This window comes from Coleofasciculus sp. C1-SOL-03 (assembly GCF_040220555.1).
Taxonomy (GTDB): domain Bacteria; phylum Cyanobacteriota; class Cyanobacteriia; order Cyanobacteriales; family Coleofasciculaceae; genus Coleofasciculus.
On sequence record NZ_JAVJUO010000160.1, the window covers coordinates 1 to 46,419 of the forward strand.

At 45.4% G+C, this 46,419-nt stretch carries 41 protein-coding genes and 4 pseudogenes; 17 read left to right on the forward strand and 28 right to left on the reverse strand.

What is annotated here, in order from left to right; genetic code table 11:
• Positions 1-264 precede the first annotated feature (264 nt).
• The 7 genes and pseudogenes from RIE73_RS25795 to RIE73_RS25825 all read right to left on the reverse strand — a co-directional run.
• A pseudogene (locus RIE73_RS25795) lies at positions 265-1,537 on the reverse strand (DUF3131 domain-containing protein); the annotation flags it as partial.
• Positions 1,538-2,156: 619 nt separating this feature from the next.
• Positions 2,157-2,759, reverse strand: coding sequence for a hypothetical protein (locus RIE73_RS25800; RefSeq protein WP_446403894.1), 603 nt, complete (start codon positions 2,757-2,759; stop codon positions 2,157-2,159).
• A 16-nt stretch (positions 2,760-2,775) separates the two neighbouring features.
• Positions 2,776-3,615 carry a hypothetical protein gene (locus RIE73_RS25805; RefSeq protein ID WP_446403895.1) on the reverse strand — a complete coding sequence of 280 codons (840 nt, stop codon included), beginning with the start codon at positions 3,613-3,615 and terminating at the stop codon, positions 2,776-2,778.
• Positions 3,616-3,749: 134 nt separating this feature from the next.
• Positions 3,750-4,136, reverse strand: coding sequence for a hypothetical protein (locus tag RIE73_RS25810; protein ID WP_446403896.1), 387 nt, complete (start codon positions 4,134-4,136; stop codon positions 3,750-3,752).
• A gap of 35 nt (positions 4,137-4,171) precedes the next feature.
• Entirely contained in the window at positions 4,172-5,611 is a 1,440-nt protein-coding gene (locus RIE73_RS25815) for an eCIS core domain-containing protein (RefSeq protein WP_446403897.1), read from the reverse strand.
• A 183-nt stretch (positions 5,612-5,794) separates the two neighbouring features.
• Positions 5,795-7,240: a DUF3131 domain-containing protein gene (locus RIE73_RS25820; protein ID WP_446403898.1), complete on the reverse strand. Its 1,446-nt coding sequence runs from the start codon at positions 7,238-7,240 to the stop codon at positions 5,795-5,797.
• Between the two features lie 103 nt (positions 7,241-7,343).
• A complete protein-coding gene (locus RIE73_RS25825; RefSeq protein WP_446403899.1) occupies positions 7,344-8,741 on the reverse strand; it encodes a hypothetical protein in 1,398 nt (465 codons plus the stop codon).
• 460 nt (positions 8,742-9,201) lie between these two features.
• Between RIE73_RS25825 and RIE73_RS25830 the strand changes: the two genes are divergently transcribed.
• Together RIE73_RS25830 and RIE73_RS25835 are read left to right on the forward strand one after the other, a co-directional pair.
• Positions 9,202-10,797, forward strand: coding sequence for a SpoIIE family protein phosphatase (locus RIE73_RS25830; protein WP_446403900.1), 1,596 nt, complete (start codon positions 9,202-9,204; stop codon positions 10,795-10,797).
• A 169-nt stretch (positions 10,798-10,966) separates the two neighbouring features.
• The gene (locus RIE73_RS25835) at positions 10,967-14,092 is read left to right on the forward strand and encodes a response regulator (RefSeq protein WP_446403901.1); all 3,126 of its coding nucleotides are present in this window, start codon (positions 10,967-10,969) and stop codon (positions 14,090-14,092) included.
• A 329-nt stretch (positions 14,093-14,421) separates the two neighbouring features.
• Here the strand turns inward: RIE73_RS25835 and RIE73_RS25840 are convergent, their stop codons facing one another.
• The 4 genes from RIE73_RS25840 to RIE73_RS25855 all read right to left on the reverse strand — a co-directional run bounded on the left by RIE73_RS25840 (position 14,422) and on the right by RIE73_RS25855 (position 15,876).
• On the reverse strand, positions 14,422-14,658 hold the full coding sequence (locus RIE73_RS25840; protein WP_446403902.1) for a GmrSD restriction endonuclease domain-containing protein: 237 nt from the start codon (positions 14,656-14,658) through the stop codon (positions 14,422-14,424).
• Positions 14,630-15,085 carry a type II toxin-antitoxin system VapC family toxin gene (locus RIE73_RS25845; RefSeq protein ID WP_446403903.1) on the reverse strand — a complete coding sequence of 152 codons (456 nt, stop codon included), beginning with the start codon at positions 15,083-15,085 and terminating at the stop codon, positions 14,630-14,632. Before RIE73_RS25845 ends, RIE73_RS25840 begins: the two co-directional genes overlap by 29 nt.
• A gap of 9 nt (positions 15,086-15,094) precedes the next feature.
• Positions 15,095-15,460: a hypothetical protein gene (locus RIE73_RS25850; RefSeq protein WP_446403904.1), complete on the reverse strand. Its 366-nt coding sequence runs from the start codon at positions 15,458-15,460 to the stop codon at positions 15,095-15,097.
• Between the two features lie 209 nt (positions 15,461-15,669).
• Positions 15,670-15,876 (reverse strand): helix-turn-helix domain-containing protein, encoded by a 207-nt coding sequence (locus RIE73_RS25855; protein ID WP_446403905.1) that lies wholly within the window; start codon positions 15,874-15,876, stop codon positions 15,670-15,672.
• 243 nt (positions 15,877-16,119) lie between these two features.
• Here RIE73_RS25855 and RIE73_RS25860 point away from each other — a divergent pair, with 243 nt between their 5' ends.
• Positions 16,120-16,296 (forward strand): hypothetical protein, encoded by a 177-nt coding sequence (locus RIE73_RS25860; protein ID WP_446403906.1) that lies wholly within the window; start codon positions 16,120-16,122, stop codon positions 16,294-16,296.
• Between the two features lie 164 nt (positions 16,297-16,460).
• On the opposite strand, the gene RIE73_RS25865 is transcribed toward RIE73_RS25860, so the two are convergent.
• Complete coding sequence (locus RIE73_RS25865) at positions 16,461-16,688, reverse strand: hypothetical protein (RefSeq protein WP_446403907.1); 228 nt, start codon at positions 16,686-16,688, stop codon at positions 16,461-16,463.
• 83 nt (positions 16,689-16,771) lie between these two features.
• On the opposite strand from RIE73_RS25865, the gene RIE73_RS25870 reads away from it, so the two are divergent.
• Positions 16,772-17,608 (forward strand): Tab2 family RNA-binding protein, encoded by an 837-nt coding sequence (locus RIE73_RS25870; RefSeq protein ID WP_446403908.1) that lies wholly within the window; start codon positions 16,772-16,774, stop codon positions 17,606-17,608.
• 166 nt (positions 17,609-17,774) lie between these two features.
• Here RIE73_RS25870 and RIE73_RS25875 read toward each other — a convergent pair whose 3' ends face one another.
• A complete protein-coding gene (locus tag RIE73_RS25875) occupies positions 17,775-19,496 on the reverse strand; it encodes an adenylate/guanylate cyclase domain-containing protein (RefSeq protein WP_446403909.1) in 1,722 nt (573 codons plus the stop codon).
• Between the two features lie 455 nt (positions 19,497-19,951).
• On the opposite strand from RIE73_RS25875, the gene RIE73_RS25880 reads away from it, so the two are divergent.
• On the forward strand, positions 19,952-20,650 hold the full coding sequence (locus RIE73_RS25880) for a manganese catalase family protein (RefSeq protein ID WP_446403910.1): 699 nt from the start codon (positions 19,952-19,954) through the stop codon (positions 20,648-20,650).
• Positions 20,651-20,661: 11 nt separating this feature from the next.
• Here RIE73_RS25880 and RIE73_RS25885 read toward each other — a convergent pair whose 3' ends face one another.
• Both RIE73_RS25885 and RIE73_RS25890 read right to left on the reverse strand, forming a co-directional pair.
• On the reverse strand, positions 20,662-21,420 hold the full coding sequence (locus tag RIE73_RS25885; protein ID WP_446403911.1) for a response regulator: 759 nt from the start codon (positions 21,418-21,420) through the stop codon (positions 20,662-20,664).
• A 433-nt stretch (positions 21,421-21,853) separates the two neighbouring features.
• On the reverse strand, positions 21,854-22,702 hold the full coding sequence (locus RIE73_RS25890) for an alpha/beta fold hydrolase (protein WP_446403912.1): 849 nt from the start codon (positions 22,700-22,702) through the stop codon (positions 21,854-21,856).
• 206 nt (positions 22,703-22,908) lie between these two features.
• On the opposite strand from RIE73_RS25890, the gene RIE73_RS25895 reads away from it, so the two are divergent.
• Positions 22,909-23,325: a hypothetical protein gene (locus RIE73_RS25895; RefSeq protein WP_446403913.1), complete on the forward strand. Its 417-nt coding sequence runs from the start codon at positions 22,909-22,911 to the stop codon at positions 23,323-23,325.
• A 106-nt stretch (positions 23,326-23,431) separates the two neighbouring features.
• Here RIE73_RS25895 and RIE73_RS25900 read toward each other — a convergent pair whose 3' ends face one another.
• A complete protein-coding gene (locus RIE73_RS25900) occupies positions 23,432-24,004 on the reverse strand; it encodes a redoxin family protein (RefSeq protein WP_446403914.1) in 573 nt (190 codons plus the stop codon).
• A 193-nt stretch (positions 24,005-24,197) separates the two neighbouring features.
• Here RIE73_RS25900 and RIE73_RS25905 point away from each other — a divergent pair, with 193 nt between their 5' ends.
• The gene (locus RIE73_RS25905) at positions 24,198-24,614 is read left to right on the forward strand and encodes a Fur family transcriptional regulator (protein WP_446403915.1); all 417 of its coding nucleotides are present in this window, start codon (positions 24,198-24,200) and stop codon (positions 24,612-24,614) included.
• Positions 24,615-24,758: 144 nt separating this feature from the next.
• Here RIE73_RS25905 and RIE73_RS25910 read toward each other — a convergent pair whose 3' ends face one another.
• The 8 genes and pseudogenes from RIE73_RS25910 to glnA all read right to left on the reverse strand — a co-directional run bounded on the left by RIE73_RS25910 (position 24,759) and on the right by glnA (position 32,731).
• Positions 24,759-26,576, reverse strand: coding sequence for a DUF4209 domain-containing protein (locus RIE73_RS25910; RefSeq protein WP_446403916.1), 1,818 nt, complete (start codon positions 26,574-26,576; stop codon positions 24,759-24,761).
• A gap of 14 nt (positions 26,577-26,590) precedes the next feature.
• Positions 26,591-26,890, reverse strand: a complete 300-nt coding sequence (locus RIE73_RS25915; protein WP_446403917.1) for a hypothetical protein — start codon at positions 26,888-26,890, stop codon at positions 26,591-26,593.
• Entirely contained in the window at positions 26,887-27,165 is a 279-nt protein-coding gene (locus tag RIE73_RS25920; protein WP_446403918.1) for a type II toxin-antitoxin system RelE family toxin, read from the reverse strand. Before RIE73_RS25920 ends, RIE73_RS25915 begins: the two co-directional genes overlap by 4 nt.
• Before the next feature lie 227 nt (positions 27,166-27,392).
• Positions 27,393-27,731, reverse strand: a pseudogene (locus tag RIE73_RS25925) (ribosome small subunit-dependent GTPase A); the annotation flags it as partial.
• 127 nt (positions 27,732-27,858) lie between these two features.
• The gene (gene aroF / locus RIE73_RS25930) at positions 27,859-28,701 is read right to left on the reverse strand and encodes a 3-deoxy-7-phosphoheptulonate synthase (RefSeq protein WP_446403934.1); all 843 of its coding nucleotides are present in this window, start codon (positions 28,699-28,701) and stop codon (positions 27,859-27,861) included.
• 555 nt (positions 28,702-29,256) lie between these two features.
• Entirely contained in the window at positions 29,257-29,760 is a 504-nt protein-coding gene (locus RIE73_RS25935) for a YbjN domain-containing protein (protein ID WP_446403919.1), read from the reverse strand.
• Between the two features lie 295 nt (positions 29,761-30,055).
• Complete coding sequence (locus RIE73_RS25940; protein WP_446403920.1) at positions 30,056-31,129, reverse strand: class I SAM-dependent methyltransferase; 1,074 nt, start codon at positions 31,127-31,129, stop codon at positions 30,056-30,058.
• 180 nt (positions 31,130-31,309) lie between these two features.
• Entirely contained in the window at positions 31,310-32,731 is a 1,422-nt protein-coding gene (glnA, locus tag RIE73_RS25945) for a type I glutamate--ammonia ligase (protein ID WP_446403921.1), read from the reverse strand.
• 503 nt (positions 32,732-33,234) lie between these two features.
• On the opposite strand from glnA, the gene apcB reads away from it, so the two are divergent.
• Positions 33,235-33,744, forward strand: a complete 510-nt coding sequence (apcB, locus tag RIE73_RS25950; RefSeq protein WP_446403922.1) for an allophycocyanin subunit beta — start codon at positions 33,235-33,237, stop codon at positions 33,742-33,744.
• 131 nt (positions 33,745-33,875) lie between these two features.
• On the opposite strand, the gene RIE73_RS25955 is transcribed toward apcB, so the two are convergent.
• Entirely contained in the window at positions 33,876-34,208 is a 333-nt protein-coding gene (locus RIE73_RS25955) for an EamA family transporter (protein WP_446403923.1), read from the reverse strand.
• A 444-nt stretch (positions 34,209-34,652) separates the two neighbouring features.
• On the opposite strand from RIE73_RS25955, the pseudogene RIE73_RS25960 reads away from it, so the two are divergent.
• A pseudogene (locus RIE73_RS25960) lies at positions 34,653-34,955 on the forward strand (hypothetical protein); the annotation flags it as partial.
• Between the two features lie 110 nt (positions 34,956-35,065).
• Here RIE73_RS25960 and RIE73_RS25965 read toward each other — a convergent pair.
• On the reverse strand, positions 35,066-35,458 hold the full coding sequence (locus RIE73_RS25965; RefSeq protein WP_446403924.1) for a J domain-containing protein: 393 nt from the start codon (positions 35,456-35,458) through the stop codon (positions 35,066-35,068).
• Positions 35,459-35,925: 467 nt separating this feature from the next.
• On the opposite strand from RIE73_RS25965, the gene RIE73_RS25970 reads away from it, so the two are divergent.
• From RIE73_RS25970 to RIE73_RS25985, 4 genes are all read left to right on the forward strand, one after another.
• Complete coding sequence (locus RIE73_RS25970) at positions 35,926-37,092, forward strand: pyridoxal phosphate-dependent aminotransferase (protein WP_446403925.1); 1,167 nt, start codon at positions 35,926-35,928, stop codon at positions 37,090-37,092.
• Between the two features lie 212 nt (positions 37,093-37,304).
• Positions 37,305-37,793: a universal stress protein gene (locus RIE73_RS25975; RefSeq protein ID WP_446403926.1), complete on the forward strand. Its 489-nt coding sequence runs from the start codon at positions 37,305-37,307 to the stop codon at positions 37,791-37,793.
• Between the two features lie 217 nt (positions 37,794-38,010).
• Positions 38,011-38,841, forward strand: a complete 831-nt coding sequence (locus RIE73_RS25980) for a hypothetical protein (protein WP_446403927.1) — start codon at positions 38,011-38,013, stop codon at positions 38,839-38,841.
• A 17-nt stretch (positions 38,842-38,858) separates the two neighbouring features.
• Positions 38,859-40,889, forward strand: coding sequence for a CHASE2 domain-containing protein (locus RIE73_RS25985; protein ID WP_446403928.1), 2,031 nt, complete (start codon positions 38,859-38,861; stop codon positions 40,887-40,889).
• A 563-nt stretch (positions 40,890-41,452) separates the two neighbouring features.
• On the opposite strand, the gene RIE73_RS25990 is transcribed toward RIE73_RS25985, so the two are convergent.
• Positions 41,453-41,692: a hypothetical protein gene (locus RIE73_RS25990; RefSeq protein ID WP_446403929.1), complete on the reverse strand. Its 240-nt coding sequence runs from the start codon at positions 41,690-41,692 to the stop codon at positions 41,453-41,455.
• Between the two features lie 591 nt (positions 41,693-42,283).
• Positions 42,284-43,417, reverse strand: coding sequence for a cob(I)yrinic acid a,c-diamide adenosyltransferase (locus RIE73_RS25995; RefSeq protein ID WP_446403930.1), 1,134 nt, complete (start codon positions 43,415-43,417; stop codon positions 42,284-42,286).
• Between the two features lie 214 nt (positions 43,418-43,631).
• On the opposite strand from RIE73_RS25995, the gene fraC reads away from it, so the two are divergent.
• The 4 genes and pseudogenes from fraC to RIE73_RS26015 all read left to right on the forward strand — a co-directional run.
• Positions 43,632-44,216, forward strand: coding sequence for a filament integrity protein FraC (gene fraC, locus RIE73_RS26000; RefSeq protein WP_446403931.1), 585 nt, complete (start codon positions 43,632-43,634; stop codon positions 44,214-44,216).
• Between the two features lie 88 nt (positions 44,217-44,304).
• Positions 44,305-45,336, forward strand: coding sequence for a DUF5357 family protein (locus tag RIE73_RS26005; protein WP_446403932.1), 1,032 nt, complete (start codon positions 44,305-44,307; stop codon positions 45,334-45,336).
• Positions 45,337-45,392: 56 nt separating this feature from the next.
• Complete coding sequence (locus tag RIE73_RS26010) at positions 45,393-46,172, forward strand: ABC transporter permease (protein WP_446403933.1); 780 nt, start codon at positions 45,393-45,395, stop codon at positions 46,170-46,172.
• A 56-nt stretch (positions 46,173-46,228) separates the two neighbouring features.
• A pseudogene (locus tag RIE73_RS26015) lies at positions 46,229-46,419 on the forward strand (hypothetical protein); the annotation flags it as partial.

Sequence of the window (46,419 nt, forward strand, 5' to 3'; positions counted from 1 at the left end):
AACAGTGGCGCTTCCAACACTTGCTCCCAGATAGGCTTCGACATCAAAAAGCCTTTGTCCGGCTCTGTTGCGTATAGAGGGAATGCTGCCATTATCTGCCTACTTCCTGCTTCGTGTTTTTATGTAATCCAAGTCGCTTAAGGGCTTCTCTCAAAGGAATATCGCCAATATGAGTAAATTTAAGCCAATATGACCATATAGTATCATACTGGCTGTCTGTTATCAACCCTCAGCCGTGGGATTGGTGCTACCCTTGACACTGGGATTCCCGCCGTAGTCGATGGGGTGTAAGGATTGGGTATCATAGCCTCGATGGGGTAATTGTCCGGCAAATAGGGGCAACTGCTGCAACGCGGCTAACAAATGACGAGTGCGATCGCTAAATTCCGCTGCTGAGATAATATCTAGAGTATGGGCGGCATGGAGGGCGGCGAGATAATCCCCTAATCCCCATAGCGTAGCCCCGTTTAAATCCGCGCGATGAGTGAGACTCGTTGCGATCGGTAATCGTTGCCCAGGGAACGCCATTGGCGTAAACCGTATTGTAGAGAAAATAGGGCGGTTGATCAATATTATCCTCCGTCACCGCCGTGAGTTGTCCAGTTTGTTCATAGCGACGTTTCTGCACCTCTAAAACCCTAGCCGCATAATCCGCAATATCTCCCTGGAAGCCAAATTCAATCCCATCTAAAATATAGGACTCACTTACCACATAGTTATTGGCATTGGTGGTTTGGTAATCGCGAGTATCCACAGGAATTTGCACCCCATTAATCTCCACCAACTTAAACGGTTCAAAGGAGACAGCCTTCGCCGCATTAAAGCCCCAAAGTTCGTAGCCTCTCGCCGCATATTCTTCATAACCCAGACGCCCTTCTTGCACCAATAGAGTTTGATTATCCGGTAAAACCGTAGCCCCATAGAGGTGTCCATCGTTAAGCGATCGCTCAATATCCCACGTCTGAAGAATTTTAGACAACCAATCTTCATACTGGGGATGACAAGTCCGAATTACATCAAATGCCGCTAATACGCGACCAATATCCAACGCCGACCACCCAATTCCTCGTTCGATGGGAGTATTGGCATAATCAACAAGTTGTCCAGTTTCGGTATTATAAACCTTGTTCGGTAGGCTATCTTCAAATAACCTCAACGTTTCCAAACCCGTTAAAAACTGATTCAGGCGATAGTCAAACTCTCCCTGGTCAATTAAATTTAACCAGCGGGCTGAATTCAGTGCCATTAAATAATTTCCCATATCCCAGATTGTACCGGAGGGGTAGTCATGGCTGGAGTTGGTGAATCCTGTTTCTGGCTGATAGTTATTGAGAAAATACTGCCAAGCTGTCTGGGCATAAAGTTGTTCCTCTGCTGTTAGCGGGGCAGTAATTTCCGCACAGGTAGCAGGTGCAGAAATGGGCAGTTGAGCGAATGCTGTTTGGGGGGAATGAATCAATAGTGAGGGAGAAATTGCTCCGATGAGGAATAAAGCAATTAGTTTTAAGGCAATTGGGCGAGAAACTTTGGGTAGCATAAGGATGAATAATTACATGAGAACACGTTCAGGTCAACCCCGATTAACTCTTTTTTTATTAGACGCAAAAAAATGAAGTAAGAAAACCGTAAACCTACGGAGATTCGTTTGGTCTGGATCGGGGAATTGGTTAGATTTACGGAGAAATGGGTAAGGGCAAAGGGATCGTTTCGATAGTAATAGGTTTTCATCAGTGCGCCCAACCCGGTACTTATCTGCTTAGGGTTATTGGTTTCCAACTGACGCTGAACTATCCGCAGGGGCTGACATTGACATCACCTGTAGAGACGCGATGCGAGAAGCGTCTCTACTCGGTCAGCTTCTTGTTCGTAAGCATCTCCTGGCGCTCCTATGGTTGACCCTGAATTTCGACAGGACTTCGGACGTTCGGCCATGCTCAATTGCCGCGAAGCGACGCCCTGAGTGTACCGAAGGATCGAAGGGTCAATTTCGTTTGAATGCCAATTTCCTCTAAATCTTTACTTCACCTCCAAATCCTTTACTCATTTTTCCAGTTTTTCCTCTACTTGCTCTGTTTTCTGGTTATTTCACTCCTTTCTTTTCCCCTGCAAAATACCCCTTTTCTGAGCTTGCTTGGTTTTTCAGGGATAACTAGCTTTTACGAAGTTTCATAGCGTATCCAGTGGCGATCAATAGCTTTATCCAACTCTCCGAAAGGAAAGTCCTTATTATAATACTCCTTTAAAGTAACTAAGAAAGCCAGAACTGCTTTTCCTTCCTCGACAGTCAAGCTGTCGAAGCGCTCGTGAAACTGGGCTAGTTGCTCTCCAGAATCGAAGTATTCTAGTTGCTGCTCCCTGAGCAACTCCAGCATCTCATCTAGGAGACCAGGTGAACGTTGAGCAAGGTAATCGTAGCTTTCTACAATATCCGGGCGAGATGGTTTGGTAAGTGTACCTATAAGCACATCCACAAAGAAATCAGCGGATTGGTATGAGTTTATAGAAGCAGATAAGAAAGCAGGTAGAAAATACCGAAATGCCTCCGAAGTTAGCACGACAAGGTCACCTCCTATCTCATAGCGCATCTCCTCAGCAGTAAGTTCTCTGGGGGTTGTCCCAGCCAAAAATTGACCCAGTTTTTTATGTTCGTACTGCACTCGAGGCAACGGTGCTAATATCTGAGTATCTAGGGGTCGAGGGCGTGAAGCAAAGGCATCGAAAAAATATGCTTTGAGGTCTTTTTTAGGAGGTATTTGCATATCATTGCTAGATTGTCTAGTGTGCTTGTTGAATTTGCTGTAGGGCTAACTCAAGCGCCGCTATCACCGCTAAAATCCCTGCTGCTATAGAGCCAGCCACGCCTACGGCAAGAATGGCTTTCCCAAGTGCAATGATTGCGACAATAAGTGCAGCTATTGCAGCAATAGTTAGTCCGGCTTCGACAAGCCTTCGAGTGCGTTCAACTACTTCCTCCATTGCTTGTACTAATTGTTGTGGACATTTAGAATCATCGAAGTACCTATAGCAACGCATCATCATGTTCCTCTTTTGGTCTAGTTGATCACGATGTTTTTTATCTCCACCCTTAAAACACGTAGTAGCTATCGCAGTCCGTGCGGCGATTTCTGCGGTAACGGCGGTGATCTTGGTCGCAAGGGTTACACAGTCGTCGGTGTCAAGACATTTACCAAGTTTAGCTGTGACTTTTTTAGTTGACTCTACTGCTACTAATAAGGCACTATATCGGGTCCAACTACAGTCTCCTGGAGCCACCATACCATCACCAGGATAAAATTGTACTACTTGACCTACCATCTGCCCCATTTGCACACGCGGATCAATTTGCTTTTGCACCACAGGTTTAATGAACTGCGCTCTCTGCCAGATCTGATGGGGGTGATGGGGGTGATTGGTGTCCAACTGACGCTGAACTGATGCTGAACTATCAGGAGGCGCTGACATTGACATTACCTGTAGAGACGCGCCATGGCGCGTCTCTACTCCTGACTCTAAATCTTTCCCGGCTTCTGTTGCCTGTCCCTCCTCTTCTTTAGCACAATCAGCACATTGCCGTTGAATCGGGTTTTCTGAGACTGGGGCAAAAGCTGTTCCCAATTCCCTCTGTTGTCTACCCTTTACTTCACCTCCAAATCCTTTACTTATTTTTCCAGTTTTTCCTCCACTTGCTCTGTTTTCTGGTTATTTTACTCCTTTCTTTTCCCCTACAAAATACCCTTTAAAGAATAAGATTAACCCGAAGAATTCCTCAATTTTTTCCTCAATCTCTCGGCAAGAAGATCTGACCCAGATTTGATGTGATCACCTTTGTGATTAAGGTCGGTTTGAGTCGATGTATTGTTATCTTCTTCAAGAATCTCCCATTGTTCAAGACTCACAGAAAATTCCCACTCTGCCTGAGCAAGTGCATCCTCAAGTTGGTCATGGTATGTATCTGTTAGCTCGTTTCCTTCTTTGTCAAGATACAAAAGATAGTATCCAACGTCGTCAGGATACTTGACAATTTGCAGACTATCGGGAACAGTAATTTTCTCCTCTCCTCTAAAATGCTGTGTTTTTTCCGTAGGTTGATTTTGTGTTGACAAGATGCTCTTTTGAAGTATGCGATAATTACTCATGGCATTGATAATTTAAGTTTTCGTGTAGAAGGCTATCAAGGATCGGGGACTATATCCACGACTGTATTTTCAACTACTCGTCCGCCGGGTCGATCATACGCTTCAAAGTGTCCGTGTAGCTTTAGTCCTCTAGTTTCATGGCTACCGAAGCGAACCTGTCTCATTCCATCTGTAGACAAGTAGCGACCTGGAGAAACTTCAGTATAACCAGAACCGAGGAAGTCCTCGACAGCGCTTAAAAATTCTGATTCAGTAAGTGTGCCTCCTGGAAATTCTGGTGGGCGTCCGCGTCCACCACTAATAGCAAAAACCTGACTAACTAACCCGGCTAAATCCTCAGCCAGATTGCCCGTTGCTTCAACAACAACACTTCCTCCATGTACTACTGTAGCGCCCCCAACCACGGTGGCAGGAGCGCCTGCAATACAACCTATTCCTGTTAAACACAAACTTCCTCCCCCTGCAACTGCACCGCCCCCAGCAATCATCTCTAACACTCCTGTGACGATGCCTGCGAGGTCTCCGGCTGTCCTACCCATTTCAAAAGGCCCGCTCTTAGGAAGGGATTCTTCTACTGCTTCTAAGTCTTCGCTGACGCTAGAAGTACCTAAAGAAACTGCCTCTAACACCCAGCGCCCCAGTTCCCCGTTGTTACGTAACCACTGATAGAAAGCTCCTGCAATGAATAAGGCTGCATTACGATTGATGCCATTCATGCCAGAAAGTAGCTCTTGAACCCTACTACGCTCCTGGGGAGTTAGGAGACTTTCTCCGTACTCGCCTAACTCCTGATTCATCTGCATCGCTTCACCACCCGTATGCACCCGCACTCCACGAAAATCTGCCCCAAAGCGCGGCTCCATAAACCGGATCACCTCCGGCGCTAAAGGAGAACTACCATCCTTAGAAGCATTCAAACGACTCTCTAAATCAAAAGACGCTTGATTTTTCGCCATTTGATCTGCCCGTTGTATCATCTGGCGCATTTGCACACGCGGATCAATTTGCTTTTGCACCACAGGTTTAATGAACTGCGCTCTCTGCCAGATCTGATGGGGGTGATGGGGGTGATTGGTGTCCAACTGACGCTGAACTGATGCTGAACTATCAGCACATTGGCGTTGAATCGGGTTCTCTGATACTGGGGTAAAAGCTGCTCTTATTTGGGAAGCAGGGGTTTGTGTTATGGGTGAGGCAGCATCAAACCCTGGTGCCCAGGGTGATTCAGATTTACGCTTTCCTGTTGAAGATTCGGCTTGCTCCTGTTCCTTGGCTTGGAGTCCTCGCATCACATTGGCGGTGAGTCTATCCGCTGAATCTCTGGAATATTCCCCGATTTCTTGGGATGGAGCAGATGTATGGTGTAGCTTGGGTTGAATCGAAAAATGTCCCAATTTACCTGGACTTTTACCCTTTTTCTGTACTGTGGTTGGAGTCCAGGACGAATTTTTCTTTTGTACGGGTTTATACTCCATGATGCCGCCTCAGTTGCCTGATAATGTGATGACCGGAGCCGATTTCCTCAAGAATTCTGGGTGATTCTCCGAGCAGCCAATGCCTAGCCCGTTCCGAGAAAACGCCGGAAAGCGGCTTGACCCAAGAGGTCTTGAGATGTTGGCTAAATCATAAACTATTTTAGTAGATACTCTTCAATCTACTTATTCCCTCACCCCTGCCCATTCGATCAGCGGTTCGCCAACTTTTTTGTAAAGAAACAGTTCCAGGATCACACCATTATTATTTGCCGTCAGGGATTTATTCGGTTCATCTAACGACTCATAAAATCCGTTGTACCATCCCTTATCCGCTTTGAGATTATCTTGGACAAACTCAAATAACTTATTGGTGTACTCCGTATTGTAAAGAACGTGCCAACCCAGCGCCGCTTTGGTGCTGATAAAGCGCAAATTATCATGATTTTCGCGAGTATCAGTAATCGTTGCCCAGGCTTCCCCATTCGCAAACAAAGTGCCATAGACAAAATAAGGCGGACGATCCAAATTATCTTCAGTTACCGCCGTTAATTGATTCGTGGCATTGTACCGGGATTCTTGTGCCGCTAAAAGTCGATCCGCATAAGCTTTCGGCAAAGCCTTAAACCCGGTTTCAATCCCATCTAAAATATAGGGTTCGCTGAGGACATAGTTATTCGCTTCCGACGTTTCATAATCTCGCTTGTCATAAGGAACCCCTTGACCATAAAGATCCACAAATGCCACATTTTCGGCAAAATCCAACGCCTTTTTAACATTCAAATTCCACAACTTCAAACCGTAAGCTGCATAATTTTCATAACCCAAGCGCCCTTCCTGATTATATTGCTCTTTGCCATTAACAACGCTAGTGCCATACATCTGCTTATTTTCTGTCAACCGATCAACCTGCCAATGATCCCAAACGGCTTCCGTTGCTGATTTAAACTCTGGATATTTCGCGCCGACAATCTTCAGCCATAACGCCAATCGCCCCAAATCAATGGCTGACCAACCGATTTCCTCTTTCTTGTCCAGTTGACCATAATTAACAGGCATTAATGTTTTAGAATTATAGACTTTATTCGGCAATTCGTCGTTATAAAGCGGCATCGTTGCCAGTGTTTTCAACAGGCGACTCATCTTAGTCTTAAATTCGGACTCTGGGATAATCTCCAGTTCTTTAGCACTCACTAATGCCGCAATTGCCGCCCCTTGATCCCACATTGTTACTGAGGCAAATCCATCAGCAGAATTCACCAATCCGGTTTGATCATTCCAGTTTTGTTCAAAATACTTCCAGGCTTGTTCAGCCATTGCCATTTCCGCTGGGGTTAATGTACCTGCACTAGGGGAAATAACCGAACGTTCCGCCGCTTTGAGTTCAGCAGAGGTGACAGGAGTACCGGGCAATTTTACCGATTCATCATCAAGTTTTGCCAACTTAGGGTTTTCCTTAGTCTTAGGGGTAACGACTTGAGAAACCGAGGCTTCTGGCGATGGCATAGACGAGATATTCGGCTGATTTGACAGAGATTCCAAACTCGCGATCGCGGCGATAGCTGTGGCAATTCCTCCAGCACAAACAACAAGAGATATTTTTCTTGGCGGTGGCTCAAAGTTAATACTCATGATTCTCCTAAATAAATCGATTTATTGACATCTAACTCAGTCATAATTAGACTGGTGAAAATAAACCAAACTGAATCAAATTTAGTCAATAATACTCAAACTTTTACCAATGACAAATGACCAATGACAAATGACCAATGACAAATGCCTCTACATTGGGCGAAATCTGAGCTGTACAACGGGCTTCATACCCATTAGCATTATCAAATTCTCCATCTAATCGCTGGCGTCCTACTGTTGCTGCTAACCGACAACTCAGAAAATCAAAGACATCCCCCTCCCAACCAATCTCGGCATTATAAACCAGAAAATCCGGCGGTGAAAAATAACCATTTTGCGTCTCTAAATCCTCTTGATAACTCCAGGTAAACAGATTAGCCGCCAGATAAAACTGACCGATTTTCTGTTCTAGCCGACTAAAGGATTGCCACTCTTGATTCCCATCGTTATAAAGCCCCACTCTCAGCAAGGTAAAAAAGCTAGTATTTGGGGCAATCTGCCAATATACGTTGGGACCAAATCGCCAAGCCGTGATTTGATTATCCAGCGTTTCAGCATTAAACTTATAGGGCGCTTGTTCGACGATAAAGGCGGGAAAAATTCCCGATTCTAACTCTCCCGTCGGACTCACCTTAACCGCAATAGGCGCTTCCACCCTAGCGCTCAAATTCAGCGCCGTTGGCAAACGGTCAAACCAATCAACCCCTCCAGCAACCTCCACTGTTACTTGGTCAATTTTCCCTTCCCAACCCACTTGAATTGGGATATTGGTCACGGAATCAACATCAGGATGCTCGAAGGAATTAAATCCTGTTTTAAATCGGACGATATTCCCATTCCGTAAACGAAATTGAGCGGTTTCTTCAACAAAGAGATTCCGTTGGTCAAAGTTATCATGGTCATAGCGAAAATCAGTCGTTAAACCTTCTAAAACAATCGACTCAGCCGAAGACGAAACTGAACTCGGTTGGGATGGCAACTCTGGAGATTCCGGCGGTAATCGTAACCCTGGATTAAAGTTGTCTGGTGCAGCCATCAACAGAGGAAATTGATCAGAGTAATAATGCAGTTCAGTCAAAGACGCTTCAGTCAAAGGACTATCCGTTTTAACGGGTTTTACTGTCGATGACGCTACAGAACCATTTAAGGTTATCTCTGGCAAAGATGGGGACAGTGTTGGTTCTAAAGATGAGAAAATAACAGATCTAGAGATTGGCGAACTCTCATGAGTTGGTTGTAACTGCAAGTTCTCTTTTTTTCCAGACTTAGACATAACCTGCATTTTCGTTATCCTCCTATCCAATTCAGCCAGATTATCCGAAAATGGCATAGAATCTACCTGATTAAAAGCAGTTTGACTAATTGCCTGTAATCGACAAACACTCAATATCCAGAACCCGACAGTCCAGATAAAAATCCTTCGGTAATGCCAGCGCATCCTACCTACATTTCGCAGGAAGAGCAAAAACTCTAAACCATAATTGAATCCGTTTACGCTCATGACTAACTCCTGAACGATAAACATCTTAGTCAGTCATGACTGTCTCTTACATCCGGGAAAACTATGAATATTTGATGAAGGGAAGGCAATCTAATCCGTAAATTTACTGAGTGAACCTGCTTTTGTTCTAAGTTTTCACGAGAAGTGTAGAAACCTGAGTTGGGGCGGGTTTAGTCATATCTAGGTGCAACCAAAAAGATAGTCGTGAAACCCGCCCCTACAAACTCACGTTGTACCACATACCGTGAAAAGCACTCCCTAAAACACATTTTAATATTTTTGTCAATACGTGAATTCTAGGATAAAGTTTTGGTGACTTCAAAGAAATACCGTAATTCTTCGCTGGTGTCTGGGGCAGTGTCGAGTCCACAATTAACGGAATGACACTGACGTACAGTGGGAAACCACTGGCACATCAGCATTACTGATAATTAAACTGATTAATATTTAACCTAATCGCATGAGTCACTCAATTCACTCAAATTCTGCCTTGATTCTTATCGTTGATGATGACCGATTTACGCGGATCATGCTGCGTCACATCATCGAAAAAGAGGGTTACAGAGTCGAAGAAGTAGAGAATGGAGAACAATGTCTTGCGACTTACGCCCAGCTACAACCGGATATGGTACTGCTTGATGCCATGATGCCAGGGATGAATGGTTTTACCTGTTGCCGCAAACTGCAAGCCTTGATGGGTAGCGATCGCACTCCTATTTTAATGATTACGGGATTGGATGACCAAACCTCGGTGGATCGGGCATTTGAAGCGGGTGCGGTGGATTATGTGACTAAACCGATTCACGCCCCCGTGTTGCGGCGACGGGTGCGTCGTCTGCTGGAAGCGAGTTGGGCGGAGAAGGCGTTACGCAAAAGCGAGAAACAATATCGTTCTGTGGTGGAAAACCTGAAAGAAGTGATTTTCCAAATGAATGCTGAACGACAATTAACCTTTCTTAACCCCGCGTGGACAGAAATTACAGGATTTTCTATCGCCGAAAGTCTTGGTAAGCGCTTTGTAGACTTTATTCATCCCGATGATCGTCACGATCATGAGGCACATTTCCACCATCTACTTCAATCCTATTCAGTTAACGCTTTACAGGTGGGTAAAGATAAAGCCGCCGAACAAGATCTCACCCCTCAAACGCCAGATTGCTGTTACCAAGTTCGCTATTTATCAAAAAATGGGACAGTAGCCTATATTGAAGTGTATGCCCGCCTACTCTTAAATGAAAATGGGACTCTCAGAGGAATTTCCGGCACACTCAATGATATTACTGAACGCAAGCAAGCCGAGGAAGAATTACAGCGTCAAAATCAGATATTGCAACAGGAATTAAATCAAGCCGCCGACTACGTGCGATCGCTCTTACCGCGTCCCATAACTGAATCGGTTGTCACCATTGAACAGCAGTTTGTTCCCTCGTTGCAGTTAGGGGGTGATGCCTTTGATTATTATTGGCTAGATTCTGAGCATTTAGTCATGTATCTGTTGGATGTCGCCGGACATGGGGTGAAGTCCGCCCTGTTATCGGTATCAGTGCTAAATATTCTGCGATCGCAATCTCTAGCCAACACCAATTTTTACCAACCCAGCGCGGTTCTCACGGCACTCAATACCATCTTTCAGATGGGTGACACCGGAGATGACTATTTCACCATTTGGTATGGCGTTTATAACCGGACTAATCGCACCTTAGTTTATGCTTGTGCCGGACATCCACCCGCTCTTTTGCTGGCTGATGCTTCAACTCCCATACAACGGTTAGAAGCGATGAGTATTCCCATTGGTATGCTTCCCGACGCTGACTTTGATGATAATTTATGTGAAATTAAACCCGATAGTACACTCTATTTATTTAGTGATGGCGTTTATGAGATTCATCAAGACAACGGCAAAATCTTGGGACTTAATGCCTTTACGGAACTCTTGGAAATTACCCGATTCTCTACCAATAACACTCTGACGCAAGTTTTTAATTATATCCAAGCCTTAAGCTATAATAGTGCCTTGGCTGATGACTTTTCCTTGTTAAAAATTAGATTATCTTAATGCTTTATAGAAGTTATAATTACCTGAACCTAAGTAGTCGGACAAAAGAAAACAGTACTGTATTAAGTGCAAGCAAATCGCCCTCAACCCTTTACTGTTCCCTGTTCCCTGTTCCCTGTTCCCTGTTCCCTGTTCCCGTCCACCCACTTAAACCCTGTAACTTGCATGAATGAACATTCAAGGCTTTACTATTGCCTATTGCCCATTGCCTGTTGCCTCTCCCCACCACAAGACTTATGCAGCAGACCCTCAAGCTATAGTCGAAGATGGTACCAGGCAGAAGACAGTCATCAAGGTCAAAGGGGATAATGATTGTATAGGTAGACATGATACAACTCTCAACCCGATACAGATGCCTCCCTTACCTAGCAATGAAGCCGATAGACTCAAAGCACTTGAACGATATCATATTCTCGATACGTTGCCAGAACAGGCATTTGACGATTTAACCAAGATGGCGGCGTACATCTGTGGTACTCCCATTGCTTTAATTAGCCTTCTCGATGCCACTCGGCAGTGGTTTAAGTCAAAGGTGGGTATAGATGCCACCCAAACACCGAAAGAACAGGCGTTCTGCGCTCATGCGATTCTTAACCCAGATCAGGTGTTAATGGTTCCGAATGCCCTAGACGATGAGCGGTTCGCCCAGAACCCGTTAGTCACATCTGAACCCAACATCCGTTTTTATGCTGGGACTCCTCTGGTCACTCCTGATGGTTTTCCCTTGGGTACCCTGTGCGTGATTGACCAAGTGCCGCGCCAGTTGACTACAGAACAGATAGAAGCCCTAGAAGCCTTGGGGCGTCAAGCGATCGCTCAATTCGAGCTACGGCTAAATGTCGCTCAATTAGAACGCCAGATGCACGCCTTACAGGAGGCGGAAAAAAATTACCGCAGTATTTTTGAGAATGCGGTTGAGGGAATCTATCAAACCACAGCCGATGGGCATTATATTAGCGCGAATCCTGCCCTCGCCCGAATATATGGCTATAACTCACCCGCCGAGTTAATCGCCTCGGTTACCGATATTGGACAACAGCTTTACGTTGATCCCTCCAGACGCGCTGAGTTTATCCAGCAAATGCAGCAACAGGGAGCAGTATCTCACTTTGAAGTTCAAGTCTATCGGCGCGATGGAAGCCTGATTTGGATTATGGAAAATGCCCGGGCGGTTCGCGATCGCAACGGCACATTACTCTATTATGAAGGCTCCGTTGAAGATATTACTCAGCAAAAGCAAGCTCAAACTGCCCTAGAACACCAAAATCGGATGTTGCAAGACGCCAGACAAGCCGCCGAAAAAGCCAATAAAGCCAAAAGCGAATTCCTGGCAATGATGAGCCACGAGATCCGCACCCCGATGAATGGTGTAATCGGGATGACGGGATTGCTTCTGGATACCGAACTTACCCCAGATCAGCGTCATTTTGCCGAAACGATCCGCAACAGTAGTGATACGCTGCTGACAATCATCAACGATATTCTCGACTTCTCCAAAATTGAGTCGGGCAAGTTGGATTTGGAAGAACAGCCCTTTGCACTCAGAGACTGTGTGGAAGACGCCCTGGATTTACTGGCGGCGAAAGCGGCGGCGAAAAAACTAGAGTTAGGCTATCGCTTCGACTCGTCAATTCCTGATCAGGTGAGGGGAGATGTGACACGAGTCCGCCAAATTTTAGTGAATTTATTAAGTAATGCGGTTAAATTTACCGCAGCCGGAGAAATAGTGGCTTCGGTGACAGGGCGGAAATTAGAAAATGAGGCAGATTCTCACCCAGACTCCAATCGTTACCACATTCAATTTGCAGTTAAAGATACAGGGATTGGTATCACACCCAAGCGGATGCATCGCCTATTCAAACCATTCAGTCAAGTGGATTCCTCCACCAGCCGCAAATACGGGGGAACCGGGTTAGGATTAGCGATTTGCAAACAGTTGAGTACGATGATGGGCGGTACGATGTGGGTGGAAAGTCACGGTACTGTAGCGGGTAATCCGCCTGCGGGTTGGCAACCATTGGCAGAACAGCCGTCTGAGTCAGGTTCAACCTTCTATTTCATGATCACGGTTGAGTCGGTAGCGGGTGCGGTGGCGAAGACAGTTTACTCTCCATCCTGTCTCTCTGGGAAGCGGCTGTTGATTATAGATGATAACGCCACGAACCGGGACTTTTTAAGCCGACAAGCAGAGGCTTGGTCTATGGTAACGGATACAGCATCCTCAGCGACAGATGCGATCGCCTTAATTGAGCAAGAGCCACCCTTTGATTTAGCCATTCTGGATATGCAGATGCCGCAAGTCGATGGTTTGAGTTTAGCCGCTACCCTGCGTCAGCGCCCTGATTGCCAACAGTTGCCCCTGATAATGCTCACCTCCATTGGCATCCCAGAAAAGGAGTTGAATGCTGCCCAGGTTGATTTTGCGGCATTCCTAAATAAACCGATTAAACAGTCTCAACTGTACAGTGTTTTGGTACGAACGTTAGGGGGAGTGCCAACTAAGATTAAATCCCGCCGTTCTCAGGGGGTCAAACTCGACTCGCAAATGGCATTGCGACTACCCCGGCGCATTTTAGTAGCGGAAGATAATCTGGTGAATCAACTGTTAGCGGTGCGGCTATTACAGCGGATGGGTTATCGAGCCGATGTGGTGGGTGACGGGCTTGAAGCTCTGGAAGCCTTGCATCGCCAACCCTATGATCTGGTATTTATGGATGTTCAGATGCCGCACATGGATGGTTTGGAAGCCACGCAACGCATCTGCCAAACCTGGGATGCTGCCACCCGTCCTCGAATTATTGCGATGACAGCTAATGCCATGGAAAGCGATCGCCAAGAGTGTTTGAATGCTGGTATGGATGATTATATCAGCAAGCCGATTCGTGTGGATGAATTGGTGCGAGTCTTAAACCAGTCTCAGCCAAAAGAGAAGACACCCACGAATCAAGCGGCGCTCGACTTAGAGGTTCTACAAGCCTTGCGAGAAACTCTCGGAGAGGGTGCATCAGCATGTTTGGCTCAATTAATTCAGGTTTTCTTAACCGAAACTCCAGCATTAATTCAAGGGATGGAGACAGCCATTGTTCAGGGAGATGCAACCGGGCTAGAAGCATCAGCCCATACCCTCAAGTCAAGCAGTGCGTCTCTAGGGGCAATACCGTTTTCGGAATATTGCGAAAATTTAGAAAGAATGGCGCAAGAAGAACAATTAACCACGGCTTCCGAGGTGGTGTCGCGGCTGAAGCGGGAATTTGAACGAGTCAAAGCGGCATTAATGGATATCAAGTGCGGTTGAATCGTCATTCGTCATTCGTCATATACTTATCCTTGCCAAAAATTAGCTTGGGGAGAAATACGTATTTTTGCGGAGAGGGGAATGACTCAGGGAACCTATAGCAACCGCCAAGACAGTTAGGACACTATAAATTCGTAGAGACGTTCCGGTGGAACGTCTCCAGGGAGTGTTTTTGTCCTAATCGATGTGTCTACTGCTATAATTCTCCATAAATTCACGAAAATCTATTTCTTTGTTTTTTTTAATCCCTTACCCTGCAACAGGTATTGGATATAACAGTGCAGCAAGTACGGCAGTTTCTTCAGTGCGATCGCGGAGTGTTAACGTAATCAAGTCGTCTGGACTGCTAAAAGGAGTGTAAGCGTTGTCAGACGTTGTTGCCCATCTATAACAATAAATGGAGATATTCCTTCGGCTGTTCCAGGTATTGATTGAGTTACGATTGGTCCAAGAAAATAAAAATCCTTTCCTTCAGCAGTGTAAAGACTCATCAAGTCTTCCCATAGAGTCTCCCATGACTTGTCCAGAACAAGAGTACTACTCGATGAGTCGCCATTCGCGAGCATCAACGAACTGAGATAAATGTTTTACATTAGTGGTCGCAATTATAACTTCATTTCCTTCGTCTGCCACTAAGGTAGCCTGAGCCGCCAGAATCACATCCCCATCAAGGGCTTTGGGATCTGCTGTTGGTTGTCCTCTCTGGCGTGCTTCCGCCCAAAATTCAGCAGCTTTGAGCATCACTTCTGTGGTAATAGGACAATAAGTCAGCGTAACTTTAAGTTGATTGAGTCGTCTAATCCCCGCCGCTTTACCTGCGCGAAGCAATTCTCGTCGCACCTCATAATCAGCAATTTCCGGTAACATCACTATGTAGCCTTTGGGTTCCAGAGAATTTAACCAGCGTTTGCACTCCTGATAAATAGGAGGTTTAGCTTTAGGAGTTGTCACCATTCCTAAAGGACCAGAATCGAGTAATATTACCCTGCTCATAGAATGGTTTTAGATAGTGATTGGATCTTCTTCTAGTGCCTTACGGAGGATTTCAGCCGTTTCTGTTTGTTCCTGTTCATCTCCCTCTTCTTCCCATTGTCTAAGCAATTCACTTAGGGCAATTTGCCGTATTGATTTCTTTACTGGCTCAGGATTCTTGATTTCATCTATCGCTTTGACCGAAGCCTGCGATCGCACTGGCTTGCTTGTCACACTTTCGCGAAATAAGCGCACGATTTGCAGTAGGTTTGGTAGATATTCCTCCGGTGTTTGCTGGATTTCCAGGATCAACTTAGCTAAGAGATGGTCATCCTCTGGGAAATCATTCTTGGTACTTGTTGTATTGGTTACACGACTTAACTCTTGTTCAGACATAGTTTCCTCCTTATATTTATGTCTAGACCAGCGCGGCGGAAGTAACTCTCCAGTTTAAAAAGGTGCAAAGTCTTACGGTATAAGCTTTCTGCCCTTCTGCCTTCTGCCTCCTGCCTTCTGCCTTCTTGCACTAGGGACTTATACCCTACCTTAACAATCACTGAGGTGGGTAAGCATCTCTATGATGTGCGATCGCACAAAGATGAAAATCAAGGCTGTGTTTCTTCTCGCATCGACTCGCTGACTGCATCCACTAACTCTTCTTCAGTGCATTGATACAAGTCACGCAAGCGGAATACTTGCCAAACTTCCATCTTGGGCGTTGTTCTCCCCTTTTCCCAGTTGCGGATTGAAGATTCGGCACTCTTTATTTCACGCGCTACATCTGAGATTCTCAACCCTGCGCGTTCTCTCAAGACTCTCAGATCCATAGCTGACCGAAGATTCCGCTCAACTCATCGTTAACTCTTAGCGCTAAGTATTGACAACAATGAAGGATTTGCACTTTAATCATGATAGACAGGCGTTAGTACATCCCCGCCAAGAGACTAACTAACGCCCTTTCCTTTGTTCCTTACGAACTATCTAATCATGCCATACAATTCCAATCAAATCACCAAAGACTAACTCCTTGGGCGATCGCTCAACTCCGACCCAATATGCAGCGAACTATCGTGGGTCGGTTCCGTAGTCGGTCTGATGCGGACGGTCACTTGCGGTGTCTACGTCAGCTTATACCCCATGCGTCCTTTGTCGTGGTGTTTGACCCGCAACCGGATGAGGAAACGGTATCTGTTTCTTTAGCAACGGCGCAAAAAGCAGTTATTGGAGGATGAGAGGAGGCGATCGCATCCAAATCAGGTAGGGGCGGGTTTAGGGACTAAATTCAGATATTCACCACTAAGGAAACAACAAAACCCGCCCTCCCCACCGATAAATGAACAACAAAACCCACCCTCTCATTAACCGAGCGGGGTAGATTTCGTATTAAAATTATTGGTTAGTTTGAATACTGGGAAAGGGCTTGCTTGGCATGAAATGTAGTGATTTTACCGTTAATTGATTTCATTTGATCAAGTCGGTTAGCTTCGAGAGTTTTCGGTGTAGCGTTTTGTTCCAAATCATCCGAGGGAACTGGCTTCAGTGTGACGCTTTCGCGAAATAAGCGCACGATTTGGAGTAAATTCGGCAAATATTCTGCTGGCGTTTGCTGGATTTCAAGAATCAATTTAGCTAGGATGTGGTTATCCTTTACAGGAGTGTTTTCCTGAGGGGAAGCACTTTCATTACTCGGTGTAATCGTATTTATCCATGAATGTTTGGCAAGCAGATTTTTATCGGCGTCCTCTGCAAAATGAAACGGGACAAGTCTTATGGGAACTATTAATTTGTGACCCTACAGGCAATGTTATCTATGAATCATTCTGTCCTCAGCCAGACGTAACCCGTGATTGGTTGCTGTCGCAGGTGCAAGTCGCGGCGGCGAAGACAGGATTACCGGATGCGATTCACGTCTTTCGCCCCCAGTCGTTCAATTTATTCCAGGAGGTGGGAGAACAATTGGGAGTGAAGGTAGAAGCCACACGACGCACTCCCGCCCTGAAGCAACGATTACAGGAAAGAACGTTAGAGTATCCACAACACCAGAATTACACCGGGGAAGCGTACAACCCCCTTAGCTTAGACAAACCGCCACCCGTACCCTTACCGGAAAATCTCTGGGGCGATCGCTGGCGATTTGCTAGTATTCCCGCAGGGGATATTGAGGAGGGGTTTGCCCAACGCCCGATTCCGATTTTACATCTGCCCAATCAACTCTTACCTCTCCAGTTAGGTTTAGCCTCAACCGTAGCTGTTCCCGGCGTTGTGATTGATGGGGGGCGTCAATCGATGCCCTTAGCGCGTTGGCTGCAAGCGGTGCAACCTGTAACGCTTAATTATATCCCAGGTGCGCCAGATGGGTTAATTTTAGAGGCGGGATTAGTGGAACGCTGGGTAATGGCAACCTTTGAGGATGAAGAAGTCGCGGCGGCGGCGAGGTTGTATGAACAGCGTAAGCAAACGAGTCAGGGATTGCATTTTTTGTTGGTGCAACCGGATGATTCGGGAATGACGTATACCGGATTTTGGTTGTTGATGGCTGATTAATTTGGTCATTTGTCATTTGTCATTTGTCATTGGTTATTTACTAGACATCTTTAACCTTGATGAAGGGCGGGTTTTGTTGAAAGGTTATCGGTAGATATCACAATTAAATGGCTAAACCCGCCCCTACAGTTGGTTTTCATGCTTCGACTCAACCGAATTATCCGATTTATTCTGTCTTACGTTCTTGGAGAAAGTATGTCGTCATTTCTCCCTTCCCTTTGACGGAAATTGAACCGCGTTCTTGAAAAACGTATTTATCCTTTAAATGTTCATAGGTGGCATCAGAAACTTGAATATAACCGGGAAGACCATGGGATTCCATACGACTAGCCGTATTAACTGTATCGCCCCACAAATCATAAATAAACTTTTTCAACCCAATAACTCCAGCTACCACCGGACCACTATGAATACCAATACGCATCATGAAAGCGTGTCCTTGTTGGGCATTAACCGCATCAATTTCCTGTTGCATATCTAGGGCAAATTCGGCGACGGCTTCAGCGTGATCCTGACGCGGTAAAGGTAATCCGCCAACAACCATATAGGAATCGCCAATGGTTTTAATTTTTTCTAATCCATGCTGTTCCACTAAACGGTCAAATCGTGAGAAAATTTCATTTAGCAGATTCACCAGTTCGGTGGGTGAGATTTCTCCGGATAGGCGAGTAAAGTCCACAATATCAGAGAAGAGAACTGTGGCTTCTTCAAAACTATCGGCAATCGTATCTGAGTCTTTTTGCAGCCGTTCAGCAATAGATGCTGGCAAGATATTCAGGAGGAGATTTTCTGCCTTTTCTCGTTCAGCTACCAGGTTTTTAGCAGAAGACTCTAAAGCATCTAACATCGAGTTAATTGTTTGTGCTAGGTGGGTTAATTCATCATTTCCCTTGGCGCTAACTCGCAGCGAGAGGTCATTACTCGTGCCAACTTGCTGTACATTTTTACTCAGATTGGCTAGGCGAGATAGTACCATTTTTTCCAATAGGAAAAGAGTACCGACACTAAAAACAATCCCTAACCCCAAAAGGGATAAAATAAGATAACGTAGACTAATGCGACCTTGTTGATAGATTTCTCGGGGGATGTCGATTTGAACCAGTAACGCAGGTTGACCTGAGATATCCCGGAGGAGAGTATAGCCTGCGATCGCCTCCCGACTTATAATCTGGATTAAGATGGGAGCCTGATTGGGTTGGGACTCCTGTTCAGATAGGCTAGACTGCACAGTCTCCAATTTAGCGGGTAATTGGGTATTATCGAGTCGGTAGACCTTAAGATTAAGTTGGGTGAGTTCCGCTAACGCCTCAACACGCTGGTCATTCAGGTAACGACCCATAATCAAAGACCCCCGCATTGGACCAGTTTCCTCGTTGGTAAGAATGGGATTTGAGGCAATCATTAACGGTCCCTGGGGTAAGAGAATTAACCCTGTAATACTACTACTGGTATCTGGATGCTGTAGTAGAACATTATCGGAATTCAGTTGTTGGATTAAGGGAGTGGGAATCGGGGTTTCTTGCTGTTGCTCTAACTTAAAATGTTTACCCAAAACGAGCTTGTCTTGGCGGTTAAAGAATAAAACTAAGTTGAGGTTAATATTTGTCAGGTTTGTATCGGATAGATTCTCTTGAATGTAGCTTCGATTAGTATCTTCAATAAACCCATACGTATCATCCCACTCGCCATAATCAGCCGCTAAAACCGCTAAACTGTCCAATTCATTGAATAACGCCTCCTGTACCCGTCGCACATTACGATACGCATGTTGTTCCTCGATTTGGGCGAAACTGCGAATTAATATCAGCGATAGACTGGCGTAGAGGACACCGATTAAACCCGCAAGGGTGAGACCAATCAGGAGTAGGGTTTTCTGGCGCAGGCTCATAAGTTCAGCAGGGGAGTGGCGGACGAGGGATAGTGAGCTGGTCAGTTATTTCTGCCATGCTGCATTAGGGAGTCGTTCTTTCTCCCTACAAAGTAAAGTACAACAATTCAAGGCGATAAAGGAAGAAATTCCGCTAAGGCGTAAGGACTCACTTGATTTCCGTCACGCTGAACCCATTATGGGTAGGTTACTACAGACATCTGATAAAAGCCTATTTTCTGACTGAAGTGTCCACCTAAGCCAGACGATTAATTCGAGTCAGATGGAGGATGTCTATTGCTTAAGGCATATTTTTTTAGGTATACGGTTGAGTCAATTCAAAACAATCTCTACAGTAGTTTCTATCTTTAGGTTAAGGTAGGATTAATTTTTCTTGATTACCGTGGTATTTAAGCTCAGTTGATTGATAACTGGGCAGGCAGGTTTTGCCTCTATAGCCATACTCAAAAAAAATTATGTTTTTCCACAAAAAGGAAACCATTCAACCCGTTAATATCGAGACAGCACATCCCAAATTTGCCCAACTCTTGTTAGAACAATTCGGTGGTGCTACAGGTGAACTCACCGCTGCTCTACAGTACTGGGTGCAGTCTTTTCACTGTGAAAATCCCTCCATTCGGAATATGCTGCAAGATATCGCAGTTGAGGAATTTAGCCATTTAGAGATGATTGGCAAACTAATTGAATCTCACACCAAAAATGTTGACCAGACTGATGCGTATAAAAGTACACTATTTGCAGTACGGGGAATGGGTCCTCATTTCTTAGATAGTCAAGGCTCTGCTTGGACGGCTACCTATATTAATGAAGGTGGCGATATTGTCCGCGACTTACGAGCAAATATAGGCGCAGAAGCAGGCGCTCGTCAAACCTACGAATCCCTCATTAAATTAGCACCTGATCCGGGGACAAAAGAGACGCTAGTACACCTACTCACCCGCGAAATTGCCCACACTAAGATGTTTATGAATGCATTAGATTCTATGGATAAGCTCACTGATCCCATGTTTGGCAATATCGAACCTGATAGCACTGTTGATCTGTACTACAACTTATCAACAGAGTCAGACGGCAACCCTCAACAAGGTGATAAGCCGTGGAATTCTGCCCCCGACTTTAAGTATGTAGCTAACCCCACAGCTAGTCATTCTTAGAGACAATTGAGTCAGGTTATGAGTAGCTTTGCGCCGAAATTTAGGAGTAAGTCAGATTCGCGATTAAACTCTCGCGCCTTGGCAATTGCTTGAGTGGAAATAATTGCTGATGAAAATCGAGTTTGATAGGTTTGAAAGGTTCGACGCCGTTCACTGGAGGTTTCGGCTAATTCTAATTCAGCATAAAGTAAAAAGTTTTGAATCGACCGAGATAATTGCTGTCCAGACGCTTGAATATCTTCGATCATCGATCTGACAGGTGCGGCTTCAATATAGTCCGCCAGCAGTGTCTGTGATGTGCCTACGATACTATTGAGGGGAGTTTGCAGTTCTCTGGGTAAAGCCGAGGTGATATTACTGCGTAGCTCATCCAACTTGGCTTCAGACTGCTGCTGAATTGCCATCTGCTTTGACAAACGAGTCGCGATCGCGCTCAGCAGTTCTTTAGCAGTAAACGGTTTGGTCAGATAGTCATCAGAACCGAGTTCCATACCCTGTCGCCAGTCATCTCGGCTGGCTTTGGCGGTGAGGAAGATGAAGGGAATTGTCTGTGTGGCTGGATTAGAGCGCAAGGCGGTTAACACCTCGTAGCCATCTAATTCTGGCATCATCACATCACAAACAATTAAATCGGGTAATTGTTGGGTCGCGAGTTGAATACCTGCTAATCCATTGTCTGACTCAGTGACCTGAAAATTGTTGGCTTCGAGCAACTCTAGAATATTGTCTCGAACGGATAATTCGTCTTCAATTACTAAAATTTTAGCCATAAGGTTCTGGCAGATGCTCAGCTAGTTCGTTCTTGTATCCTAGCTGTTTATTTTTTAGCCATTCCAGGGTAATTTTACGGATATCAACTTAACCCCAATTGATGCATTTCAGTAGATTTACGGAGGTTATAACAACAATCAGCGGTCACGCATTTAAATTGGGTATAGTGGACTGACACAGCTAAAATTGTGGAATAGATTTTACTGTTAAAATGGGCGCACGTCGGTGCGCCCCTACAATTCTAATTCACCATTTTATGTAGATCAGCCCGCCATCGTGTGTTAGCGAAGCGTAACGCACCTTTACCCCCATCTGTGGTGTGTCTGCGTAAGTCCTGTCTAATTTAATTTTTTCTCCCCCAGTTCCCAGACGTAGCATGCTACGTCTCTAAATTGCTTTCCCCAGCTTCCCCTGCTTCCCCAATTCCCCTGCTTACACCGCTTGACGGCGTAGAAATAGCAGCAAGTTGTTACTCACATTCTCTGACCAATGGTCTTGGGGATAATGTCCGGCTTCTTCTAATTCTACCAATTCGACATTCTGAAGCATTTTGGCAAATTCTTGGACTTGAACTAAGGGAAGCCACGGATCTTTTATCCCCCAAAGAATCAATGTGGGTTGATTCCAGTTGCGAAACCCAGCTTCGATTTCTGCCATAGATGATTTAAGTTGCAGGTTTTTAACCGTCATTAGTAAACTTCGCCCTGCATCAGAACTGCTGAGAAAGGGACGGCGATATACGTCTAAATCTTTATCAGACACCCGGTAGCCACTACCGCCTTCTAAGGTGCGATCGACCAACAAGGGGTCTTGGGTCAACATATCGCCGATAAAGGGTAAGCCCAATTGCTTGATCTTCCAAGGTAACTGAGTCGCTGATGAGACAGGGGTGTTGAGAATCGCTAACCGTTCAATCTGATCGGGGTAACGTAAAGCGTATTGGAGTCCCACTGAACCCAGAAACCCTTGGACAACCAGATAAAATCGCTCGATTTGCAGATGTTGGATAAATTCTGCTAAGGCTTTAATAAAGGCATCTGGCGTATAGGCAAACTCTCGACGGTCTGGTTTAGCGGAGAAACCCGCACCAATCCAGTCTGGCGCGATCGCACGGAATCCTTTTTCGGCTAAATCGGGCATCAGCGCTGACCATGAGTAACTCTGGGATGGCAAACCATGAAGTAGTAGTACAGGGGGTTGTGTGCTGGGATTAACCGGAGTGGCTTCCCGATAAAACCACTGGAGCGACCCGACCTGAATGGACTTTTCCTGAATGGACACTGTTATTTCCTACACCTTGACCGTGCTTTGAGCTTACCGCCCTGTAGACGTTTGAGCAAGTTTTCCTGGTAATTTCCCATCTCCGGGAATTGTCAACAAATCACAACATATCCTCTGTCTGCTAAACAGATAGCCAACAGATTCGCTAATTGTAATAAATAATTAAGCAACCTTGTAAATAAGCGTTAACCATAGGAGATTTAGTCATGAATGCTGCCGAACAAGCCAAGGGTTTAGAGGTAACCACAAAAATTGCCGCCATCGTCAACTTGTTTAAGTCCCAGTTCCCTGACGCCAAGGCGGACTTGAAGCCCTGGCAAAATGACCCAGATACCCGAAATCTCGTTGATCCCGACTCAATCGATATCGGTTTTCACTTTCCTGGGTGGAGTAGAAAGTTACAAAGCCGCAGTATTTTACTACAAATTCGGTTTTACCAAGATCCCTTAGACAAGTCTCATCGCTTGATTGGCTTAGACGCCGCAGGATTTAATCATCAAGGAGAAGCGTGGCGACTTTCGACGGTTGAAAACTGGCAATGTGTCGGTAATTATCAGCCTGCGCCGGAGGTGAATGACAAGCTTAAACAGTTCTGCCGACAAGTCTTTGAGTTATTTAGGTAGTGGAATCGGGTGTCGGCTGGCAACGTGAGAAGACATCCAACATCATCACACACAAACGGTAGGGGCACGACATGTCGTGCCCCCACAAATAGTGATCGTCGTTAAATTAACCAACAAATGCCAGACGCGGCTCAGAGACACCTGCGGGTTCTTGTCCCTTCAGGGAAGCAAGCATCGTATCTGCATCGGAGACTTCAAAGGGGTCATCCGGGCAGTTGTCACTATAACCCGGTTCTGCAAAGAATTTTTCAATCTTACCGTCGTTCACCAGCATCGAATAGCGCCAGGAACGCATTCCGAAACCGAGGTTGGACTTATCGACTAGCATTCCCATCTTGCGGGTAAACTCGCCGTTACCATCGGGGAGCAAGAACACTTTCTGTGCACCTTGCTGCTTACCCCACTGGAACATAACAAACGCATCATTCACCGACAGGCAAATGATTTCATCGATACCCTGTGCCTTGAACTCATCATAGAGTTCTTCATAGCGAGGCAGGTGGTTGGACGAACAGGTGGGTGTAAACGCACCCGGTAAGGAAAATACAACAACTTTTTTGCCACCAAAGATTTCCTGCGTTGTCCGATCTTGCCAACGGTAGGGATTTGAACCCCCTACAGACTCATCACGCACGCGAGTCTTGAACACAGCGTCGGGTACACGATCAATAACAGCCATATTTACCTCGTTTTACAGACGACTAGATTTTTGTTTGCTTTAGCTATATCTCACTATAACTCAGAATAATTCTGATTTAAGAATGAGTCAATAGTAATAAATACTTATTTTTCAGTCTAGCTGCTAGACAAGTATAACTCCTAACAAAAGAGTGTTATAATAAAGGAACTGCTAATGAAAACGGTTAAATGTCATGCAGCAGCAAGCAGAAAACCTGATTAAAGTCTTGAAATCCAAGGGGTTGAGAGTGACCCCACAGCGATTTTCTGTCTATGCCAATCTGCTGACTCGTTATGATCACCCGACAGCAGATCAAATCCTCAGCGATCTCAATCAGCAAGCGCCAACATCTTCCCAGGCGACGGTATACAGTGCGCTACAAGCCCTGCGGGAAGTGGGACTGGTGCGGGAAGTTTTATTAGAGGAAGGTGTCTGTCGTTACGATGCGAATGTCGATCGCCACCATCATTTTCGTTGTCGCTGTTGCGGTGCGATTAAAGATATTCCTTGGGATACATTTGAAAGCGTTGACTTGAACCGCCTACCTTCGGGTATGCAGGGTGAAAGCTATGAGATGACGGTGCATGGAGTCTGCGATCGCTGTCAATGATTTGTCATGCAAGGGAGATGGGGGAGTTCTAAGTTGAATCAAAATCACAATTGGATCGGGGTGGGTTTAGTTCCATCTAGCGAACATATTCCTGAGATTAAGCAGGTGAACTAAAAAGCTTACAAGTGACTGCGTCTCTCTAATTCAACTATCCATTGCCTGTAGCTTTGCATAAAGGCATAGGTAAAGTGTGAGCCACCAAATATATGTAATTTGGGGTTGAAAAAATTGACTGTAATCAAACAAACCATGGCAAATCTCGTTCCTGATATTAGCACCCATACGTTCAACCAATAGACCTTTTATGATAAAAATAATGTCTTCAGTTAGAACCTCTTTTAAATCAGGAGAATACAAAACTTTGTTAAGAAGATAATCATCTTGAATCACATCAGGCTTAGAAGCAATAAAACCGTGCTGCTTCAAAAGATGACGTAAGGAGTTTTCCAATTGTGGGATCAATAGAGATGCTGCAATCACGAGATCTCCCTGTAAGCCAGCAAGCAAGCCTCTAGCATAGAGAGGTTCACGTCCTTGAGGAATGAAGGGATTTTCATCAACAATGAAAGATAAGTCATCTAATCTCGTATCATGCTCAGAGCAAATTTGCTTACAAGCAGGGGTAATAAGGTTTAGTCCATACCAGCCCTGGTAAAAGTTTGCAATTCTGAACATTTTATGTTCTATGCTATCTTCACCATTTCCACTAATAGCTTTTGTTTTTCCTTCCTCATCTATGAGAGCAGTTGGGATGCAATCTCGAAGTTTGTATGACTCCGTATCCTGCTCCGCCTCTTCTTTTAAATCATCAAGGTTACTAATTAGGCTGCTATATCTAAATGCTAGAGAATAAAGAGCATCGCGAATTGACTTTCCTGTTACTAACTCTCTAGCTTTTTGTTGCATTTCAGTATCGTCGAAATCAATGGGAATGCTGACCATCCGAGACATAGACTTTTGCTGATAATCAAGCATTATCTGGTGCAATTCTTGTATGCGCTCAGAAGTATCTTGCCTTTTTCTAAAAGTATCTTCAATCGTCCTGAAAGCTTGAATAGCACTTTTAAGGCGTCCAGCCGCCACAGCATAACTGTTGGGTTCTTTCCCAATGAAAGCTTGCTGAGCGTACCAAACCTCCGCGTCTGCAATATCCCACATCGCTCTACGTTTAGCTTCTTGATCGCCAGCTATCTTGTGCCACTTGCTCTCTATCTTACGATAGGCTAACTGTTGATAATAATCTTGCAATTTATCTGCAAAGACCGCTTTTTGAGCCGCAACAGCCGCATATTTAGCTGCATAACCTGGAAGATGATCGCTATAGATAGCTTTCAGACTTTTCTTTAGCTCTTTTTGAAGTACCTTCATGGCACTACCCGTCAAAAATTCATTCTCTACATCTGCATAGCGATCTATGAGATTGTCAATATGTTGAGCAACTAGGCAACCCATTTTTTTACTCTTATTACCATCAATTAGTGGTGCTAACTGTGCTGCTCGTTGTATTCGATCGTGGCAGCTTGTGTATTCATCAACATCTTCAAGAGTTTTTGCGGATTGAAGGTAAGACTGTACAGCAACTCTAGCCATTTTGATTGGTCTAGCCCTATCTGTATCTCGCTTACAAACCCATAGAATATCGGCTATTCTTGCTCTCATTTCAGGATCGCTTACTGTCGTGATTAACTCTCTCAAGATGGCTAAGTCATCATCGGACAATCTTTCTGAGATCATCTCTTCCATAAAGGAAGTATTATTTGAACCAGTAAGCGCCATCGATAGACAGGTTATTTTACTCAAGAATGTAAAAATATCCTGAGCTAGGCTGTCACCATACAATTGATATTCTTCAGCTTTAGCTCGAAATGCTTCACTGTAGTTATGACATTTCTTTGGGTTTGTTTGAGCTAATATTTCTGCCCATTGATACTTAGTGAAAAATGACGGAATTTTTTGTGACATATTGACAGGCGTCCTTAATCCTCTTTAGCCGCTTCCTTCTGTAAGCCAAGTTGCTCGCGAACCGCCTTTAACGATTTCCCCCGCTTTACCTTCGGGCGAACGCTTTGCTCTGGCAGATCAGAAGCCGAAAGAACGTTCTTTTTTAAAGCCGCCTGTAGAAGATTTAATTCGTCTTGCAGATCTTCGAGTGATTCTCCGAAAGGTGCGATCGGCTTTTCCGAACAGGCAGCTATCGCACCGTGATCATCATAATATACGGTACGAATTGTGTAGCCATTATCCTCAAAGAACACCCGATAATCCCAGTGCATCATAGTTCTCCCTCTTCTCCTTGAAATATGTACTTGTTTCTCGGCTTGGCAGCGATGCGCTCAATACTGACGATTCTAACTTTCTCCTCAACGTTATACAGAACGCGGTACATACCTAGCCTCAATTCCCATTCCGCTGTATCGTTTGGACGCAGGTGCTTCCGGTTGCGCGTCTCTGTCGTTGGCTCATAAGAAAGGTTTGCCTCAATACCATCAAGAATTACATTCTGTTCGTATTTCTTAAACCACTGCAAATCCTTGATCGCTTGGTCTGTCAACTCAATTTCAAACACGGTGGCTATCTATAGTGCAGAAGTGTTTCAAGTAATTGTCTAGGCTACCATTAACATTTCCAGCGAGGAAACAGGGAGATGGGAGAGTTCTCTGGTTGACTCAATTTTGCAACTTGACCGGGGCGGGTTTAGTCGCATCTGGGTAAAGTCAGAAACGATAGTGGTGAAACCCGCCCCTACACAAGGGCGCTACGATGATCTGCTATTTGGCATCAGTGTTTGTGTTTATGTCTCAAGGCTTTAGTGATTTTTTTCCACTTTTCCTTCTCAGCTAACGAGGCTTTTTGGTCTTGTTTCCTTGCCAAATAGGAGAGTTCTTTTTGCAGTTTCTGGTAACTCAGGAAACGCTGACTATCAAGCGTGCCATCTTCTAAGGCTTGTTGCACAGCACAACTGGGTTCATCCTGGTGTTGGCAATCGCGAAAACGACAGTGCTGGGCTAAGGTATCGATATCGGTAAAGGTATCGGCTAAACTGTCCTCATCTGCCCAGATCTGAAGTTCCCGTATACCCGGAGTATCGATCAGCAACCCCCCTGAAGGCAGAGGAATAGAGGAATGTTGACGTTAGCCTGAGAAACGACGCGATCGTGCTGTTACCAATTGGGATAAACTGATATCCTAACCTATCCCCGCAGTGCTATATCTTGATTCAGAGAAGCGATCGCGAAATTAAACCTCAAGCTGACACAGCCGCTAAACTGGCTGGGATGGTTCGCCCGACGGCGGCGGCGATAGGGTGTAAGTGATCAACCAACTGCACCATATCATCTAACGATAAAGCTTGACGGGCATCCGATACGGATTTTTCTGGTTCTGGATGACATTCGATGATTAATCCATCCACACCCGCCGCAATAGCCGCTTTCGCTAAGGCGGGAATTAATTCCCGTTTGCCCGTGGCATGGGATGGGTCTACAATTACAGGCAATGAAGTCATCTGCTTGAGTGCTACAACTGCCCCTAAATCTAAAACATTTCGGGTATAAGTATCGAAACTGCGAATCCCTCGTTCGCACAGTACCACCTGAGAATTTCCGTGACTGAGAATATATTCGGCTGCCATAACGAATTCTTCTACAGTCGCCGCTAATCCCCGCTTCAGCAAAATCGGTTTATCAACTTGACCCAAGGCTTTGAGTAAATCAAAGTTTTGCATATTACGACTGCCCACCTGAAGCATATCAGCATGGGCAGCCACTAACTCGATTTGGGAAATGGACATGACTTCCGTCACCACAGGAATCTGATGACGCGATCGCACCTGGGATAAGATCTCTAGTCCCTCTATCCCTAATCCTTGGAAGGAGTAAGGAGAGGTGCGGGGTTTGAAAGCCCCCCCCCGTAACGCCTGAACCGGGGCGCGTTGCAGTTGTGTTGCAACCGTTTCCATTTGTGATCGACTCTCCACCGTACAAGGACCAGCAATAATCACTAATTCCTCACCTCCGAAGACGATATGATCCGACAGATGAACCAGAGTTTGGCAATCGGATTGAGTGGCAAGTGTAGCATTCAACATCAGACTAATTCCTTTAAACAATGAATGGACAACAAAAAACCCGGTTCCTTGCAGGTTCCGGGTTCTGAGAAAATTTAAACGCAGCATTACCTACCCGGAACCGCTTCGGAACCAAAAAAAGTAAAATCCGTAAAACCCGTTACTCAGGTAGGTTGTCATCAGATACTCCTTAACCAACAAAAAGACCGCAGCGTTTGCTCTGCGGTCCACCGGGGGGTTCCATGAGGAACTTTGCTCACCTCCGGTGAACCTCCCTAAACCAAAAATAAAAGTAGCTTTTGCCGTTGAGCATTGCTGGGGACTTTCTATGAAATGTAAACGAAATGCCTTTAACTCAATACAATAGCAAGCTGTTTTGGCAATGTCAATACCCGATCAAGATCGCGTTTCAAGGGTGAAAATGAGGCAGACAGGAATGTCTCAAGATTTTTTACTACAAGCACACTACAGTCTCCCAAGTTTTCGCACCCGATTCAGCCGAGTAGAAACGGGTGGGATTACTAGCTCACGATACACAAGAGGTATTGCGATCGCCAAATCTGGTTGTAGTACAACTCAAGAGGCGCCAAACTCGTCCTGTAAGGCTTCATCATTATCATCTGCGATCGTGGCTACGATAGTAATAGCGCGAGAAATTTCTCCTGGGGATAATTCAGCCACCGTGCGCGACGATAACACCACCACTTGATCATCCACAATGCCAAAACGGGCTTCAAAGGTATCAGACCAGTTCATTTCCAGAAGCCTACGCATCAATTCCGCTTCTTTTTCAGCCGGGAGGTTCAGCACCGAAGACCAAACGGTAAACGTATCCTCGTCTGTAGAACCCGTTAATTGGACAAAGACTTCAACGCTACCATACTTAAACTTCCACAGATAGCCTTCCTCGTTATGGCTTACCATAGCGCTGTCATCTTGTTCCAGGCTGGAGATGACTGTTTCAATCGTTTCTACATAGTTGACAGTAGCTTGGTCTTGGATAAACTCCGTGGAGACAATCTCTTCCGTTGACAAGCTTTCTGTAGACACCGTTTCTGGATTCGATTTTTTAGTGGTCATAAACGTTTCTCTATAGCAGGTGGTATTTACCTAATCTGGCAATTTATCTCACGCCATAATCTTGATTTGGCGTCTTGATATGTGGGAGTAGACCCAAGCTTATTTTATCGGTTAAGTTCGATATAGCACTACGCACTAAGCTTAGGACATAGTGAACGGCTGAAACAGCGAAGTATCAATAATCAACCTTCTGCCATCTGCCTCCTGCCTTCTGCCTTCTGCTATAACTTCCCCCCAAAGAGCCCGACCCCCGACATCTTCAAGACGTCGGGGATCTTAATTGCCAAGAAAGATTCTACACCGTAGCGTCTTCAGGCTTATGAGCAATCCAATACTTGCTCATAAAGTGGTTTTGAGTTGTAATTGCTTCAAAACCCGCCTGGGTGAGGCGTTCGACTAAATCATCAGTAATATAGTGTCTATAGTAAGGTTCGTGGAACATGGCAGGGAAGTTTTTCATCATGGTCATGAATTGGGGAAAATCAATCGCCTGAATTGAGTCACAGATAACAAACACGCCTCCCGGTTGAATCACACGGAAGCATTGCTCAATGATGCGCTGACGTATAGACGGTGGTAGTTCGTGGAAGAGAAACACACAGGTGACACCGTGGAAATAATTATCCTGATACGGTAGTTCCTCCGCCTTCGCCTGCATCAGTTGGGGTAATTCTCCCAGAATCTCTGATAAGAGTTGATTGGCTTTACGCAAATAAGCCGGGGATAAATCTGTACCAAATAGAGACGCTTTGGGCAACGTTGCCCGAATCATTCTCAGAGTCCGACCCGTTCCACAGGCGACATCAAGAACCCTAATCTGTTGAGGCACAACCGTATCAAATGCCTTGAGTCCGTCCTTTAATGGGGCAAGTACGCGCCGCCGCATCGGATCAGCCCCACCATTGAACAGAAGTTCGACCTGCAAGTCATACAGGTTGGCTGAGGCATCACTCAAGTAACCATCGGTTTGGTAATGGAAGTTGCGCCGATAGTAGTTGGGATAATTTTCGATATCAATTTCTGGCGAGAACTCCTGAAATCGATTTTGGTAGGTTCGTTCCCATCTGTTTGGCATATCTAGCCAATCTAATGGATAGTAGCGCAAGAAGTCTTGCCAAGGGGTATCAAACAGCAGGCTTACCGGATACACGCCTCGTTCGGCATCCTGCCAATCGGTTTCCATAATCTGCTCGAACCTTTGCCGAAATTGTTGCAGGATTTCTGGAGATAGGGGTTGGGTTTTGAGTTTATTAAGGGGAGGATGGAGGACATTCAGTAGTTGAGAACTGAGGTTTTTGTGTGCCAGCGCAAAAGCGGCTTTTCCTTGCTGGAATGTTTGATATGCCAGTTTTGTGAAAGTATCAGCCATGAGTGGTTAAGCTGGTTGTTACCTGATCGTCGTTTGTAAAGTATTGTAACTAAAAATTTAGAAAAGTTTTTTCCGGCTTCCCCGACTTCCCCTGCTTGCAGCATTAAAGAGAGAGACAGGCAGAAAAAAAGCCACCCTGTCAGGATGGCTTTTTCGGTCATTTTGTGCTATGGGCTGAGACTAGACATCGTAGTAGAGGGAAAACTCATAGGGATGAGGACGCAACCGCATCGGGTTGATCTCATTGTCGAGTTTGTAAGCAATCCAGTTGTCGATAAAGTCTTCGGTGAAGACACCAGTGCTAGTCAAGAAGGTATGATCCTTCTCTAAATGCTCTAAAGCGGCTTCCAGAGAACCAGGAGTTGATGGGATTTTGCTCAATTCCTCTGGCGAGAGGTCATAGATATCCACATCCAATGGTTCGCCTGGATCAATTTCATTCTTAATCCCATCCAGACCCGCACACAACATCGCCGCAAAGGCAATATAGGGATTACAGGTCGCATCCGGACAACGGAATTCCATCCGCTTCGCCTTGGGATTGTCACCAGACAGAGGAATCCGGATGGAGGCGGAACGGTTTCCTTGGGAGTAAGCCAAGTTCACAGGCGCTTCAAACCCTGGCACCAAGCGCTTGTAGGAGTTGGTGGTTGGGTTGGTGAAAGCTAATAAAGCGGGGGCGTGTCTGAGTAAACCACCAATGTAATGCAGCGCCGTCTTGCTCAACTTCGCGTAGCCATCGCCGAAGAACAGGGGTTTCCCTTCTTTCCAAATCGACTGGTGGGTGTGCATCCCTGAACCATTGTCGTTAAAGATTGGCTTGGGCATAAAGGTGGCAGTTTTGCCATACTTCTTGGCAACGTTTTTAATCACATACTTGTACGTCATCAAGAAGTCACCCGCTTCCACGATAGGCGCAAACCGGACACCGAGTTCGTTCTGTCCCCCGGAAGCAACTTCGTGGTGATGCTTTTCAATCGGCACCCCACACCGACCCATGGTCAGCAGCATTTCGGTACGCATATCTTGCAGCGTATCCGTCGGCGAGACGGGGAAATACCCTTCTTTGTAACGAGGCTTGTATCCTAAGTTACCGCCAGCTTCTTCCCGTCCAGAATTCCAACGCCCTTCCACGCTGTCTACATAGTAGAACCCTTTGCTCTCCGTTTGATCGAAGCGAACATCGTCGAAGATAAAGAACTCCGCTTCCGGACCAAAGAAGGCAATATCGCCAATTCCTGTGGATTTCAAAAAGTCCAGTGCTTTCTGAGCGATGGTGCGGGGATCACGGTCGTACCATTCACCCGTGCGGGGTTCCTTGATTGAGCAGATCATGCTCAAGGTTTTTTCTTTCGTGAATGGGTCAATCCAAGCGGTTTTCGGATCGGGCACCATTGCCATGTCGGACTCGTTAATGGATTTCCAACCGCGAATACTCGACCCATCGAACGCTACCCCGTCTTCAAAAGCACTTTCGTCTATTTGATCGTAGTAAAACGAGCAGTGCTGCCAGATTCCTGGCAGATCAATGAATTTGAGGTCAATAATTTTAATGTCTTCGTCTTGAATCAGTTTCAAGACCTCTTGGGGCGTTTCTGCCATGAATGACTCCTTTTGTCAAGTGGACGATTGTTTAGAAAAGTTCAAATAGTTGAACGATCGCGGAAGACTTGTTCAAGTTCTCACCAACGGCGACAGACGGTGATGCCTGTTTTCAACCTGACGCTTAGGACTACCGGGGAGATTAGGAATCAACAAAACCTGTCTCCGTTGTATCTGACTCATCCTAGGGAGAGGCAGAGGGAGCTTTTGTATCCAAAGTTACAGAATCTCATTTCCTGATTCTGGAGATCCTCAGAAAAAGATTAAATTGTGTGAAATATTACAAAATGATAAGGATTGACCCTCTTGTGTTTGTCAATCCACTCAACCATGACGTATTCTAGTGCAGATAAGCCAAGTTGCCTTGGCAGCAATACTGAGACAGTCCAGGTTATGGGATAAAAAACGGTGCAGAAATTCTCATTCTAGAGACTTTTGATGAGAGCGCCACAATAACTGGCAAGATAAATAGATAAAGATATATAGATTGGGAGAGCCTGTTCATGCGGGATGCGATTACAAGCCTGATTAGAAATTACGACATTACTGGTCGTTACCTAGATCGCGATGCGATCGATTCACTCAAATCTTACTTTGACAGCGGTACAGCCCGAATCACGGCGGCTGCTGTGGTCAATGCTAATGCAGCCTCAATTGTCAAGCAGGCTGGGTCGCAACTCTTTGAAGAAGTCCCGGAATTGATTCGTCCGGGTGGTAATGCTTACACAACTCGTCGCTATGCCGCTTGTCTGCGGGATATGGACTATTATCTCCGCTATGCCAGTTATGCCCTGGTTGCGGGGAGTATGGATGTCCTAGATGAACGAGTTTTGCAAGGGTTACGGGAAACCTATAATTCCTTGGGGGTTCCCATTGGTCCGACGGTTCGCGGTATCCAAATTATGAAAGATATCGTCAAAGACCAAGTCGCTGCTGCTGGAGTGACTAATACGGCATTTGTGGATCAACCCTTCGACTACATGACTCGTGAATTAAGCGAAAGCGATATTTAACGATTTCGGCGGAAATCCCCATCTGTCCATACGATGGGGATGAATAGCCTTTCTGCAAAATCTAATAAACTAGAAACATTAGTTGGAACTCCAACTATAATAATCCGCAAAAACCAAGCGGCAAAATAGAATTACTTTTGGGATAAAGTATAGATTCCCAAAGCAATCAATCCTAGGGCAAGAACCTGTCTGATGCCAAAGGGTTCTCCCCAAATTAAATGAGCCAAAAAAGCGACGGCTACATAGCTAATCGAAACGCTAGGAAAAGCCACGGAAACAGGGATTTGCCGCAAGGCAAAGATGTAGAAAAGGGAAGCACAGAAATAAGACGACAATCCCACAATAATGTAGGGCTGAAGAAAGAAAAACTTATTGCCAATACCCTGCATAGCGCCAGCTTTAAGGCTAAGTTGCCCACCGATACCGATCATAATCGAAATAACTAAAGCAAAATAAGCATTCACAAACCAAGTCTCCAATCCAGTAAACCAATATTAGTCTGACTGTCACCGAAATCAGCGTTAGCAATAGCTTTCATACAATGTCCGCCGAATTAACTGTAATATCAAATCCGGGTTAGCTACCCCCGTTATAACCCAGTCCTGACCCTCGCGGACTACCCTTCGGGAAGGCTTCGCATACATTAGTGTAGCAGCGATTTCAATCGCCGTGGCAAAAGGCGGATTTAGTATAATATGCTTCTGCCTTGTCTTCACCGATAGTGTAAGTATTCCAGTGGACATAATATCAAATCCTCATTATCGGCATGAATCTCAGCCATCTTGAGCAAGATCCTGACTTATTCCGACCTATTTTGTGCTTGATTCCTGACTTTTTCCGATTGAATTGACCAAGATGTGGTGTCAAACTTGCAAGTATCCACTGAAAAACTGATGGGGGTTGAGAACTTGACTGAGACGACCTTGGATCAGTTCCTACAACAACAACCCGAAGGACAAATTGTTGGCTTGATTGACCGCACGGTAGGCGCTGATGCCGTTGTACTGAATACAAAGAAATATCCAAACCTCAAGTCTCTCTTAGATCTTAAGCGATTAGTGGAGCAAGAGCGATCGCAAGGACGACAGTTAACCCTCACCTTTGCTGGCGATACCCCCAGTGAATACCTGGCGCTAGTCTTAAGTACCAAGTTTGAGGCGTTTAAGCTGGAAGACTTTCAAGTTAAAAAAGTTGCGGATGCGTCTGAAGCCGATGTAGGGGAATGATTTATCGTTACCTGGATGGCAACAGCTATAAAAACTCATACCCAATAGCGAGCAAGATGCTCGTACTCCTGTTCCCTATTTCCTGTGCCTCGATTTTAATCTAACCAATCATCGATGGGATTGGCTTTAAAATGAATCGGTGGTTTCCTGGTGTTAACCGTTGGCGGAGCCTTTTTTCCTGGCTTCCGTTGGGTTGGCGATTTGGATAAACCTGGGGATGGTGAATGACGGGCTGGCGGTGGTGAGGCTGAGTATTTTGACTTACGAGCCATTTGTCTACGTTTAGCCGCCGATTGAGAACGTAAGCATTCATGGGCTTCATTCAGTTCTTGTAACTTGTGCTGGGCTTTCCGTTGTAGGCGGGGATGACCCACAAAACGGTCAGGATGCCATACCCACGTCATGTCTAGATACCCTTGGTGGACTTCCTCGGGTGAGGCATTAGAATCTAAATCCAAGACTCGGTAGTATCGTTCTACGTCTAACATCTACAACCATCCTCACGACTGACTGCAATATCTTGATATTGATAAAAATAGTAATTCAAGTTCTCTGTTGTTGTGGCTGAAATCATGCAAAACAATACATCTGTTTAGGAAAGATATAATTTGTAAGTTTTCGTTAACGTAAGTTAACAATTTTAAATCTTCCTGTTCACTCACTGGTTGAGAGTGTGAGCGTTTTTATAGCGATATATGTCATATCATATCAAGTTACCCGTTCTTAAGTTGAACAACCATAACTAACCGAGAGAAGTTGGCAAAATAGGTAATTAGACGGAGATCAAGTAGTATATTTCCAAGAGAGCGTGTTGAAAAAGGTGTCTGCACAGAGGAGGGGCAGGTTGAGACATCGCTATAACGCTTTGAACCTTTCACCCAAAACCCAAACCTGCCCTTACCCTAGCTTTTCAGGTGCTTTTCACACACCGTCTAGTTGTTTAAGTTGAGTAAAAATGCAGTTAGCAGCACGAGTTGGTCAAGTCTCTCCCTCTCTCACCCTAGCGATTTCCGCCAAAGCCAAGGCGATGAAACTCGATGGTTTGGATGTGTGTAGTTTCAGCGCCGGGGAACCGGATTTTGATACCCCGGCTCATATTAAGGCGGCGGCGAAACAAGCCCTAGATGCAGGGAAAACCAAATATGGACCCGCCGCTGGGGAACCGAAATTACGACAAGCGATCGCAAATAAACTGCGCCGAGATAATGGGTTAGAGTACCAGCCGGACAATATCATTGTCACCAATGGCGGTAAACATTCCCTGTTTGGTTTAATGCAAGCGCTGATTGAACCTGGGGATGACGTGATTATTCCCGCCCCCTATTGGCTTTCCTATCCGGAAATGGTCAAACTGGCAGGGGGTAAGCCGATCATTGTGCAAACGGATGCGTCAACGGGGTATAAAATCACGTCAGAGCAACTCCAGGCGGCGATTACGCCCCAAACCAAGCTATTTATCCTCAATTCCCCCTCGAACCCCACCGGGATGGTGTATACCCCAGAGGAACTCAAAGCCCTCGCCCAAGTGATTGTGGAACGGGATATTTTAGTCGTCTCGGATGAAATTTATGAAAAGATTCTTTACGATGGCGCTCAACATCTGAGTATTGGTGCTATTGGATCGGATATATTCCAGCGTACAATCACCAGTAATGGGTTTGCCAAAGCCTACTCGATGACAGGTTGGCGTGTGGGATATTTAGCGGGTGCTGTGGATTTGATTAAGGCGGTTACCACGATTCAAAGCCACAGTACTTCTAACGTTTGTACCTTTGCTCAGTATGGCGCGATCGCCGCCTTGGAAAATCCCCAAGACTGTGTAGAAGAAATGCGTCTGGCGTTTGCTAAACGTCGCCAAGTCATTTACGAACGCCTGAACACCATTCCGGGAATTAGTTGTCCTCAACCCAATGGCGCGTTCTACGTCTTTGCCGATATCAGCAAAACTGGACTCAAATCTCTAGAGTTTTGTAATAACCTTTTAGAGGCTAAGAAAGTGGCGACCGTTCCGGGGATTGCTTTTGGTGTCGATAACTGTATCCGTCTGTCCTATGCTACTGATATGTCATCCATTGAAAAGGGGATGGATCGATTGGAGAAATTTGTGCGCCAGTTAAGTTGAGCGGAGAGACTCCAAATGCACTCAGGGCGGGTTTTGAATAAACGTTATCATCAACAGCGAAACGAAAATCCCTCGCGCCCGCCCCTACAATTCGGTTCCCTGAACGAAGCCAAGGGTCAAAACCATGTCCAACTAGCGAAGCGAAGGATAAACACTCAACACTCAACACTCAACACTTATAACTTTTCCTTAAAAATTAGGAGATAACACTGATGACCTATAAAAGAATATTAGTCGCCCTTGACCATTCCCCTCAAACTGAGGGAATCTTTACCCAAGCCCTAGATCTAGCTAAACAAGACAACGCCGCATTGATGCTCTTTCATTGCTTGCCTGTGGAAAACCAAGGCGTGGGTTTTTATGGAGATATGTTTGGTAGAGAATTGGTTGACTTCTCCCGTCGTATGCAAGAAAAAATGAGAAAGGAAACGGATGAAACTCAGAAATGGCTGGCTGGCTATTGCCAGAAGGCAACAGATGAAGGCGTGGCAACAGAATGGACATGCAAAATCGGAGATGCTGGGAGTGCAATTCGAGACCTGGTGAACAGTTGGGATGCTGATTTAGTGGTTATTGGTCGTCGAGGTCGTCGGGGTTTAACTGAAGTGCTTTTAGGCAGTGTCAGTAATCATGTTGTTCACCATGTTCGTTGTTCCGTTTTAGTGGTGCAAGGGGTGGCGAATGAAACGTCGGAAACCTAGTACAAGAAGGCAGAAGTCCGCAGGCAGATGGCAGAAGGCTATAAGGAACATAATGTAGCTGCTTTTAAGGAGCTTGTTAACTGGTTAGTATTTGAAGCCGCGCTGCACTAGTTTGTCTCATGTCTCACGTCATGCTCACGTCATTAGTAAGCCTTTGACCTGTCTAAGTCTTTGATATCATAGGGTTCGGACAAAATTTTAACGTTAACCAGCGTCTATGAACGATAAACTTAGGCTGAGAAGTTGGGTTAATTTCAAGAAACAGAGTCTCAGTTTAACCCAGAGAGTAAAATTAGGTGGGGATCACGGTGAGCCAACCCAGACGTTGATGCCGGGGAGAAGATTGAAATGGCAACCTTTCGTCGGTTTCTTAAGCAGTTTGCTAATCGTCGTGGTATTGGGATGGCACAATCCGCCCGCATCGGCGCAACGAATTAGTCAAGCCAAAATTGTGGAAATTTTAGGGGGAAATCAAGCCTATATCCAAAATCGACCCGCCAAAGTTAATGCGGTGGCGACTCTGGGACAAACAGTGAGTACCAAACAAGCACGGGTGAATTTGCTGTTTAATAATAATGCAGGGGTGCGGTTAGGACAAAATTCAGCACTCACCGTGGGGAGTCGCTGTGTGCGGCTACGAAGTGGTAGAAGTGTCGTTTCGGGGGCGCAAGGATGTGTGGGTTCAATTACCGCGGTGACACGGGGAACGGTTTATTTAATGGAATTAGATGAAAATGAACAAGCGCAAGTGAAGGTTTTACAGGGCGAAGTCGCCTTGAGTGAACGGTATAACCTGTGGAACCCTCAGCCTGTTTTGTTGCGTCAAGGTCAAGGCATTAATATTAGTCCAGAGGGAGTGTTAGGGACGGTAATAGACCTGTCAAAAGCGGAAATCGAAGAAATTGTTACGGGGGCTTTGTTTGAAGGGTTTGATATCGAAATGCCGGGAATTGATAAACTGGAAGAAGTTTTGAATGAGCAGTTTCCGCAAATTGAGGTTCCGGATGTATTAAGAGACAATGTGCCGTCAATTCCCAATCCCTTTTAAGCGGTGGAGTTAGGGCGATGAATCACTGGTGGCAATGGCTAGAAAAACAACGAAGAAAACGCATTCGACGACGCCGTCGGAGTCAATACCAACCGTTTTGGCGTCCAGAACGAATTGGCTTGATGTTAATGGGATGCTGGGCGGTTGTTGGTGCTTGGGCGACGGTTTGGCAGGGGACACCTGTACAACTCGCTGAACGCCAAAGCCAAAAGTGGTTCATTGAATTGCGCGGACCCGTTGCACCTCCTGATGATATTGTAATTTTAGCGATCGATGATGAATCGTTGACAGCATCAGAACGTTACAGCAATCCAATTGATCCGAATAAAGCCTTGGTTGTCGATTTGCTCACACCGCCGTTTCCCTGGAAGCGAACCGCTTATGCTGAAGTGATTGAGCGTTTAATGGCGGCGGGTGCTAAGTCAGTGTCGTTTGATTTACTGTTTGATCTTCCCAGTGGGTATGGTACTGAGGATGATCAGCAGTTTAAACAAGCATTAACTAAATATAGCGATCGCATCATGCTAGCCGCCGCCTACGAAGATGCTGTTGATCAGCAAGGTAGCATTACTCATGAGTTGTATCAACCCTTGCCAGAGCTTTATTCTGATTCTGTACAGCTTGGGTTGGTCAACTTTTTACCCCCAGAAGTAGATGGGAATGTGTATCGGCTGGGGAGTGAATATAGCAAGCAAATTCTTCAGCCGTTGGGATTAGACACGATTCCTTCATTTGCCGAAGCTACGTTACAAGTCGCCAATGTTAACTATCCACCTCCGCAAGGGAGTCAGGTTTTTTTCTACGGTACACCCCTTCGTCATCAGAATGTGTTTACCACAATTCCATTTTGGCAGGTGCTGGCATCAGATTGGTGGCAGGTGCATTTACGAAAGGAAACGTTTAAAGACAAAATTGTCTTAGTTGGGACAACAGCCGATAAACAAAATATCGGTGATTTTGTCCCCACACCTATCCAATTCAATATGCCAGGGGTGAAGCTTCATGCTAACGCGATCGCTACCTTAATGGAAGGACATTCAATCGCCGTCGCTATCCCGAATCCATGGCTAGAGGGATTGTTTGTGTTTGTCCTGGTTGGGGGAACTGCTATCCTGTTGTATAAACTCCCCCGACGTACTGCGGCAAGCTTGTTTTGGGGATTGGGGATGGCAGTAGTTTGGGTAGGACTAGCATTTTTAGGCTATAGCAGCGCCAGACTGATTTTCCCCATTGCCGTCCCGGCGATCGCGATGACCCTAAATAGTTTTTCCTACTTTACAGCACTTTTTATTGGGGATCAAATTGAAAAACGTCGCTTCCGCAGTACCTTAGAACGGTATGTCGCCGCACCTGTGGTTCAAGAAATTCTCAAGCAGCACGATGATTATCAGGAATTACTCAAAGGACGTAAATTAAAAGCCGCTATTTTATTCTCCGACATTCGCGGATTTACTACCCTTTCCTCCCAAATCTCGCCTGTCCGATTAGTGCGACAACTGAATCGATATCTCAATGACATGGTTGAGGTGATTTTAGATGCTGGCGGTACCGTGGATAAATTTATTGGCGATGCGGTAATGGCAGAGTTTGGTTGTCCGGTATCTGAGGGGGAAGAAACCGATGCTATGAATGCCATTCATGCGGCACTAGGGATGCGAAAAGCCTTGCATCAGTTGCGCGAGGAATGGCGTCAGGAAGAACGAATTCCGTTATTTAATGGAATTGGAATTAACTATGGGGAATTAATTGCTGGGGATATTGGTTCTCAGCGTCGTCGAGAATATGCGGTGATTGGGGATGCAGTGAATGTAGCCAGTCGGGTAGAGGGGTTAACGAAGAAATTTGGCACAGATATTTTGATTACCGATTCTCTTTATCAGGTTGTCAAAGATAAGGTTGAGGTAGTGCCAGTGGGGGAAGAAGAGGTAAGAGGACGGGCGGGAAAAGTGAAATTATATAGTTTAATTGGGTTAAAGGGTGAGTCGCCGCAATTATATCAGCAGGTGCAGAGGGATTTGCAGGAATTTTTGCAGCAAAAAGAGAGTTAAGTATTAGTAGCGAGCAAGATGCTCGCACTACAATAATTTCGCCGTTATTGTAAGTGAGGTACACAGACAGATCCCCGACTTCTCCAAGAAGTCGGGGATCTTGCTTAATGATGAATAGCTTACCAGGAAAAATTAAAGTTAACAGTGGGGATTGTCATTTGTCCTTTGTCATTGGTCATTCGTATCATACACAAACCGCCTTGAACGTAAGCAGCCAAGACAGTTTGAGTGATATATCGATTTATTAAAAGTTGCGACTCCAGGCGTCCACTACCTCTGACCGCTCTGATGGGGAGTTTAGTCCCCCGTTGGTAGTGACAAAGTGGAGGAAGCGACAAAAACTCCACAACCGCCTCAGCTATCGCTGATCAGGCACTGTCCAGACATCTGACGTCGCTCTCCTTCGATGTCCGACAATGGATCACAGTGGAAAAACCTCCATCCAGTGCCGTTTTCCTTTGCTATTAATAATGTATCAACCCAGAACCGGGAAAACCATCACTCGTGAGGTAGAATCCCACTCAAACCTAAGGAGGAACTCGGATTCAGACTTGAGTCTATCGTTAGGAGTTCAAAACCGCGATCGCTCCTTTCAGGATTATCAGTTGTAAGGGTTGTGGTGCAAGAGTTAGAGACGATTGTCGCCGAGGATTAGTTATACCGAAGAAATGGAGAATTGCACATCGTAGATTTACTGATTTCCACTCAGTATAATCGCTGAGGCGCTGAAAATCTCGCCCCCTCGCCCATACAGAACAAACCGCCTTGGACATTAACCAAGACGGTTCGAGTGATATATTCATTTATTAAAAGTCACGACTCTAGGCGTTCACTACCTTTGACCGCTCTGATGGGGAGTTTCGTCCCCCATTGGTAGTGACGAAGTGGAGGAAGCGACAAAAACTCCACAACCGCCTTAGTTATCGCTTATCAGGCACTGTCCAGACATCTGACGTCGCTCTCCTTCGATGTCCGACAATGGATCACAGCGGAACAACCTCCATCCAGTGCCGTTTTCCTTTGCTATTACTAATGTATCAACCCAGAACCGGGAAAACCATCACTCGTGAGGTAGAATCCCACTCAAACCTAAGGAGGAACTCAAATTCAGACTAGGCTCTATCGTTAGGAGTTCAAAACCGCGATCGCTCCTTTGAGGATTATTAGCTGTAATGCTTGTTATACAAAGGATAGAGACAATTGCCGCAGGTGTAGGACAAAAGAAGAAAAATTGAAATCGCTTTGACCCTGAGCGACTTGTACCGAGCGAAGTCGAGGTAAGCGACGCCCTGAGTGTGCCGAAGGGTCGAAGGGTCAATCCCTTGTAAGGTAAATGTTTTTCTTCACTATTGCCCATTGCCTATTGCCCATTGCCTAGCGCGTAGCGCTATACCTTAAAAATCCACCCCTCGCTTCAAATCCACCCCTTTGTCACAATAATGCTTATGACAAATCATCTCCGAATGAACCGTCGCCAATTCAAAATAAGCGGGTTGATTTTTACAACGACCTGTGATAATAACCTCCGTATCACGAGGTTTGCGTAACAGCGCCTCGACAATCGGTTCAACCTGCAACAGTTCCAAGTCAACCGTCGGATTCAGTTCATCCAGAATAATTGTTTTATACAACCCCGACGCTAACGCCGCCCTAGCAATTTCCCATCCCCGTTCCGCTTCCACATAATCCAAAATCTGCTGCTGTCCCCGCCAAACGATCGCATCTCGACCACAACGCTGATGATCCACCAGATTCGGGTAACTTTGACGCAATGCGGCGATCGCGGCGTCTTCAGTATATCCGCTTCCTCCCTTCAGCCACTGCATAATCATCACCCGGTGGGATTTATCCGTACTAATTCCCCGACCAATGGCTTGTAACGCCTTCCCTAACGCATTGGTCGATTTTCCCTTCCCCGCACCCGTATAAATTTCGATTCCCTCAATCCCCTGTTCCCGAGAAACCGGGTGATCATGAGGAACCGACTCACTATGTAAATCCGCCAAATCCAACAGCGTTGGTGGTGTTCCGCGTCCGGTAACAATCACCTCCAGAGACGGCGGTTTATTTTTCAGGGTTTGCACTACCTCCTCAACCGGAAGTAATCCCAAATCCAGCAACGGATTCAACTCATCCAGCACCACAACCGAATAGAGATTGGATGCGATCGCGCCTTTCGCCACATCCCAACCGCGCTGCGCCTCTAGCGTATCAAACCGCGTCACTTCCTCTTTGGTAAAAAACTCACTTCGTCCCGTGCGAACCTGATCAATCAAGTGAGGAAACGCCCGTCGCAACGCCTCAATCGCCGCATCCTCGTCATAGTTGCGTCCCGGTCCCTTGAGAAACTGTAACAATAAGACCCGACTGGATTCGGCACAGTTAATCCCCAAACCAATTGAGCGCAAAACCACGCCCAATGCGGCTTGAGACTTCCCCTTACCCACGCCATCATAAACATGAATCTGACCGGTGATGCGTTCTGTACGCTCAGCCGCCGTGCGAATACCAATACCTGTTCTGGTCATGGACGATCCTTAAGACTTTACCCCAACTCAGTTTAGCGATATAACCGGGAATGGTAAGAATAATATTTATCCTCTTATCCCTGCCAATCTAATATAGTATAAACAAGCCAGACAGTTATCCCCGTCGTCGTCACGAGGAATAAGGCAGAATGTCAGAGGTTCCCAGGATGTAACATGGATCGTCTCTAACGAAAGCGAGTATACGGAAACCATTATGATAGATAACATAACTATTGTTTTACCCCTCCAACTGATTCTCTTTCAAATCTTATTCCTGTTAGTCGCGATCGCCCTAGAAGCCAGGGTCTTGCACCGGCGGCTAAACCTTACTCGTAAAACCAGTGTGCAATATGCTACCTCGTTGAATTTATGGAGCGTTGTCCTGGGTTGGTTAACCTTTTTCGTTCTAGAGAGTTTGTTGCCCCAACTTCTGCGGATTCAAATTGTAAATTTTATTTTATTTGATCATCCCATAGGCAGTCAGTTAGATACACCAAATCCTCAACTAATCTCTATTGGTATCGTAATTTTCTTTTTCAGCTTTACCATCAAAATAATCGGATTGGAAATTATAAATAAATGGATTCATGATCAACCAGAACAGTTTAAAATGAGTTCCGATGTATCTAACAAAAGACCTAGCTTATTTAATCAACCCAAGCGGAAGATTACCCAACCTCAACCCAATCCTGCCTTTGCTGTGCTACTGGCTAATGCCTATAGTTACAGTGCTATTTTGCTGATTTTAATATTACGGTTTATGGACTTGAATGTTCTTGAATTGAATACTCTATTCTGATACCCAACCTAGAAATACCGAAATTGAACGGTTTTCATACTGTTCTAACGATCTCCAATTCTCTTACCTTTATTTTCCGATTAAACCAATGATTAGGCAAATTCTAAACAATATATTAAATTGGATAAATAACCTCCTAAGAACTATATTTGCAATCTTTAACCCGGACACAGCTTTTTCTTGGCAGACCCTAATCGGGTTAAGCGTATTCTCGTGGGTAATGTCATTTTTGGCGACGAATATTTTCACAATTATATTAGCGAGTTTTAGTTGGTGGTTTTTAATTTTAGGTGTCTATTGGGCAACAACTAGCAATAAAGACATCAGCATTGGTAAAGTCCTCTTAAGTCCCTGGATTACAGGAGCGCTGGTTACCATTTATATTTTTGGCATTGTTACAGGCGAATTATCAGCCGACGCTTTAGTCGTCTGGCCCCTGATATCGGCAATAATTGCCGCATTACCCACTTGTTTAGGTGAGAATTTTCAACCCAAAATTCCCGACAGAGACAAACGTCAACCGCTGGTGTGGTTATTCACGAGTCAGTTGATACTAAGCAGTTGGTTTCAATTCTATTTTTTGGTAGAAAACTGGTTAGTTCAATATCCCACAATTGCGGCTGATACATTTGAAAAAAGTGCCTTTGTGGTCAGACTATCAACCGATGAACCGAAACAAAGGTTACCCCGTGGGACTACCATTTTAGATTTGGTAGCATCTCGCTTAGAAGAACAGCTCAATAACCAAGAGTGGTCAGATGTCGAACAAATTCTTCTGATTCGAGAACGCGAAAAACTGCATCAGCTAATTAAGCAGATTGACGCCGAAGTCAGGCAAGAAATTGCCTCTCCCGATATCAAAGAAGACAACTTGTGGCAAGAAGTGCGTCCCGGTGATATTTCGCTCCGGGAGTCGGGGTATAACTTACAATTAAACACCCTTTGGCAAGGTCCACGATCGCAAATTAAACCCAACGTACTCACTAAGTCTTGTGAGATAATACCTGTCAATCGTGAAACTGATACAGGTATTAGTCCCATCAGTCAGGTAGAATGTGATCCGGTAGAAGGATGGGGCGTCGCTGAACCGATTGTTACCTCTAAAGCACCAAGTTTATGAATTATCGACTCAACGAATGAATTAATAAAACACAAAGGACATAAGACCAAGGACAAATGACGAAAACTTTAGGTAGAATTTGGACAATAGCAACAAATGGGTTTCAGGAAGTCATTCGCGATCGCATCTTTTATGTGATTGGCTTTTTTGCCCTGCTGTTGGTCGTTGCGCTACCACTCCTGCGGGAAGTTGCAGCCACCACAGAAGATAAAATATTTATGGATTTAGGTCTAGCGGCAATTGGTCTTTTAGGCGTCCTAGTTGCCATATTTGTCGGTACAGGTTTGATTAATAAGGAAATCGAAAAACGTACCGTATTGGTTTTAATTCCTAAACCTATTTCACGAGCAGAATTAATTATTGGTAAGCATTTAGGGTTAGTGGGAGTCCTAGCAGTTTTAATTATCGCCATGACTGCTATTTATTTAGCTCTCCTTAGTTTCAATGGCATTAATTACCCCTTAGCTAGCCTACTGATTTCAGAGCTTTATCAGTTTTTAGAGTTAAGCCTAATTGTCGCCGTAGCGCTGATGTTTGGTGTGTTTACCAGTTCCATCCTCGCCACACTCCTAACCTTCGGCATTTATTTAATGGGACATTTGAGTCGGGATGTGCTGGAGTTAGGAAAACTCAGCGAAAATGCAACGATAGAGACGATAACTCAAGGGCTTTTCCTCGTCTTACCCGATTTATCCGGTCTAAATTTGAAAAATGAGGCGGTGTATGGCTTGCTTCCTGCCTCTGGAATCCTCCTAAAAAATGCCGCTTATGCCATATTCTACACAATCTTGCTGCTGGCGATCGCGATTCTGATTTTCTCTCGACGTGAATTTTGATCCTTCCCTTGGCTCAAGAAAACCGGGTTTGTAGGGGCGGGTTTAGGGACTTTCTGTTGGCTATTGATGGTAACAACGTTTGTACAAAACCCGCCCTGACTCCCCCATCTCCCCTGTTCCCTGTTCCCTGTTCCCTGTTCCCTGTTCCCTGTTCCCTGTTCCCTGTTCCCTGTTCCCTGTTCCCTGTTCCCTGTTCCCTGTTCCCTGTTCCCTGTTCCCTGTTCCCTGTTCCCTGTTCCCTGTTCCC

What these genes read in the sequence shown, in the direction of transcription:
- RIE73_RS25800 (WP_446403894.1), bottom strand. Translation starts at nt 2,759, where the DNA reads ATGCAAATACCTCCTAAAAAAGACCTCAAAGCATATTTTTTCGATGCC.
- RIE73_RS25810 (WP_446403896.1), bottom strand. Translation starts at nt 4,136, where the DNA reads ATGAGTAATTATCGCATACTTCAAAAGAGCATCTTGTCAACACAAAAT.
- RIE73_RS25815 (WP_446403897.1), bottom strand. Translation starts at nt 5,611, where the DNA reads ATGGAGTATAAACCCGTACAAAAGAAAAATTCGTCCTGGACTCCAACC.
- RIE73_RS25820 (WP_446403898.1), bottom strand. Translation starts at nt 7,240, where the DNA reads ATGAGTATTAACTTTGAGCCACCGCCAAGAAAAATATCTCTTGTTGTT.
- RIE73_RS25825 (WP_446403899.1), bottom strand. Translation starts at nt 8,741, where the DNA reads ATGAGCGTAAACGGATTCAATTATGGTTTAGAGTTTTTGCTCTTCCTG.
- RIE73_RS25830 (WP_446403900.1), top strand. Translation starts at nt 9,202, where the DNA reads ATGAGTCACTCAATTCACTCAAATTCTGCCTTGATTCTTATCGTTGAT.
- RIE73_RS25835 (WP_446403901.1), top strand. Translation starts at nt 10,967, where the DNA reads ATGAACATTCAAGGCTTTACTATTGCCTATTGCCCATTGCCTGTTGCC.
- RIE73_RS25840 (WP_446403902.1), bottom strand. Translation starts at nt 14,658, where the DNA reads ATGCTCGCGAATGGCGACTCATCGAGTAGTACTCTTGTTCTGGACAAG.
- RIE73_RS25845 (WP_446403903.1), bottom strand. Translation starts at nt 15,085, where the DNA reads ATGAGCAGGGTAATATTACTCGATTCTGGTCCTTTAGGAATGGTGACA.
- RIE73_RS25850 (WP_446403904.1), bottom strand. Translation starts at nt 15,460, where the DNA reads ATGTCTGAACAAGAGTTAAGTCGTGTAACCAATACAACAAGTACCAAG.
- RIE73_RS25860 (WP_446403906.1), top strand. Translation starts at nt 16,120, where the DNA reads ATGCAGCGAACTATCGTGGGTCGGTTCCGTAGTCGGTCTGATGCGGAC.
- RIE73_RS25870 (WP_446403908.1), top strand. Translation starts at nt 16,772, where the DNA reads ATGAATGTTTGGCAAGCAGATTTTTATCGGCGTCCTCTGCAAAATGAA.
- RIE73_RS25875 (WP_446403909.1), bottom strand. Translation starts at nt 19,496, where the DNA reads ATGAGCCTGCGCCAGAAAACCCTACTCCTGATTGGTCTCACCCTTGCG.
- RIE73_RS25880 (WP_446403910.1), top strand. Translation starts at nt 19,952, where the DNA reads ATGTTTTTCCACAAAAAGGAAACCATTCAACCCGTTAATATCGAGACA.
- RIE73_RS25885 (WP_446403911.1), bottom strand. Translation starts at nt 21,420, where the DNA reads ATGGCTAAAATTTTAGTAATTGAAGACGAATTATCCGTTCGAGACAAT.
- RIE73_RS25895 (WP_446403913.1), top strand. Translation starts at nt 22,909, where the DNA reads ATGAATGCTGCCGAACAAGCCAAGGGTTTAGAGGTAACCACAAAAATT.
- RIE73_RS25900 (WP_446403914.1), bottom strand. Translation starts at nt 24,004, where the DNA reads ATGGCTGTTATTGATCGTGTACCCGACGCTGTGTTCAAGACTCGCGTG.
- RIE73_RS25905 (WP_446403915.1), top strand. Translation starts at nt 24,198, where the DNA reads ATGCAGCAGCAAGCAGAAAACCTGATTAAAGTCTTGAAATCCAAGGGG.
- RIE73_RS25910 (WP_446403916.1), bottom strand. Translation starts at nt 26,576, where the DNA reads ATGTCACAAAAAATTCCGTCATTTTTCACTAAGTATCAATGGGCAGAA.
- RIE73_RS25915 (WP_446403917.1), bottom strand. Translation starts at nt 26,890, where the DNA reads ATGATGCACTGGGATTATCGGGTGTTCTTTGAGGATAATGGCTACACA.
- aroF (WP_446403934.1), bottom strand. Translation starts at nt 28,701, where the DNA reads ATGTTGAATGCTACACTTGCCACTCAATCCGATTGCCAAACTCTGGTT.
- RIE73_RS25935 (WP_446403919.1), bottom strand. Translation starts at nt 29,760, where the DNA reads ATGACCACTAAAAAATCGAATCCAGAAACGGTGTCTACAGAAAGCTTG.
- RIE73_RS25940 (WP_446403920.1), bottom strand. Translation starts at nt 31,129, where the DNA reads ATGGCTGATACTTTCACAAAACTGGCATATCAAACATTCCAGCAAGGA.
- glnA (WP_446403921.1), bottom strand. Translation starts at nt 32,731, where the DNA reads ATGGCAGAAACGCCCCAAGAGGTCTTGAAACTGATTCAAGACGAAGAC.
- apcB (WP_446403922.1), top strand. Translation starts at nt 33,235, where the DNA reads ATGCGGGATGCGATTACAAGCCTGATTAGAAATTACGACATTACTGGT.
- RIE73_RS25965 (WP_446403924.1), bottom strand. Translation starts at nt 35,458, where the DNA reads ATGTTAGACGTAGAACGATACTACCGAGTCTTGGATTTAGATTCTAAT.
- RIE73_RS25970 (WP_446403925.1), top strand. Translation starts at nt 35,926, where the DNA reads ATGCAGTTAGCAGCACGAGTTGGTCAAGTCTCTCCCTCTCTCACCCTA.
- RIE73_RS25975 (WP_446403926.1), top strand. Translation starts at nt 37,305, where the DNA reads ATGACCTATAAAAGAATATTAGTCGCCCTTGACCATTCCCCTCAAACT.
- RIE73_RS25980 (WP_446403927.1), top strand. Translation starts at nt 38,011, where the DNA reads ATGAACGATAAACTTAGGCTGAGAAGTTGGGTTAATTTCAAGAAACAG.
- RIE73_RS25985 (WP_446403928.1), top strand. Translation starts at nt 38,859, where the DNA reads ATGAATCACTGGTGGCAATGGCTAGAAAAACAACGAAGAAAACGCATT.
- RIE73_RS25990 (WP_446403929.1), bottom strand. Translation starts at nt 41,692, where the DNA reads ATGAATATATCACTCGAACCGTCTTGGTTAATGTCCAAGGCGGTTTGT.
- RIE73_RS25995 (WP_446403930.1), bottom strand. Translation starts at nt 43,417, where the DNA reads ATGACCAGAACAGGTATTGGTATTCGCACGGCGGCTGAGCGTACAGAA.
- fraC (WP_446403931.1), top strand. Translation starts at nt 43,632, where the DNA reads ATGATAGATAACATAACTATTGTTTTACCCCTCCAACTGATTCTCTTT.
- RIE73_RS26005 (WP_446403932.1), top strand. Translation starts at nt 44,305, where the DNA reads ATGATTAGGCAAATTCTAAACAATATATTAAATTGGATAAATAACCTC.
- RIE73_RS26010 (WP_446403933.1), top strand. Translation starts at nt 45,393, where the DNA reads ATGACGAAAACTTTAGGTAGAATTTGGACAATAGCAACAAATGGGTTT.